Below are 56,035 nucleotides of genomic sequence, written 5' to 3'. Positions count from 1 at the left end.
CGCGGTTGAGCCGCTTGTTGATGCCGACGGTCCACTTCATGTGGTCGTCGTAGCGCCCTTCGGTGACCCAGTACGTGGAGATGTAGCAGCCCGCGGTGACCGGCTCGGCGACCGCCGACTTCTCGGGGTAGCGCAGGAGTTGGAGGTCGCGGGTGGCGACCCAGCGGCGTCCCGCGTACATCCAGGGCATGGCCATCGCGCCGGCGTAGTAGTGGTCGTCCTCGTACCAGCGGTTGTACGCGTACTCGTGCCCGGCGTGCGGCTCGACCATGGTGATCAGGGCGTGCCCGGGGCGCACCCCGTACGGCCCGACGGCCGCCAGTTCCGCGTAGGTCTCGCTGTGCGTGTCCATACCCGACCCTTCCCTGCCCGTGTCTTCCATCCTCCGTGCGACGCCCCTACTCTGACGCCCCGTCAGATAGATGGCCAGAGCCAGGAGGCGACCGATGGGGAATGGAACGAGCGGGCTGCTCGCCGGAAAGACCGTGCTCGTCTCCGGGGTCGGCGCCGGGCTCGGCCACCAGGTGGCGGCGGCCGTGGTGCGCGACGGCGGCAACGCGGTGCTCGGGGCGCGCACGGAGGCCAATCTCGCCAAGTGTGCGGCCGAGTTGGACCCGACGGGCGAGCGGACGGCCTATCGGCCGACCGACATCGGCGACGAGGCGCAGTGCGAGGCGCTGGCGGCGCTGGCGCGGGAGCGGTTCGGCGGGGTCGACGCGGTGGTCCACGTCGCCGCCTGGGACAGCTACTTCGGGGGTCTCGAGGACGCCGACTTCGAGACCTGGAGCCAGGTCATCGACGTGAACCTGCTCGGCACGCTGCGGATGACCCGGGCCTGCCTGCCCGCCCTGAAGGAGCGTGGCGGCTCGGTCGTCATCATCGGGACGCAGTCGGCGGTGGCCGCGCCGTCCCAGGTGTGGCAGGCGGCGTACGCGGCGTCCAAGGGGGCGCTGACGAGCGCGATGTACTCGATGGCGCGCGAGCTCGGCCCGCACCGGATCAGGGTCAACACGGTGCTGCCGGGCTGGATGTGGGGCCCGCCGGTCCAGGCGTACGTGCAGTTCACGGCGCAGACCGAGGGCGTCGGGGAGGACGAGGTGCTGGGGAGGCTCACGGAGCGGATGGCGCTGCCGGAACTCGCCACCGACGGCGACGTGGCCGACGCCGCGGTCTTCCTCGCGTCGGACCGGGCCCGCGCCATCACCGGACAGCAACTGCTGGTGAACGCCGGTGAGTTGATGCGGTGACGTTGATGCGGTGAACAGGTACTGAGGCCGAGAACCACTCCCTTCCATTGCGCGACCGCACGGGACCCGCATCCCGTGCGGTCGTTCGCGTTTGTGCGACCACTTGCGACTACTTGCGGCTACTGACGAAGTGCCCGCTCATCGTGTGTCGGAGGTCACGTTCACGACAACTCCCCGCCTGGTCACGAAAATGCAAAATCGTTCGACTTGCTGATCTCGGTTCACATCTGTGACCAACGAGGCTCTTGACCGGCCCACCGAACAGGCGGTTCAATCCCGGAAGTCCCCACTCCCGCACGGGGGCGCCCGCTGACACGGACGTACTGACGAAGAGCCGCAACGTTCACAAGGCGGACCCCTGGAGGGGGCACATGAACAGTCTCGACTGGGCCGTGCTCATCGGCTACTTCGGCGTGATGGTCGCGATCGGCATCTGGTCACACAAGCGTGTGGACGATGTCTCCGACTTCTTCACGGCCGGCGGAAAGATGCCCTGGTGGCTTTCCGGCATCTCGCACCACATGTCCGGCTACAGCGCGGTGATGTTCACCGGCTACGCCGGCATCGCGTACACGTACGGCGTGACGTCGTTCATCACGTGGTCGTTCCCGATCGCGCTCGGCATCGCCATCGGCGCCAAGCTGTTCGCGCCGCGCATCAACCGGCTGCGCTCACGGCTGCACGTGGCGTCGCCGCTCGAATACCTGAAGAACCGCTACAACCTCGGCACCCAGCAGGCGCTCGCCTGGTCGGGCATGCTCCTGAAGATCGTGGACGTGGCCGCCAAGTGGGCCGCCATCGCCACCCTGCTCTCCGTCTTCACCGGCATCTCCATCAACCAGGGCATCCTGATCACCGGCGTCATCACGGCCGTCTACTGCACCATCGGCGGCCTGTGGGCCGACGCGCTGACCGAGCTCGGCCAGTTCGTCATCCAGCTCATCGCCGGCATCGCGATGTTCGTGACCGTCGTCGGCAAGCTCGGCCCGTTCGGCGGCTTCTTCGGCGTCTGGGACGAGCCCGAACTGCACGGCCACGGCAAGCCGCTCGTCGGCCCCTACGGCACGGTGTTCCTGCTCGCGTTCCTCTTCATCAAGCTCTTCGAGTACAACGGCGGCATGCTCAACCAGGCCCAGCGCTACATGGCCACCGGCTCCGCCCGCGAAGCCACGCGCTCCGCCCGCCTCTCCGCGATCCTGTGGCTGGTCTGGCCCGTCGTGCTGTTCTTCCCGATGTGGGTGTCGCCGCTGCTCGTCCAGGCGAAGAAGCCCGACGGGTCGGACTCGTACGCCCTGATGACCGAACAGCTGCTGCCGCACGGCCTGTTGGGCCTCGTCATCGTCGGGTTCTTCTCCCACACCATGGCCATGTGCTCCTCCGACGCGAACGCGATCGCCGCCGTCTTCACCCGGGACGTCGCCCCCGCGATCTCGAAGAAGGCGAAGGAGCAGTGGGCCGGCAGCAAGGGGCTGCTCGCCGCGCGCCTCACCACGGTGATCTTCCTCGGCCTGTCCATGGCGGTCGCCACGCAGGTCAACTCGCCCACCTTCAAGGACATCATCACGGTCGTCATCAAGTGGGTCGCCGGTCTCATGGGCCCGATCGCGATCCCGATGATGCTGGGTCTGCTCCGCACGTTCCGCAAGTCCGGACCGACCGCGGCGCTCACCAGCTGGGCCCTGGGCCTGCTCGCCTTCTGGCTGGTCAACTACCCGATCAGCTGGAACGTCGACGGGGGCGTCCCGCTCCAGTACCAGGTGTCGATCCCGCTGGCCGTCTCGCTCGTCCTCTACATCGTCATCGGCTTCGTCAAGCCGGAGGACACGCCTGAGCGCGACGCGCTGATCGAGCGCATCAACACCGACGACGACGGTCCTGGCTCGGCCGGCGCGGCAGCGGCCGTGCCGTCGCCCGCCGGGGCGCAGGACGATGTGCAGCGGCTGTAGTTGGGCAGGCACGTGATGCGGGCCCGCAGGTGACCGATCACCTGCGGGCCCGCATTCTGCTCAGAGCAGGGAGGCGCTGGTCAGAGCAGGGAGGTGCTGGAGGTGACGTTCGACGACACCCCGCCACCGCTGCTGCCGGAGCCGCACGGGCAGCCGGCGGCCGCGCGGTCGCCCTCCTCGAGCGGCATGTAGGCGAACCAGCCCTCGTCGGCGGCGCCCTCCTGGTGGAGCTGCGCCCGCGTGAAGAAGTCGTCGTAGAACGGGTCGGAGGAGAACGGGTCGCCGAACGGCACGGCCGACGGGGCGCGCGTGCCCTGGTCCCACTGGGGCCACGGGTCGCTTGAGGTGGCGGCGCAGGCGCTGCCGGCGCCGAAGCCGAGGAGGGCGAGGGCGATCAGGGGGGCGGTGAGGAGGCGGGGTGCGTTCATGGGCTGACCATGGCGGAGCCGACTCGACGGGGTCGACGAGACACGCGGACCGTTCCCCCGCTTGGCCCGGGGTCGGAGTGGTGGATTCGGCCGGGTTCGGTGCGCTGTTGCTCTCGTCGTGGGGCGGGGGCTGACTGCTAATACCCGGCCGGGTTCGTTGCGCTGTTGCTTTCGTCGTGGGGCGGGGCCGGGCTGCTGAAACCCGGCTGGGTTCGGTGCGCCGTCGCTCTCGTCGTGGGGCGGGGGGCTGACTGCTAATACCCGGCCGGGTTCGTTGCGCTGTTGCTTTCGTCGTGGGGCGGGGCCGTGTCGGGGTACCTCCTCGGCCGGGCTCCGGTCACCGTCGCGTGTGCGCCTACGGCGCGGCATCCCGGGTACGGTGCCTGCGGTGTCCTGCGGGGGCACCCCGACACGTCCCCTCCCGCCGTCGAGCGTCTGACCCCCGGTGGGGGTCACCCCCGCCTTGGGCAGTCTGCCGCCTGGGGCGGCACGGGTGGGCTGGGGGTCCCCCCGGACGGAGTCTGGGGGAGGCACCCGAGCGCCGGGTGCGCGATATACCAGGGGCCCGCCCCGACCCCGGTCGAAGACACAAGCGCCGGGCAACCGTTCAAACAGGCGCCCAGCCCGACCCGGTCGAAAGCCCGGACCCCGGTGGAGGATCGTCACGCCCGGGGGTATCGGGCCAGCCAACCCAGGGACGCCGCCGCGGGGCCGTGGAGAGCCGCCCCCTGCGTCATCTCCATCGCGAAGTCGTCCGCGAGCTCCAGGATCGTCGCCCGCCCCTCCAGCTCCGCCACCCAGGCCGGCGGCAACGCCGTCTCCCCGTGCAACGCCCCGAGCAGCCCACCACAGAGCGCCCCGACATCCGCGGACGGCCCGTCGTGGTGGACCGCGAGACCCAGCCCGTGCCGGACGTCCTCACCGACCAGCGCGCAGTACACCGCGGCGGCCAGCGAACCCACCGCCCCACCGTCGGCGACCAGTTCACCGACCCGCGCCGCGTTCGGCATCCCCTGCCGCACCGCCCCCAACGCATGCTTCAGCGCATCCGCGACGGGCCCGTGCCCGGGCCGTGCCGCCAGCAGCGCGAGCGCCCGCTGCACCGCCGCGTCGAGCGAGTCGCCGCGCGCCAGGGCGTGCACGAGCACGGCGTACGCGCCCGCGGCCAGATACGCCTCCGGGGCACCGTGCGTCTGGACGGCGCACTCCACGGCCAGTTGGAGCACGAGCTGCGGCTCCCACCCGACGAGCAGCCCGAACGGCGCCGAGCGCGTCACCGCCTGCGGCCCCGTCGCCTCCGGGTTCTTGGGCTTGTCGAGGGTGCCCATGACGTCGTTGCCGAGCCCGAGCAGACAGGCCTGGGACGCGCCGCGCCGCGAGTACAGCCACTCCTCGCGCGCCAGCCAGCCGTCCTCCTTGCGCCGCTCGTCGGGCCCCCAGTCCCGCTGCGTCGCGGCCCACCGCAGATAGGCCCGGTGCACGTCGGTGGGCGGGTGCCAGGCGCCCGTGTCGCGGCGCACCTGAGCGCGGATCAGCCCGTCCACGGTGAACAGCGCGAGTTGCGTCGCCGCGGTCACCGCTCCCGTACGCCCGTACGCGGGCGCGAGCCCCAACAGTCCCTCCGCGCCGTGCGCGTCCCGGAGCGCCTCGAGCGTGAGGCCCTGGACCGGGGCGCCGAACGTGTCGCCGAGCGCGCTCCCGAGCAGCGTGCCGCGCACCCGGCTGCGGAAGTCCTGCTGCTCCGCGCGGCCCCAGACCGCCGCGGCGGCGACCGGTGCGCCCATGGAGCCCCTCCCCTTCACGCCCTCACGATCGGCCCTTCGACTGGCAGCACTGTAATCGACCGAGCCCGACCGGGAACGTTCGCTTGCGCTACTCATGCGACCTCAACTGGTATGCGAAGAGACGCCCTTGAGGTTGTTTTGCGTGTGATGTGCGCGCTTTGCGAAGGTGTATGCGGCCGGGGCCCACATGATCCGCGCCGGCCCGCGTTCCTCCTCCCGGGTTCGCCCGCGGCCTCCGCCCACCCCGGGCACCGTGTCCACTCGAACCGCATCCCGTTCACGCAGGCCACCGTCGTAGCGGCGGCGAGCCCGGGAACGTACGAGATCGGTTGGCACGCTCCCGGTGCCGGGCGCGTGTCCGTCGAGGTCGCGGGGCGGACGGTGGCGCGCGGTGGGGCGCAGGGGAAGGTCACCGTGCGCGGGCTGCCCGCGGACGTCGACCGGCAGTGGTTCGATCTGGTGCCCGAGCGCGGGCGCGGGCTGCACCTCGCGGACCGGCTCGTCAAGCTCGACGGTGCGGTCAACTTCCGTGACGCGGGCGGCTATCGGACCGCCGCCGGGCACTGGGTGAAGATGGGCGAGGTGTACCGGTCCGACGCCCTCGACAAGCTGACCGCCGCCGATCTCGGCAAGACCTCCGAGGCGGGTGCGGTCGCGATGATGACCGAGGGCGAGTGGTTCACGGTGAGCGGCGACAGCGCCAATGGGCGGGCGCCGCCCTGCTGACCGCGCTCGGCGTCCCGCGCGAGACGGTCATGGCCGACTACCTCGCCTCGAACGACTACCGCGCGGCGGCCAACGCGGCGGCCCTCGCCTCGATGCCCGCCGAACAGGCCAAGATCTACAAGCCGTTGCTTGACTTCAGGCCCGAGTACCTGAACTCCGGCTTCGACGAGGTCGAGGCGTCCTTCGGTTCGTTCCGGGCCTGCGAGCGTCAGGCGCTGGGGCTCGGCGAGCGCGAACTGCGGCGTCTGCGCCGGGAGTTGGTCGTCTGACGCCGGCTCGGCCGGTCCGGGATAGCGTGACCCGTATGAGCGGGCAGGGCGCGGCGTGGGCGTCGCAGAGCAGTTACGGCGTGCGGTTCGAGTGGGGGCGGGCCGGGGCCGCGGCCCTCGCCCCGCAGGCGGCCTGCCTGGTCGTCGTCGACGTCCTGTCCTTCACCACCGCCGTCTCGGTCGCCGTGGAGCGGGGCATCCTGGTCCACCCCTACCCGTGGCGGGACGCGTCGGCCCGCGCGTACGCGGACTCGGTCGGCGCCCAACTCGCCGTGGGACGCGCGGAGATGAGCGACGCCGAACCGTGGTCGCTGTCCGCCTCCGCCCTGCGCAGCGCCCCGCACACGGACCGGCTCGTGCTGCCGTCGCCGAACGGTTCGACCATCGCGGCGGCCGCACCCGACGGCGTCCCGGTCGTCGCCGCCTGCCTGCGCAACGCCGGTGCGGTCGGCGCCTGGCTGGAAGGTGAGGGCTTCGGCACGCCGGACCGGCCCCTCGCCGTGATCGCCGCGGGCGAGCAGTGGCCCGGCGGCGTACTGCGGCCCGCGCTCGAGGACCTGCTCGGGGCGGGCGCCGTCCTGACCGCGCTGGGTGCGGGCGGCGCCCGGTCGCCTGAGGCCCTGATGGCGGCCGCGTGCTTCGCCGCCGCCCCCGATGTCGCCGCGACCGTCCGCGACTGCGCCTCCGGGAGGCAGTTGCACGCGTACGGATTCGACCAAGATGTCGCTGTGGCCGCGGAGTTGGACAGCACGGACGTCGTGCCGGTCCTGCGCGACGGCGCCTTCCGCCCCGTCACGCGACCTCGCCCGCGTCCTGGAAGTCCTGGAAGTCCTGGAACGCCTGGCGGGGCGCCAGGGGCTGCCACCACCGACTGAGGCGGCAGCCCACCGCGCAGGACGCGTCAGTCCCCCAACACCGGCAACAACTCCGGCAGATGCCCGTCCGAAGCCGCCGCCGCCCGTACCCGCTCCTCCGGGACGGACCCGTACAGCGTCGTCCGCGGTTTCGCCGGGCGGCCTGCCGCGTCCGCTACCGCCACCAGGTCCTTGACCGACTTGTACGAGCCGTACGACGAGCCCGCCATCCGGGAGATGGTCTCTTCCATGAGCGTGCCGCCGAGGTCGTTCGCCCCGGAGCGGAGCATCTCGGCCGCACCCTCCGTGCCCAGCTTGACCCAGCTGGTCTGGATGTTGGGGATGTACGGGTGCAGGAGGATGCGGGCCATGGCCGTAACTGCCCTGTTGTCGCGGGCCGTTGGGCCCGGGCGGGCGATTCCCGCCAGGTAGACGGGGGCGTTCGTGTGGATGAAGGGCAGGGTCACGAACTCCGTGAAGCCGCCCGTCTCCTGCTGGATGGACGCCAGCGTGCGGAAGTGGCCGAGCCAGTGGCGCGGCTGGTCCACATGCCCGTACATCATCGTCGAGGACGAGCGGATGCCGAGTTCGTGAGCCGTCTTGATCACCTCGATCCACGTCGCCGTGGGGAGCTTGCCCTTGGTCAGGACCCAGCGGACCTCGTCGTCGAGGATCTCCGCGGCCGTGCCGGGGATCGAGTCGAGGCCCGCCTCCTTGGCCGCCGTGAGCCATTCGCGGATGGACAGGCCCGTGCGCGTCGCGCCGTTCACGACCTCCATCGGGGAGAAGGCGTGCACGTGCATGCCGGGGACGCGTTCCTTCACCGCGCGGGCGATGTCGAAGTACGCCGTGCCGGGCAGGTCCGGGTGGATGCCGCCCTGCATGCAGACCTCGACCGCCCCCACGTCCCAGGCCTGTTGGGCGCGGTCGGCGACCTGGTCGAGCGAGAGCGTGTACGCGTCGGCGTCCGTGCGGCGCTGGGCGAACGCGCAGAAGCGGCAGCCGGTGTAGCAGACGTTGGTGAAGTTGATGTTCCGCGTGACGATGTACGTGACGTCGTCGCCGACCACCGTCTTGCGGATGTCGTCCGCGATCGCGCAGACCGCGTCGAGCGCCGGTCCGTCCGCGTGCAGCAGGGCCAGGGCCTGGTCGTCGGTGAGGTGCGTCGGATCGTCGGCCGCCACCGCGAGGGCCTCGCGGACGTCCGTGTCGATCCGGGACGGCACCATGCCGGGCGCCGCCTGTTCGCGCAGCGCCTCCCAGTCCCCGTACACCTCGTCGAAGTCGTCGCGCCGGTCGGACGTACGGCCCTCGGTGTCGATCGTGCGGTGCAGGTCCGTGCGGCCGCTGCTGGTGAACTGCTCGTCCGGCTCCTGCCACGGCCGGCCCACCACCGGCGCGTCCGCGATCGCCAGGCCCGTGGCCGGGTCGGCGAGCGCGCGCACGTGCGGCAGCAGCCGCGGGTCCAGCCAGGGCTCGCCCCGCGTCACGAACTCCGGGTAGACGCAGAGGCGTTCGCGCAGCTCGAAGCCCGCCGTCGCCGACCGGGCCGCCAGCTCCTCCAGCTTCGGCCACGGCTTCTCCGGGTTCACGTGGTCGATCGTCACCGGGGAGACGCCGCCCCAGTCGTCGATGCCGGCGCCGATGAGGCGCACGTACTCGCCGTCGACGAGGTTCGGCGGGGCCTGGAGGTTGCCCGACGGGCCCATGATGTGGCGGGCGACCGCGACCGTCGCCACCAGATCGTCGAGGTCGGCGTCCGGCATGCCGCGCATCGCCGTGTCCGGCTTGGCGCGGAAGTTCTGGATGATCAGCTCCTGGATGCCGTGGTACGAGCGGGCGACGCGGCGCAGCGCGAAGAGGGACTCGGCTCGTTCCTCGTACGTCTCGCCGATGCCGATCAGGAGTCCGGACGTGAACGGGACCGACGAGCGGCCCGCGTCCTCCAACACCCGCAGCCGCACGGCCGGTTCCTTGTCCGGCGAGCCGTAGTGCGGCATGCCGGGCTCGGACCACAGGCGCTCCGCGGTCGTCTCCAGCATCATGCCCATGGACGGCGCTACCGGCTTGAGGCGCTGGAAGTCCGTCCACGTCATCACGCCCGGGTTGAGGTGCGGGAGCAGGCCCGTCTCCTCCAGGATGCGGATCGATATGGCGCGCACGTAGGCGATGGTGTCGTCGTAGCCGTGCGCGTCCAGCCACTCGCGGGCCTCGGGCCAGCGGTCCTCGGGCTTGTCGCCGAGGGTGATCAGGGCTTCCTTGCAGCCGAGTGCGGCACCCTTGCGCGCGACGTCCAGGACCTCGTCCGGGGACATGAACATCCCGTGTCCGGCCTTGCGCAGCTTGCCGGGCACGGTCACGAACGTGCAGTAGTGGCACTTGTCGCGACACAGCCGGGTGAGCGGGATGAAGACGCTCTTCGAGTACGTGATCACGCCCGGGCGGCCCGCCGCCTCGAGCCCCGCGTCGCGCACCCGGGCGGCCGACGCGCTGAGGTCCACCAGGTCCTCGCCCCGCGCCTGGAGGAGGACGGCGGCCTCGGTGACGTCGAGGGCGACGCCGTCCCTGGCGCGTTTCAGCGCGCGGCGCATCGCGTTGGCGGTGGGACGGTCACGGGGGTCGTCCTGGGGCCGGTCATGACGGGCTGCCTGCGGTACGGCGTCCTGATCACTCATGCAGCGAGCATACGAGCGCTTGTGCGGGCTCACACAGTGCCCGTGTGGTGACGTACGTCCTGGCCTGCGTACTGGCTCACGTACGGCGCGAAGTCGTCGAGGACCTTGAGGACGGCCGCCTCGTCGCCTGGCGGCAGTTGCAGCACCACCTCGTCGAAGCCCTGCTCCGCGTAGTGCGCCAGCTTGCCGGGGGTCGGCTGCACCGCGTACGGCACGACCTGCAGCGTCTCGGGGTCGCGCCCCGCTGCCTGCCACTGCTCCCGCAGCCCGGGCAGCGTACGGCCGAGGCCGCCGCCGCCGATGGGCGCCCAGCCGTCGGCGTACGCGCAGATGTGCTCGAACAGCTTGGGTCCTGCCGCGCCGCCGACGAGGATGCGGGGCGCTCCGCCGCGTACGGGCTTGGGGTGGGCGTGCGACGCGCGGACGGAGACGCCCGCCAACTCGCTTGTGTACGCGGTGGGTTCGGCGGCCCACAGCGCTCGCATGACCTGCATCCGCTCCATGGTGAGGCGGCGGCGCGTGCGCCATACGACGCCATGGTCGTCGGCCTCCTCCTTGTTCCAGCCGAAGCCGACGCCCAGCGTGAACCGGCCGCCGGAGAGGTGGTCGAGCGTGGCGATCTGCTTGGCCAGCGCGATCGGGTCGTGCTCGGTGACGAGCGTGACGCCCGTGCCGAGCAGGAGGTGCTCGGTGACGGCGGCGGCCTGGGCGAGCGCCACGAACGGGTCGAGGGTGCGGGTGTACTCCCGGGGCAGCTCGCCCTCCGGGTCGTTGGGGTACGGCGAGGTGCGCTCGACGGGGATGTGGGTGTGCTCGGGGAGGTAGAGCCCGCCGAAGCCACGCTGTTCGAGCTCGCGCGCGAGGCGTACCGGGGTGATGGTCTCGTCGGTCAGGAAGATCGTGGTCGAGATCCGCATGCGGCATTCCTAGCGGCGGGGCTTACAGGAGTCCATGGGCACGGCTAGGCTCACCCGGGCCATTCTCGACGGGGGTTTGTCATGATTCTGCGGATACGTCCACACACCCGCCCCACGACGGTGCTGCTCCTGCTGGGGGCGCTGCTCCTCGGCGGCGCACCGGCGGCCACGGCCGCTCCGGTGAGCTCCGCGGCCGCGCCCACCGCTCAGCAGCCGGGTCAGGCGCACAAGCCGCTGGCGAAGCCGACCAAGAAGGTCTCGAAGTCCAGCAGCACCGGCAAGAAGAGCAAGAAGAGCAAGAAGAAAAAGAAGAAGGGCGGATCGTTCGGGGCGCTCGGCTGGATCCTGATCGTGCTCGTCGTGATCGTGATCGTGGTCGTCGCCTGGCGGTTCCGCAGGCGCGGTCGCTCGTAGCCAAGCCGTACGTCACCCGTCGACCCCCTTCCCTTTGGGGGCCGTTCACGGCTCAATGCCAGGGTCGCACACGTCACACCCGACCCTGGGGAGCCGCATATGTGCACGGATGACGAACACGGGGCTGAACACGGCATGGGCAGACGGGCGTTGCTCGTGACCGGTGCCGCGACGGCGCTTACGCTCACCACCATGAGCTTCGCCGGCGCCGCGGACTCCGCCGATGGCGCGCAGTCCACCAAGACGCTCAAGGGCACGCTGCCGCCGGGCGCGCCCGACTTCGTGTACCTGCCGGTCGAAGTGCCGCGCGGGGTGCGGGAGATCAAGGTCTCCTACACGTACACGAAGGCGACCGTCCCGGCCGGCACGCAGAACAACGCGCTCGACATCGGCATCTTCGACGAGCGCGGCACGGCGCTCGGCGGCAAGGGATTCCGCGGCTGGTCGGGCGGCGCGCGCACGGAGTTCTTCATCCGCGCCGACGACGCGACGCCCGGCTACATCCCGGGCCCGGTGCGCGCGGGCACGTGGCACATCGCGCTCGGCCCGTACACGGTGGCGCCCGACGGCCTGCCGTACGAGGTGACGGTGACGCTGACGCACGGCGAGCCGGGTACGACGCCGAAGCCGGTGTACCCGCCGCAGCGGGCCCGCGGCCGGGGCCGCGCCTGGTACCGCGGCGACTGCCACCTGCACAGCTGGCACTCGGACGGCCGCCGTACGCCGCAGGAGATCGGCGCGCTCGCCCGTGCGGCGGGCCTGGACTTCATCAACACCTCCGACCACAACACCCATTCCTCGCAGGCACATTGGGCCGACGTGGCGGGCGACGACCTGCTGGTGATGCTGGGCGAGGAGGTCACGACGCGCAACGGGCACGTCGTCGCGCTCGGCGTCGACCCGGACACCTTCGTCGACTGGCGCTACCGGGCCCGCGACAACCGCTGGGCCAAGTACGCCGACCACATCCGCCGCGCGGGCGGCCTGGTCGTCCCGGCACACCCGCACGCGACGTGCGTCGGCTGCGGCTGGAAGTTCGGCTTCGGCGAGGCGGACGTGGTGGAGGTGTGGAACGGCGCGTACACGCCGGACGACGAGATCTCGCTGGCCGACTGGGACAACACCCTTGTCTCGTACGCCCGTTCACGCGGCAGCGGCAACGGCGGCGGCAGGGCGGGCGGCTGGCTCCCGGCCATGGGCAACAGCGACGCGCACCGCGACCCCGACCGGGTCGGCGGCCCGCAGACCGTGGTCCTGGCCGACGACCTGACCCGGGACGCGATCCAGGCGGGCCTGAAGGCGGGCCGCTCCTACGTCGCCGAGTTCGCGTCCGTCGAGGTCTCGTTCACGGCGACCGGCGGCAAGGGCAAGGTGGCGGGGCTCGGCGAGCGACTCCGCGTCGACGCCGACACCCCGGTCACGGTCACGCTGGACGTCAAGGGCGCACCCGGCTGCACGCTCCACATCGTCACGGACCAGGGCACCCTGTTCACCTCCGCACCGCTGCCCGACTCCGGTGCGGGAAGCGCCAGTTGGCACACGACGCCGTCGTACGCGGCGTACGTACGGGCAGAGGTCAGGCACGCACCGGCGGTCCCGGGACTGCCCGGCGCGCTGACCGCGTTCACGAACCCGATCTTCCTGGGCGACTGAGCGTCCCGGAACGGGTCCCACCGGGTCCAACCGGGTCCCCCTGCGGGCGGGTGCTAGCGGAGCGGAATGTCGCTCCCGCGCTCGTCCGCGGGCCGCGGCCCGTGAATGCGGCGCTCGCCCTCCTCGATGGCCACGTCGTTGATGCTGGCCTCGCGGCGCCGCATCAGCCCGTGCTCGTCGAACTCCCACAGCTCATTGCCGTACGAGCGCCACCACTGCCCCTGCGCGTCCCGGCACTCGTACTGGAACCGCACCGCGATCCGGTTCCCGTCGAAGCTCCACAGGCTCTTGCGCAGCGCGTACTCGTGCTCGCGCTCCCACTTCCGCGTCAGGAACGCGACGATCTCCTCGCGGCCCCGCACGAAGACGTCCCTGTTCCGCCACTCCGAATCGGGCGTGTACGCGAGGGAGACGCGCTCGGGATCCCGGCTGTTCCAGGCGTCCTCGGCGGCCTGCACCTTCTGCAGGGCGCTCTCGCGGGTGAAGGGCGGGTAGGGCGGTCGCGACTCGGGCGCGTCGTGTGGCATGGGTACCTCCTGGAATACCTTACTGGTCAGGGCAGTTGGGCCCGGCATGAGGATCAGTGAGGCGGCCCGGCTCAGCGGGGCCAGCGCGCGTTCCCTGCGGCACTACGAGGACGAGGGCCTGATCGTGCCGGGGCGATACGGCAACGGGTACCGGGACTACTGCCCGTCCACCCTCGACCGGGTCCGCACGGTCCGGGCCCTGCTGGACTCCGGTCTGCCGGTGCGGCTGATCAGGGAGATCCTGCCCGATGACGGCGGGGCCGCGACCGGGGTCGGGCCCGGGTTCCTGGACGAGGTGCGGGACTATCGCGACCGGGTAGCGGACCGTATCCGCGCACTGACCGAGCAACAGGACGCCCTGGACGCCTACTTGGCCGGAACCGAGCGGACCCGGACTTGACCTTGACATGTGTGTGAAGGTCCTAGCGTCCTTCCCATGCGAGCCCTGATCCAGCACACGAACCGCGGCCCCGCCGACCTGACCCTGGCGACCGACGTCCCGCGCCCCGTACCGGGGCCGGGCGAGTACCTCGTCCGGGTGGGCGCGGCGGGCGTCAACTTCGCCGACGTCATGCAGACGTACGGCACCTACCGGGGCGGCCCGACGGCCCCCTACCCGGCGGGATTCGAGGCAGCCGGCGAGATCGTCGGGGCCGGACCGGGCATCGGGCAACCGCTGCCGTCCGGCACCCATGTGATCGGCGTCGGCCGCGGCGCCTTCGCGCAGTACATGACGATGCCGGCCGCGGAAGTCCTGCCCGTGCCCGACGCGTGGACCGACGCCGAGGCCCTCGGCATGGTCCTGAACTGGGCCACCGCCCTCGCGGCCCTCACCACCCTCGGGGGCCTCGCGTCCGGCGAGACGGTGGTGATCCACGCGGCGGCCGGCGGCGTCGGCCAGGCCGCGGTGCGGATGGCCCGGCACTACGGGGCGCGGGTCATCGCCACCGCGTCCCCGGCCAAGCACGCCACGGTCTCAGCGCTTGGCGCCGACCACGTCCTGGACCGCAGTGACCCGGAACTGGCCGCCCGGATCCGCGCGCTCGCGCCCGACGGCGTGGACCTGGTCCTGGAGTCCAACGGCCGCACCACGTTCGACACGAGCCTGAGCGTGGCGAAGCCGTTCGTGGGCCGGGTCGTGGTCTTCGGCGCCGCGTCCGGTGATGCCCGACTCACCACGCACGACCTGATCTTCACGCACCACGCGCAGCTCAAGGGCCTGCACATCGGCACGCTGGCGCAACGCGCACCGGCGCTGTACGCAGACCTGCTGACGGAACTGAACTCCCTGATCAAACAGGGCGTTTACCCGCCCGGCACCCCCGAGCTCCACCCTCTGGCGGACGGCGCGGAGGTGCTTCGCCGCCTCGAAGAGGGCGGAACCCGGGGGAAGTTGGCGCTCGACCCGCATCGCCAGGAGTGACGGGCCGGGCGCCGGGAGCGGCTATCCGGGCCAGACGATGGACTGCAGCTCGCTGTACGCGTGCAGGGCGTACGAGCCGACGTCCCGGCCGACCCCGCTCTTCTTGAACCCCCCGAACGGCGCTTCCATGTTCCGTCCGATGGTGTTCACGCCGACGCCGCCCGCCCGCAGCTGCCGCGCGACGCGGAACGCGCGGGCGACGTCGCCGGACCAGACGTAGTCGATGAGGCCGTAGTCGGAGTCGTTGGCGAGGGCGACGGCCTCGTCCTCGTCGCCGTCGAAGGGGACGACGGCGACGACGGGGCCGAAGATCTCCTCGCGGACGACGCGCATGTCGTTCGTGCAGTCGGCGAGGAGGGTCGGCGCCACGTAGAAGCCCCGCTCCAGATCCGGCCGTTCACCGCCCGCGACCACGGTCGCGCCCTCCTTCTTCCCCAACTCCACGTAGGACTCGACCCGTTCGCGGTGCGCGCCGGAGATGACGGGCCCGACGATCGTCCCCTGCACCCGCGGATCGCCGACCTTCATGAACCCGATGTACGCGGTGAGCTTCGCGACGAACTCGTCGTACACGGACCGGTGCACGATCGCGCGCGTCGGCGCCGTGCAGATCTGCCCGCTGTAGAAGGCGTACGTCGTTCCGATCCCGGCGACGGCCGAGTCCAGGTCCGCGTCGCCGAGGACGACGGCGGCACCCTTCCCGCCCAGCTCCATCAACTGCCGCTTCAGGGAACGCCCGCACACCTCGCCGATGCGCTGGCCGACGCCCGTGGACCCGGTGAAGCTGACCATGTCGACGTCCGGCGAGTCGACGGCGGCCTCGCCCACGTCCACGGCGGCGCCGCTGACGACGTTCACGACGCCGCGCGGCACGCCCGCCTCCTCCAGGGCGGCCGCCATCCGGTACACGGACAGCGGGTCCTGCGGTGCGGGCTTCACGACGACGGTGTTGCCCATGGCGAGGGCGGGGGCGACCTTGCCCGCGGGGTTGGCCCACGGGTTGTTGTACGAGGTGATGCACGTGACGACCCCGACGGGCTGCCGCACCGCGAGCGCCCCGGTCACCCCCGCCTTCCCCATCGGCCCGGCCTCGCTGATCTGCGGCGGCAGCCCCTGCTCGACGGGCTCCAGGGCCCCCTTGGCGTACCGCTTGAAGCGTGCGACACCGACGGCGACCTGCATGCCGCGCGCGGTGCCGGTGGTGGCCCCGCTCTCGGCCTGTGCGAGCTCGGCGTTGGAGACGAAGTCGCGCTGCATGAGTGCCGCGGCCCGGTCGAGGATCGCGGCCCGCTCCTCGGGCGTCGTGCGCGACCACGTGCCGAAGGCCTCGCGGGCGGCGCGCGCGGCGTCGTACACCTGCTGCCGGGACGCCTCGGGGGCGCGCCCGACGACCTCCTCGCTCGCCGGGTCGACCACGTCGTAGTAGCCGCGGTCGGGCTCCACCCACTCGCCGCCGACGAACAACTTCGGCGCGCGCCCGGCCGTACTGCTGTCAGACGTACCGCTGCTCATCGCGTACTCACCGTCCGTGTGTCCTGCCCCGACCGCAGCACCTTGCCGGGTACGGCCCCGCTCACCACGTCATCGCGCATGGCTTCAACTCCGTTGACCCATACGGCTTTTATGCCGATCGCCTTCGAGTCGAGCCGGGGGCTGTCGCCGGGCAGGTCGTGCACCAGCGTGGCCTTGCCCGCGTCGATGGTCTCCGGGTCGAACAGCACCAGATCGGCGTGCCAGCCCTCGCGGATCCGCCCCCGCTCCCGCAGCCCGAACAGCTGGGCCGGGTCGTCGGTCAGCATCTTCACGGCCTGCTCGAGGCCCAGCAGCTTGCGCCCGCGCAGACAGTCGCCGATGAACCGCGTCGTGTACGGCGCCCCGCACATCCGGTCCAGGTGCGCGCCCGCGTCGGATCCGCCCAGCATCACGTCCTCGTGGCTCCAGGTCTCGGCGCGCAGCGCCCAGGAGTCGGGGTCGTTGTCGGTGGGCATCGGCCAAAGCACCGTCCGCAGGCGGTCGTTGGCGCAGATCTCGACCAGGCACTCGAAGGCCTCCTGCCCGCGCTCGGCGGCGATGTCCCGCACGACGCGCCCGGTCAGCCCTTCGTTCGCCCCGGAGTACGTGTCCCCGATGACGTAACGCCCGAAGTCGGCGAGCCGCCTGAAGACGCCCGCCTCCTTGCTGTCGGCCCGCCGCAGCATCTCGGCGCGCACGTCCGGATCCCGCAGCTTCGCGATCCGCTCGTCGACCGGCAGCCCCAGCACCTCGCCCCAGCCCGGAATGAGGTTGAGCGCGCAGAAGGTCCCGAGCGACATGTTCATCGGGGTCAGGATCGGCATGGTGAGGGCGACGATGCGCCCGCCGGCCTTCCTGGCGCGCTCGCTCGGTATCAGCTGGCGCGGTACGCGTTCGGGGACGGAGGCGTCGATGGTCAGCACGTTCCAGTTGAGCGGCCGCCCGGCGACGGCGCTCATCTCGACGAACAGATCGATCTCGTCATCGCTGAACTGGTCGAGACACCCGGCCACGATGGCCTCGATCTGCGTGCCCTCGTGCTCGCCAACTGCCTTGCTGAGACTGAGCAGTTCGGCGGGAAGGGCGTGTCGTGAGGCGACGGGCTTGCCGTCCCCGTCGGAGTGGGTGGACGACTGGGTGGTGGAGAGCCCCCAGGCCCCGGCCTCCATGGCACCGTGGAAGAGGTCGAGCATGGCCTGCATCTGCTCGTCGCTCGGCTGCCCCCCGACGGCGTCCGCGCCCATCACGTACCGGCGCAGCGCGCAATGCCCCACCATGAACCCGGCGTTGACGGCGATCCGCCCGTCGAGGGCGTCCAGATACTCCCCGAACGAGTTCCACGTCCAGGGCGCCCCCTCTTCCAGGGCGACCAGCGACATCCCCTCGACCTTGGACATCATCCGCCGCGTGTAGTCGGCGTCCTCGGGCCGCTCGGGGTTCAACGGGGCAAGGGTGAAGCCGCAGTTGCCGCCCGCGACCGTGGTCACCCCGTGATTGAGCGAGGGCGTGGCATACGGGTCCCAGAACAACTGGGCGTCGTAGTGCGTATGCGGATCGACGAACCCGGGCGCGAGCACGAGCCCGGCCGCCTCCTCATGGGAAGCGGCCTCTTCACCGACCTGTCCCGGCGGTGCGATGACAGCGATCCGCCCGTCACGAATTCCGACATCGGCGACATAGGAAGGGGCACCGGTCCCGTCGACAACGGTGGCACCTTTGATGAGATGGTCAAGCATGTGCCTGCTCCTCATGGATCGAGCTCCGCTCCAACCAGCCCCGCACTGGTACGAGAGGCAGCGGGGTCCGGGGCAGCGCCCCGGGACAGCAACAGAAACGGGCCCCGACCTTCCTGTCCGGGAGGAGGAAGGCCGGGGCAGCTCAACGAATCAGACCCCGGCCGACCTGAACCGCGTCGTCCGGTGGACCGGATCCGTGTCGATCTTCGGAATGACGTGCTCCCCGATCAGCTTGATCGAGTTCAGCGTGTCCTCGTGCGACACCCCGATCGGCAACCCGAACGACAGCTGATCCGCCCCCGCCTGCTCCCACCGCTTGCACTGCTGGAGCACCTCGTCCGGGTCACCACAGATCATCAGCTCCTCGGCGATGAGCATTTCGATGATCTCGGCGGTGTACTCCGGCAGGATCTCCGGCCACTCGGGGATCCCGGCGGGCCGCGGGAAGGTGTCGTGGTAGCGGAAGACGAGCGACTGCAGGTAGTTGAGCCCGCCGCCCACGGCGATCTCGACGGCCTTGTCGTGCGTCTCGGCACAGATGGCGGTCGAGGTCACCATGACGTTGTCGTTGACGAAGTCCCCGATGGGGTCGGGGTCCTGGATGGCGGTCTTGTACTGCTCGAGGACCCACTCCATGTCGGAGACCTTCTGGACGCTGAAGCCAAGGACCCCGAGCCCCTTCTTGGCGGCCATGGCGTACGAGGGCGGGGACCCGGCCGCGTACCACATGGCCGGGTGCGACTTCCCGTACGGCTTGGGGAAGATCTTGCGCGGCGGCAGCGACCAGTGCTTGCCCTGGAACCCGACGTACTCGTCCTGGAGCCACATCTTCGGGAACTCGGCGATGGTCTCTTCCCAGATCTCCTTGGTGTAGTTCATATCGGTCACGCCCGGTATGAACCCCAGGATCTCGTGCGATCCGGCCCCGCGCCCGCTGCCGAACTCGAACCGCCCCTCGCTGAGGTGGTCCATCATGGCGACCTTCTCGGCCACCTTCACGGGGTGGTTGACCTGGGCGAGCGGGTTGAAGATGCCCGAGCCGAGGTGGATGCGCTCGGTCGCGTGGGCGAGGTACCCGAGGTACACGTCGTTGGCCGAGAGGTGCGAGTACTCCTCCAGGAAGTGGTGCTCGGACGCCCAGGCGTACTTGAAGCCGGACTTGTCCGCCTGGATGACGTACTCGGTCTCGTTCATGAGCGCGCGGTGCTCGGCGGTCGGGTCCGTCAGCGCCTGCTTGCCCACGTATCCCTGTACAAAGAGCCCGAATTCCAAGGAGGTTCACCGTCCTCGTCAGTTTCTGACGGATCGTCAGATTGGATGCATCGACTGTTCCACTACGGGTGGGGACCGTCAATAGCTGACGCATCGTCAGCTAAGGTCAGGAAGCCCCGCGGGAGCCCCGTGGGTCGGGGTCACAGCACACTGACCCCCGCGAGCCAGCCCCCGTCGATCACGAACGGCTGCCCGGTGATGTACGCCGAGTCCTCCTCGGCGGTCAGGAACAGCGCGAGCCGCGCGACCTCCTCAGGCCTGCCCACCCGGCCGAGCGGCACGAGCTTGCGGTACAGCTCGCCGAGGGCCTGCGCCGCCTCCTCGGTGTTGGCGTCGGGGTCGAGCTGCGCCGGGTTGCTCATGGCGGTGTCGATGGCGCCCGGGCAGACGGCGTTGACGCGGATGCCCTTGGCGGCGAGCTCCAGGGCCGCGACCTTCGTCAGGCCGACGATGGCGTGCTTGGTGGCGGCGTACGCGCCCACGTACGCCATGCCCGTCACACCCGTGTACGAGGCGGTGTTGACGATCGAGCCGCCCCCCGCCCCGGCTATCTCGGGCGCCACGGTCTTGATGCCGAGGAAGGCGCCGACCTGGTTGACGTTGACGATCTGCTGGAACTCGTCGAGCGGGGTGGACACGAGCTCGTTGAACCGCAGGATGCCGGCGTTGTTGACGAGCCCGTCGATCTTCCCGAAGGCGGACTTCCCGGCGGCGACGGCGCGGGCCCAGTCCTCCTCGTTGCTGACGTCGAGGTGCACGTACACGGCGTTGCCGTCACCGAGGTCCTTGGCCACGGCCTCGCCCTGGTCGTCGAGCACGTCGGCGACGATCACCTTCGCCCCTTCCGAGGCGAAGAGGCGCGCTTCCTGCTCGCCCTGCCCGCGCGCCGCACCCGTGATGAGAACGACGCGCCCGTCGAGCTTGCCCATGTTCCTTGCTCCTCCGGTGAGTTGGGGGTTCGGGAGATCGGGGTGTTCAGAAGATCGGGGTGTTCAGGAGGTCGAGGCGTTCAGGAGATCGAGGCACTGAGGAGATCCAGGTGTTCAGGAGAGCTGCGGCGCCACCTCGGCCCCGAAGGCCTCGATCTGGTCGACGAGCTCGGCCCGGCTCCGGCTGCGGAAGCGGACCTGGATCTGGTGCACGCCCATGGCGGCGTACGCGCGCAACGACTCGGCCACGGCGTCCGGCGCCCCGGACACGGTGCGCCGCCCGACCTCCCAGCCGGGCACGCCCACGTACAGCGTCTCGGTGATGGCGCCGATGGTGAGGGGCGCCTCGATGCCCGCCTCGGCGCGCAGCCGCCGCAGCGTCGCGATCTGCTCCGGCAGCCGGTCGCGCGGGTCGCCCTGCGGCAGCCATCCGTCGCCCTTGAGCGCGGCCCTCCGCACGGCGGGGGCCGATGATCCGCCGACCCACACCGGCACCCGGCGCTGCGCGGGCCGCGGCCGCTGCCCGAGCCCCTCGAAGGCGAACAACTCACCTTTGTGGGAAGGGAATTCCTCCGGCCCGAGGGCGGCCTTCAGCGCGTCGACACTCTCGTCGAGCACGGCCCCGCGCCGCGCGAAGTCGACCCCGAGCGCCTCGAACTCCTCCTGTACGTGACCCGCTCCGACGCCGAGGATCAGCCGCCCGCCGCTCAGGTGGTCCAGCGTGGCGTACTGCTTGGCGGACAGCAGCGGATGGCGCAGGCCGACGACCGCGACGTGGGTCAGCAGCCGCACGCGTTCGGTGACGCCGGCCAGGAAGGACAGCGTGGCGACCGGGTCGTACCAGGTCGTCGACATGGCGTCGGCGAGCCGCCGCGGGATCCCGACGTGGTCGCAGCAGGCGACGTAGTCGAAGCCGCTGCGGTCGGCTGCGCGGGCGACCTCGGCGAGGTCCGCGACGTCCGCGCCCGCCTCCCAGGATTCCGCGTAGATGGTGCTCTGGGACTGGATCGGGAGTTGCATCCCGTACGCGAGCCGCGTCATACCCGGACCCCTACCTGACGGACCGTCAATTATGGACGAGGCTCATCCTCGTACCTGACGGGTAGTCAGACAAGGGGAGTGCACGGCCGAAGCGAGAGTGTGCGCCCGGCCCGGCCATCCGCCCGTGCGGCAGAACATGAACATGGTTCAATTCCGAGCGTGATCGGATCCACGGGGGGTGCGGTCTTCGACGGACGCGGAGGATTCGAGTAGCCCATGGTCGAAGCACTGAGCCCGAACGACCCGCGCCAGGTGGGCCCCTACCGGCTCGACGGGCGGCTCGGCGAGGGCGGCATGGGACAGGTGTTCCTCGCCGTGTCGCCGTCCGGGCGGCAGGTCGCGGTCAAGCTGATCAAGCGCGAACTGGCGTCGACGCCCCGCTTCCGGGAGCGGTTCGCGCGGGAGGTCGAGGCGGCCCGGCGCGTGGGCGGCTTCCACACCGCGCAGGTCGTCGACGCCGACCCCGAGGCCGAATCCCCCTGGCTGGCAACGGAGTTCATCCCTGGGCCGACCCTCCAGGAGCTGGTCACCGGGCAGGGCCCGCTCGCCCCCGACGCCGTGCTGCGACTCGGCGCGGGCCTCGCCGAGGGGCTCGCCGCGATCCACGCCTGCGGCCTGATCCACCGCGACCTGAAACCCGGCAACGTCATCCTCGCCCCCGACGGCCCCCGCATCATCGACTTCGGCATCGCGCACGCGCCCGAGGCGACCGCGATGACCCACACCGGCAGCGTCATCGGCACGTACGCCTACATGTCGCCGGAGCAGATCCGCACGCCCGCCCGAGTGACCCCGGCGACCGACGTGTTCTCGCTCGGGTCCGTGCTGGCGTTCGCGGCGACCGGCCGGGGGCCCTTCGACGCGTCGACCGTGCCCGGGATCCTGCACCGGGTCACCGCCGAACCGCCCGAGCTCACCGGCCTCGACCCGGCCGGGCCGCTGCACGCCGTGGTGACCTTCTGCCTGGCCAAGGACGCCGCCGAGCGCCCGTCCGCCCCGAACCTGCTGCACCGCCTCTCGGTCACGGCGGACGCGGCGACAACCCCCGCTCCCGCCAAGCCGGTTGGGCGGCGGAACCTCCTCATCGGCAGCGTCGGGGCCGCGGCCCTGGCCGCCGTACCCGCGTACTTGCTGTGGCCGGATTCCGGACCCGACTCCACGTCCGGGCCCAAGTCCCCCGACGCGAAGGGCGGGCCGGAGAAGAGCCCGAAGCCGAAGCCCTCCCCCACCCGCGACGCCACCAGGCCGGTCCTCCAGCTCAAGGGCCACACCGGGGAGATCCTCTGCCTGGCCTTCTCCCCGGACGGCAGAACGGTCGCCACCGGCAGCTTCGACCACACGGTGCGCCTGTGGGACGCGGCCGCGGGCCGCCTCATCACCACGTACGAGGGCCACACCGACGAGGTCCTGGCAGTGGCCTACAGCCCCGACGGACGGACCCTGTACACCGGCGGCTACGAGAAGACCCTGCGCCGGTGGGACGTGCGCAGCGGCGCCGCCAAGGGCGTGCTCCAGACGTACACGGGCGAGTTCGACGACGTGAACTGCCTGGCGTTCAGCCCCGACGGCAAGACCCTGGCCGTGGGCGTCGGCAGCGAGGTCCGGCTGGTGAATCCGGCCACCGGCAAGTCGAGGGCGAGACTCACCGGGCACTCCGGAAGCATGAACGGGGTCGCGTTCAGCCCGGACGGCACGACCCTGGCGAGCGTGGCCAGCGACGTCAAGGAGGGCACGATCCGGCTGTGGAACGCCCGCACCGGCCGCCTCACCAAGACCCTGACCGCCGACGGCGAGAAGAAGAACTACTCCGAGGTCCGCTTCAGCCGCGACGGCACCACCCTCATCGCCAACGGGCCCGGCGTGCGCCTCTTCGACCTGGCCACGGGCCGCGTCACGCGCACGCTCAAGGACGGGCACGACTACGTGAACTCATCGGCGTACGCACCGGACAGGTCAGGGACGGGCGGGGTGATCGCGGGCGCGGGCGGCTTCGTCGAGATGGAGGGCGTCGACACCGTGGGCCGCACCGTCACGCTCTGGGACATGTCCACGGGCAAGACCCTCACCACGCTGGTCGGCGGCCCGCCGAAGACCGAACTCACGGCGTCCATCGGCGCGGTGGCCTTCGGCCCGGACGGCAAGACGGTCGCAGGCGTGCTCAACCCGACGGACTCGGACGACGGCGAGCCCACGGTGCAGCTGTGGAAGCTCGCCTGAGACCGCTCCCCCACCCTCTCCCGCTCCGCCCTCTTCTTCGAACCGGATGGTGACCGTACGCATGGACGCGTTGAAGCCCGACGACCCGCAGTGGGTCGGCCCCTACCGCATCGAGGGCCGGCTCGGCGAGGGCGGCATGGGATCGGTCTTCCTCGGTACGTCACCGGGCGGCCGGAAGGTCGCGGTGAAGCTGATCAAGCGGGAACTGGCGGCAGCACCGCAGTTCCGCCAGCGCTTCGCCCGCGAGGTCGAGGCGGCCCGGCGCGTGGGCGGCTTCCACACCGCGCAGGTCGTCGACGCCGACCCCGAGGCCGCGTCCCCGTGGCTGGTCACCGCGTTCATCGCGGGCCCGAACCTGCACGAGGTCGTCGCCGCCGACGGTCCCCTGTCCGCGGACGCCGTCCTGCGCCTGGGCGCGGGCCTGGCCGAGGGCCTCGCCGCGATCCACAAGAGCGACCTGGTCCACCGCGACCTCAAGCCGGGCAACGTCATCCTGGCCGAGGACGGTCCCCGCATCATCGACTTCGGCATCGCCCGTGCCGTGGACGCGAGTTCCCTGACCGCCACCGGCACGGTCATCGGCACGTACACGTACATGTCGCCGGAGCAGATCCGCGCGGACCGGGCGGGCCCGGCCAGCGACGTGTTCTCGCTCGGCTCGGTCCTCGCGTTCGCGGCGACGGGGCAGGCGCCCTTCGACGCACCCACGCTGATCGAGGTGGTCCAGCGCATCCTGGACCAGCCACCCGCGCTCGACGGCGTGGACGACCGCCTGCGCCCGGTCCTCGCCGCCTGCCTGGCCAAGGACCCGGCGGCGCGCCCGTCCGTCGGCGACCTCCCGGCCCTGTTCGCGGGCGGCCCCGCGGCCCCGGCCGACCCGCGCGTGCCGTCGGCCCCGCAGGACGGCACGCTCGTCCTGACCACGCCCCCGCGACAGCCGTCGTACGCGCCCACGGCCCCGGCCGAGTCCCCGGCCCCGCCGGCGTTCGGGCCACCGCCCGCCGGACCCACCGTGCCCGCGGCGCCGACGCCGGGCCGCCCGTCGCGGCGCGCGCTGCTCATCGGCGGGGCGGGCGCGACGGCGGCCGTGGCCGTCGGGGCGGTGGCGCTGCTGCGCAGCAAGGGGGACCCGGACGACGCGAAGGGCGCGGACGGCGGCAACTCGCCGTCGCCCTCCGCCAGTTCATCGGCCGAGCCGTCGGCCGGATCGTCTGCCGGGCCGAGCGAGACGTACGTGGCCCTCGAAGGGATCGAGTCCGTACGCGCCCTCGCCTTCTCCACCGACGGCACGTCCCTCTGCGCCACCGGCAACAACGCCGTCTGCCGCTGGGACCTGGCCACGCGGGAGGCCACGCCCGCGCACATCGGCACGCCGGAGTTCCTGCAGCCGACCCTGATCAGCCGGGACCTGAAGTACGTCGTGCGGGCGGAGAAGACCGACGTCCGGGTGTGGAACACCAGCACCGGCAAGACGGTCCGCACCTTCGCCGGGCCGAAGAACACCAAGGACCAGGACGGCTGGCCCACCGGCCTGGCCATCAGCGCGGACAGCGCGACCGTGGCCGTCACCAGCTCCCGCGGCCTGCACCTGTGGAACGTGGCCGACGGCAGCTCGAAGGCCGTGCTCGGCGGCTTCGACGGCGGCCCGGTGGCCTTCCGCAGCGACGGTCTGGTGCTGGCCGCGGGCAGCCCGCTGGCCACCCGCGCCCCGAACGGTGCGCCCATGAACACCGTCAAGGACGGCGAGGCCGCCGAGCTCGTGGTGTTCAGCCCCGACGGCCAGGTCCTCGCGTACGTCCACCGGGACGACACGGTCCGGGTGTGGAACACCGACTCCGCCGAGGAGGTCGTCAAGCTCGACCCCGAGGAGTCGATGATGCACGCGATCGCCTTCCACCCCGGGGGCCGGCTGCTTGCCACGGGCGGGCAGGGCGGGCTCGCCTGCGTCTGGGACACGGTGACGGGCAGGCGCACGGCGAAGTTCACCTGCCCCAACTCCGTGGAGGCGCTGGCGTTCAGCCCCGACGGCAAGACGCTGGCGACGGGACTGATGAGCGCAGTGGACTTCGGCGGGACCAACACGGTCCTGCTGTGGAAACTGCCCTGACCGGGTCCGCCCTTGGCACGCGGAGGGCGGAGCCGGCCAGGCTCTCGGGGGGACGTCTACTGGGCGGACGGCGTCCACAGCCCCTCGTCCGTGAGCCCGAGCAGATCGATGGCGTTGCCCCGCACGATCCGCTCGACGGTCGGCCCGTCCAGGTGCCCCATCTGCGCCTGGCCGACCTCCTTCGACTTCGGCCAGGTGGAGTCGGAGTGCGGATAGTCCGTCTCGTACAGGACGTTGTCGAGACCGATGGCGTCGAGGTTGCGCAGCCCGAAGGCGTCGTCGAAGAAGCAGCCGAAGACGTGGTCGGCGAAGTACTCGCTCGGCCGCTTCTTCACCTTGTCGGCGACCCCGCCCCAGCCACGGTTCTCCTCCCACACCACATCAGCACGCTCGAGAATGTACGGAATCCAGCCGATCTGCCCCTCGGCGTACATGATCCGCAGCTCGGGGAACCGCTCGAACTTGCCGCTCATGAGCCAATCCACCATCGAGAAGCAGCAGTTGGCGAAGGTGATGGTGGAGCCGACGGCGGGCGGCGCGTCCGCGGACGTCGAGGGCATCTTGCTGCTGGACCCGATGTGCATGGCGATGACGGTTCCGGTCTCGGCGCAGGCCGCGAGGAACGGGTCCCACTCGTCACCGTGGATGCTGGGCAGCCCGAGGTGCGGCGGGATCTCGGAGAAGGCGACGGCACGGACGCCGCGCGCGGCATTGCGCCGCACCTCCGCGGCCGCCAGCTCGGCGTCCCACAGGGGTATGAGGGTCAGCGGGATGAGCCGCCCCTGCGCCTGCGGGCCGCACCACTCCTCGACCATCCAGTCGTTGTACGCGCGCACGCCGAGCAGCCCGAGTTCGCGGTCCTTGGCCTCGGTGAAGGTCTGGCCGCAAAAGCGCGGGAAGGTCGGGAAGCAGAGGGCGGACTGCACGTGGTTGACGTCCATGTCGGCGAGCCGCTCGGGGACGCTGAACGACCCGGGCCGCATCTGCTCGTACGTGATGACCTCGAGCTTGATCTCGTCCCTGTCGTAGCCGACGGCGGTGTCGAGCCGGGTGAGCGGCCGGCGCAGATCCTCGTAGACCCACCAGTCGCCGATGGGTCCGTCGTCGCCGGGATGGCCCATGACGGGCGCGAACTTCCCTCCCAGGAAGGTCATTTCCTTCAGGGGTGCGCGGACGATCCGCGGTCCGACATCGGCGTACTTCTTCGGCAGCCGGTCGGACCAGACGTTCGGGGGCTCGACGGTGTGGTCGTCGACGGAAATGATCCTCGGGAAGTCGCCCGATTCCAGGGCGCTTTGGGTGATTCCGGTCTCCGTGGTCTCCATGGACTCACGTTAGCGCCGATCTGACGACCCGTCAGCTCCCTGTCGGGCAGCGGGTGTGGGCGGATGTTCCGGTGCGTACGCGTGAGATGTCTGTGATGGCTGTCTCCCGCTGCTGACGTATCCGCCATGAACAAGGCAAACTGACGGAGTTGTCTGGGATGGCAAGCCGCGAGGGGGCAGCGACGATGGACGGTGGACCGCGGGTACCGGAGCAGCGCCGGTCCGGCACGCCCGGGGACACCCCGGCAGCGGAGCCGGCCGCCGTCTCCGACCTGCGCTTCAGCGTGCTCGGCCCGGTCCGGGCCTGGCGCGACGGCGAGCCGCTGGCGACGGGCTCCCCACAGCAGCGGGCCCTGCTCGCCGCGCTCCTGCTGCGCGACGGCCGTACGGCGACGGCGGCCGAGCTGATCGACGCCGTCTGGGGCGACGAGCCCCCGCAGCAGGCGCTGGCCGCGATCCGCACGTACGCCTCCAGGCTGCGCAAGGTGCTCGACCCGGGCGTCCTGGTCAGCGAGTCCGGCGGGTACGCGATCAGGGTGGCCCGCGACGACGCCCTGGACCTCGCGACCGCACAGACGCTCTGGTCGGACGCGGAGAAGGCCCGGCACACCGCCGACCTGTGCCAGGCGCGGGCCCTGCTGAACAAGGCGCTCGGCCTGTGGGACGGCGAGCCCCTGGCCAACGTGCCGGGCCCGTACGCCGAGACCCAGCGCGCCCGCCTCGGCGAATGGCGCCTGCAACTCCTCGAATCCCGCCTGGACATGGACCTGGAACAGGGCTGCCACGCGGAGGCGGTCTCGGAACTGACAGCGCTGACGGCGGCGCACCCTCTCCGCGAACGCCTACGCGAACTCCTCATGCTCGCCCTCTACCGCTCGGGCCGCCAAGCGGAAGCCCTCGCGGTCTACGCGGACACGCGCCGCCTGCTCGCCGACGAACTCGGCGTGGACCCGGGCCCCGGCCTGTCCGAACTCCACCAGCGCATCCTCCAGGCCGACCCGGCCCTGGCAGAACCCTCCACGCCGGCGACAGAACGGGTGGAAGCTCCGGTCCGCCCGGCCCAACTCCCGGCGACGGTCCCGGACTTCACCGGCAGAGCATCGTTCGTCACGGAACTCAGCGAGGTGCTGTCCTCGGCGTCGCCGGAGTCCGGCACGGGTTCGGTGATGGCGGTGTCGGCGGTGGCAGGCATCGGAGGAGTGGGCAAGACAACCCTGGCGGTACACGTCGCGCACGCGGCCCGTTCCTCCTTCCCCGACGGCCAGTTGTACGTGGACCTGCAGGGCGCGGGCTCGCGTGCGGCGGAACCGGAAACGGTCCTCGGCTCCTTCCTCCGCGCCCTCGGCACGGCGGACGCGGCGATCCCCGACTCCCTGGAGGAACGAGCGGCCCTGTACCGCTCGACGCTGGACGGCCGCCGCGTCCTGGTCCTCCTCGACAACGCGCGAGACGCGGCACAGGTCAGGCCGTTGTTGCCCGGAACTGAAGGCTGCGCGGCACTGATCACGGGCCGCGTCCGCATGGTCGACCTGGCAGGCGCGCACCTGGTGGACCTGGACGTCATGTCCCCCGAGGAGGCCCTGCTCCTGTTCACGCGCATCGTGGGCGAGGAACGGGTCGCGTCGGAGCGCGAGGCGGCCCTGGACGTGGTGGCGGCCTGCGGCTTCCTCCCCCTGGCAATCCGCATCGCGGCGTCCCGCCTGGCGGCCCGCCGCACCTGGACGGTCTCGGTCCTGGCGGCAAAACTGGCGGACGAGCGGCGCCGCTTGGACGAACTCCAGGCCGGCGACCTGGCCGTGAAGGCGACGTTCGAACTCGGCTACGGCCAGCTGGAGCCGACCCAGGCCCGCGCCTTCCGCCTGCTGGGCCTGGCGGACGGCCCGGACATCTCCCTGGCGGCGGCCGCGGCGGTCCTCGACCTGGAGGTGGACAAGACCGAGGACTTGCTGGAGTCCTTGGTGGACACGTCCCTCCTGGAGTCGGCGGCCCCGGGCAGGTACCGCTACCACGACCTGGTCCGGCTCTACGCGCGTGCGTGCGCGGAGAGGGACGAACTGCCGCCGGTGGAGCGGGAGATGGCGATGTCGCGGCTGCTGGATTTCTATCTGGCTACGGCGGCGGGGGTTTATGCGATGGAGCGGCCGGGGGATCGGTTGGTGGATCACCTGGAGCCAACCTCGTACCGCGGACTGTCGTTCGCTGACCGTCACTCCGCCCAGGACTGGCTCTACTCGGAAGCCATCGCGGTGCTGGCATGCGTTCGGCAGTCCGTCTCCGACTCCCGTCTCCGACGCGCCGTGGACCTTCTCTGGGCAGCAAAGGACCTGGCGGAGTCCGGCGCCAACTCCCGCGAGTACGAGGTCGCCGCATTGGCCTCCCTGGACGCCGCACGCACCGCGGACGACTCCAGAGCTGCCGCTCGAGCCCTCACCACACTGACCGATGTCCACATGGTCGCAGGGCGGTTCGACGAAGCAGACGCGGCAGCAGCAGAGGCGATGGACCGCGCCGGGCAGGCGGACGACCCGGTCGCACGCTGCTGGGCCCCGAACACCCGGGGGATCGTCGCGATCTACCAGGGGCGCCACGCAGAGGGCGAGAAGCAACTTCGGCTGGCCATCGAGAACTTCCGCAGTGACCTGAACCAGGCCGGAGAAGCCAGCGCCCTGTGCAACCTGTCGCGCATTCATCTTGCGACGAACCGCACGTCCAGCGCTGTCACCCTCGCTCAACAGGGCATAGACATCTACGAATCGACGGGCAACGCGCTTCGCGGAGCCAATGGGCGATACGCCCTCGGCCTTGCTCTCACTCAGAGCGGCCAACTCGGCGCCGCCAAGGACATCCTCACCGAGGCCCTGGAAGTCTTCCGCGACAGCCGACAACGACTTTGGGAAGGTATGACGCTCTTCCGCATCGCAGAGGCCGACCTTGCCGCTTCACGCCCCGGCGCAGCCGCTGCAAACGCCGAGCTCGCCCTGACTGTGCTGCGAGGTATCGGAGGCGACTGGCGTCGAGGACTGGTACTCACCGTCCTCGGCCAGTCACTCCACGGGCTGGGCCAGATCGACCGGGCACGCGTCTGCTGGCAGGAAGCCTTCGGAATCTACGAACAGTTGGAGTCACCGGAGATCGAGGTCGTGCGAGGCCTGCTCAACCCGCTGCGGGTTGCCTGACGCTGGGGACGTTCATCGTTCGTTTATCGCATCCCGCCATGCTCATTCCTAGTCGATCCGTCGCGTCGGGGGGCAGACGGGTCACCGCCGAGGGCCTCTCGTTCACGAACTAATGTGAGCGGCCCAGAAGGGCCCGCCCGGCCGCCCACGGGGGAGCAGCCGGGCGGGCCTCGCCGATTGACGACCATCCGCCTCACAGGGGAGACAAGCGTAATGAGCGAGAAGAACACCGATCCGGTCATCGACAAGCCCGAGGACCAGCACGCGACGGACGAGCCGGTCACCACGCTGGACCAGCACGCGACCGGCGGCGGCGTAATCACACTCGACCAGCACGCGACGGACGAGGAGATAGCCCCCCTCGACCAGCACGCGACCAGCGAGCCCGCCAACTGACCTTATTCCCGACGGGGATCGGCCGCGGCGGCGCGGAGGGGGAGCCGCCGCGGCCGAGGCGTGTCCGGGCACGGTTCAGGCCAATCGGTGGCGCGATCCGTTCGACACCCTCGAACAATCGCCCCCCGGCGCCCGAGATGTCCGCGCTGGAGGCCGCCCGCGAGCGCAAGCTGTACCTCTCGGCCTGCTCGCCGACCAGGGGCTCGCGGACGCCCTCCGGGCCGCGCGAGCAGTCGGCGCGCACTCCGCGAACCAGCTGGCGGACTACGTGTACCCGGCCGTGTCCCGGCCGATCGCCCTTCGCATGATGCGATAGTCACCCTCGCCCGTGGTAGAGGGGAAACCCTTCATGATCAATCTCAGCGCCAACCACGGTTCCGCTGATCCCCGACGCCGTCCTCGGGGCAACGCCCCCACCCGCCCTCCCTTCCCGCTCCGGGAGGGAGGGCGGGTTCTTTTACCCGGTTCTTTCTATAGGGCGTCAGCATCACCGGACGCCGGTCGACCGGCGTCCGGTACGACCTGCGCGGACGCGGCACGCCGGGCCCGCGTCCGCGCCGGTCGGGGCCGCCGCCTCGGGCAGGACCTCCGCAACCCAAAGACGATGCCGAGCGAGCTGCGCGGCTGACGGCATCGGAGCCCGCCACCCGCAGCCGGTGCGCGGGCCGAAGGGCCCGGTCGCTCAGGTTCTGCCGGGTTTGCCCGTCGAGACCAGCAGGAGGACGGACGAGCCCGGTGCCACCGGTTCTGCGCCGCCCCGGGGGGCACTGCTGATCACCTGCCCGGCGGGAGCGTTCCAGTCCGTGTGCCGCATGATCGTGCAGCTCAGTCCGAGTCCGCGCAGCAGGCTTCCGGCCTGTTCGACCGGCATGCCGGCCAGGTCCGGCAGCGCGATGCCCGCTCCCGCGGTCTGCTCCTGCTCCTGCTCCTGTGTCGGAGTCGCATCGGCGCTTCCGCTCTTGGGGGTGCCGGTGGCGAGCGGGGTGCACGCCCCGTTCGCCGGTGTGGACAGGGACGGGGAAGCGCCGGGCGCGGGCGGCACGGGCTTCAGCGCGAAGAACCCCACCGTGGCGCACGCCAGCACGCAGCACGCCGCAGCGGTGCCGAGGAGCGCCCGGCGGGTGCGGCTGCGGCTGACGACTCGCTCGATCGCGGCCGCGTCGACGACCGGCGCCGTCGGCCCGTCGGCGAAGGAGGCCACCGCGGCACGCAGCTCGGCTTCGAGGCCCGGCTCGAACGGGGCGGGTCCGGACGACGTGTTCCTCACTTCGTACCTCCGAAAGCGGCCGACGGGGTGTGCGGCGCCTGGGCGCCCGATACGGAATCGCGCAGCTTGGCCAGGCCGCGGGCGAGCTGGGACCTCACCGCACTCGAAGAGATGTCCAGGACGCCGGCGACCTGCCGGACGTCCAGATCGTGCAGGTAGTACAGGACCACCACGCTGCGCATGCCCATCGGCAGCCCGAGCAGTGCCTCGATCAGTTCCGCGCGCAGATCCACCTGCCCGAACCGGTCCCGGGGGTCGGCCGTCTCGGGCACCCCTGACAGCCCGGGGCGCTCGCCCAGGCGCGACAGCCGCCGCCAGCGGTCGTTGGCCAGGTTGACCAGCACTTTGCGCACGTACGCCTCCGGCGAGTCCGCCACCTCGACCTTCCGCCAGTGTCGGCACGCCCGCTCCAGCGCCTCCTGCACCAGATCCTCGGCCACGTGCACGTCACCGGTCAGCGCATACGCGGTGCGGAACAACGCTCCCGACCGATGTGCGACGAACTCCGTGAATCCGTTGCCCGGACCTCTCCTGCGAAACCTCACCCGCCGACCCCCTCTCCTCGTCCCGTCCCGATCACTGCCCCCATGACGGCGGAACGGGGCCGGGTGCTGCACCGAGCCGCCGGAAGTGACGTGAATCACAGCTGGGACGGAAGGGTGTCCCAGGACCTCGCGCCACTGCCGCCCGGGGTGGGGGCGGGGCCCGGCGTCCCGCGCGGGCGGACGCGACGCCTCTCTCGACCTCGGCGAGTTCGCCCCCGCCGGCCCCGTCCTGCGGGTCATGCCCGGCGGCCGGGACAACCGGCCCGGGTCGGCAGGGTAACGGCCGGCCGTCGCCTTCGCCGTGCTCTCGGAGCCACTCGGCGACATCGTGCACCTCGTACACCCGGCGCCCGGTGACTTCCTCGTGCAGGTCCATGTCCTCGGTGTCGAGGGCGATCAGGATCGCGGTGCCGCGCAGGGCGGAGGCGACGTTCAGCAGGTCCTCGTCGCGGTAGTCCTGCATCCGCCAGCCGAGATCGCCCATCCGCTCGACCAGCAGCCGCAGGCCGCCCGCGGCCGCCACGGCCTGGCGGGCGAGAGCGGCAAGCTCGGCGTTCCGATCCTCAGCCACACCTCCAGCGTGCGCCCGTTCTGGCCGGGCCGCCCCGGCAGCGAAGATCATTCCTTAGCGCTAACCGCTGTACCGCTGCTACTCGCGACCGGTATACACCACCACGTTCCCGCCCTGCCCTCCGGCGATCACCGCAAGCGCCGCATCGATCGCGTACTTGTGCCCGTGCAGCCCCGTCTCCCCGAGCAACCGCACCGCGCCCTCGGCGACCTCGCGGGTCACCGGCTCCACCACCACCCTCGACATGGCCCACGTCCAGGCCTCCCGCCGCGCCTGCCCGTGATACGCCTCGATCAGCGTCATGGAACTGGTCACCACGCGGATCCCCTGCGCATGCGCGGCCGACAACAACGCCGCCATCCGCCGCTCGCGCCGCGCCGCCCGGGAAAGCCATTCGCTGTCCAATACCAAGCAGTCGACTGCCATCAGCCCGCCAGGGGCAGGCCACCGCGGCCCGCGCCATGACTGCCGGAGTCCGGCGCAGCGAACTCCCGCCCTGCCTCCCGCAGCTCCGCCTCGGCCTCGGCGAGCTCAGCCTCCGTGAGGGGGCCGCCTTCCTCCTGCATCCAGGAGACCAGTTCCCCGAGCCGCCCCTGCTCCCGCTGCCGCTCTATGGCCCGCGTGACATAGGCGCTGAAGCCCCCGGGCCCGACCTCCCGTCGAATATCCTCGGCGAGTTCCTCAGGCAGCGTCACGGTGTACTTCTCGGTTGCCATGCCCATCACTATGTCGAGGCCTCCCCAAGATCGCCCGCCATCTCACACCACACCGTCTTGCCACCCGCCTCCGCCACAACCCCCCACCGCAACGCCGCCGCACCGACGACCGCGAGCCCCCGCCCGCCCTCGTCATCCGTCCCGGCATCCCGAAGCACCGGCAGCACCCGGGGCTCCGGATCCCACACCTCGACCCGGATCAGCCCGCACCCACCCCTGAGCACCCGCACACCCACGGGCACTCCTTCCCCCACGTGCCGCACCACATTGGCGACCAACTCGCCGACGCACAGCTGTACTTCAGCAACCGGCCCATCCCCCAGGAACCCCTCAACCTCCCTCCGAAGCCCGGCCAAGGCCTTCGCCGATGCCACGAACTCCCGTTCCAGCAGTACGACTTCGGCACCCCCAATGGCCTCCACAAGCCGCCGCGCCGTCCCCGGATTGCAGTTGCCGAGTACGACGAGCCCGGCAGGTTCCGCGTACGCCCCGGCGAACGACGGCAGGTCGACGCCGAGCGACGGCAGCGTGACACCCCGGGCCGCGAGGACCCGCCGCAGGTCCTCGACGCAAGTCTCCAGCTCCCCCGCTGACGGTCGATGCGAATACATGAGCACGACGCCTCCTGTACGTTCCGTGATGATTCCCTCACAGATTGACGCGAGGCCGCGTACCGTAAAAGGCGTTTCCGTTACGCGCAGCAACTGGCAAACACCGGCGGTGAGTTGTGCCCTCACGCAAAGACCCCGACGCCTCGGCGAACGTCCCCTCCTTCTACGGCGCCGAGTTGCGCTACCTCCGCGAGAGAGCGGGGATGACCCTGGAGCAGCTGGCCGAAGGCAGCTTCCGCGGCGTCCCCTTCCTCAGCCAGATCGAGCGGGGCGAACGGCGCATGCCGATAGACCTGGCCCGGCACGTGGACAAGAGGCTCGACACGAACGGCTTTTTCACGCGGCGCTGTGAAGACGCCCGCAAGGCGAGGCAGGACGGGCACGCGGAATACTTCGCGGACGTCGTGGAGATGGAGCAGCACGCGGAGACGATCGACGAATGGGCGCCCATGCTGGTGCCCGGCCTGCTCCAGACGCCCGCCTACGCCGAAGCGCTCGTCCAAGCCGCGATGCCCAGGGCCACGGACGAGGACGTGACCAAGAAGGTCCGGGCCCGGATGTCTCGGGCGGCCCTCTTCGCATCGGAGAATCCACCCGCGCTCTGGGTGATCCTGGACGAGTCCCTGCTCCACCGCAGGGTCCTCCCGGACCTCGGAATGGCCGAACTCCTCGACCACATCGCCACGGTGGTGACGGCAACGCGCGCCATTCTGCAGATCGTCCCGCAAACCTCGGGAGCCCACCCGTTCATGATGGGCATGACCAAGTTCATGACCTTCACGGACGCTCCCCCGGTGGTCTACGCCGAAAGCCTCCACAGCGGCCAACTCATCGATTTCCCGGCGCTCGTGAAGCAGTACCAGGAGTCGTACGATCTGCTGAGGGCCGCCGCACTGCCGCCTGAGGCGTCCCTTGCCATGATCCAGGCTGCGGCAGAGGACTATCGAAATGGCAAGCAGCAACAGTGAATTGAGCGCCGCCCGCTGGCACAAGAGCTCGTACAGCAACGGCACCGGCGGCGACTGCGTGGAGGTCGCCACCGGCCTCTCTCACACCGCCCCCGTCCGCGACACCAAGCACTCCGGAACCGGCCCCGTCATCACCTTCGGTGCCACCGCGTGGACCGCGTTCCTGACGGAGGCGAAGGGCGAACGCTGAGCGGAGGCCGGCTTCTCGGGTACCCCGGTTCGGTCTCGTTGCCGGTGGGCAGACCGGTGGGAGTGTGGCTCCGTCGCTTCGCGACGGTGGGGTGGTGGCGGTGGTTCGAAGTCGCCTCTCCGCCGGTGGGCGCCTTTTCTTGGATTACGTGGCTGGTGTCCGGTGGTGGGTTGAGCTACCTCCGCTTCATTCGTTGTCGTCGAACGGCCGTCTTGGGCTGGCTTTCGTCGGCTGAGGAGCGTGGGTGGAAGGCGGAGAGTCACCCGTTGCCTTAAAGGCCCTTCGGTCGTGCCCGCCACATGGTGGGGAGGCGGTCTGTTGGCTGATGGTGTGTGGGTGGCTGATGTGACGGCAGTGGTGCTCTCGAAGGGTGAGTGGGGGGGGTGGGGGCCCCCCCCCCCCCCCCCGGGGGGGGGCCCCACCCCCCCCCCCCCCCCCCCCGACCACAGAGACGGACGAGTCACATGTGACTCGTGTGACGACCGCTACCACCCACCGCCCCCACCTGACCCACGCACCCCACCACCCCGGCCCGCACCCTCGTCGACCTCCTCCTCTCCAGCCCCCGCGAACTCGCCCTCGTAGCCGTGGAATCCGCCCTCACATACCGGACCGTAGATCGGCGTCGTCGGCCTCCGCTGCTCGCGCTCCATGACGTCGTCGGCGCCTTTCCTCCCCGTCATCGCCATGCCGCCAGGGCGCGCGAATGGCTGGCCCTCGTCGACCCGACGTCGGACTCCCCCGCCGAGACCGTGGCCCGGCTGCACATGGCCGACGCCGGACTGCGGCCCGAGAGTCAGGCCGAGGTCTTCACCGCCGACGGACGGCAGGTACTGCTGGATTTCCTCTTCCGCGCCGAAGGACTCGCCGTCGAAGTCGAGGGTTACGCGTACCACGGCACCCGCGAGCACCATCGCCGCGACATCGACCGCTTCAACCGCATCCAGAGCTGCCCCGAAGTCCGGGCCCTACTGCGTTTCTCCGCACTCGACGTCTTCCGCCGACCCGCCCACGTCGTCGCCGAGATCCGCGCCGCCCTCGTCCGCAGTCCCCGGTTCCGGTAGCGAACCGGGAGGCAGCAGCCACCCCGCAAGCCGCGCGATCGGCCTACCAATACGCGCCCCTACCCCCCACCTCTGCTTTCCATGGAGCCACCGGTCCGCCCGCCGCCCCATCGAAACGGAGCCCGCTGATGCGCGCCGCCGCACGCCCCGTAGCCGTAGCCGCCCTCACCGTTCTGGCCGTCACAGGGCCTGCCGCCTCCGCCCACGCCGAGAATCCGCCGGGCTGGCCGGACAAGCCGTCCCTCTCCATCACCCCGGACCCGGCCGTCCCCGGCTCCACGGTCATCGTCTCCGTGTCCGGCGGCTGCACCGCCACCTCCGCGACGGCCACCTCGACCGCCTTCTCGGAGGCCGTCCAGCTCTCCACCGGTTCCGCCGGCGCCTACACCGGCACCGCCACCATCTCCGAGTCCGCCACCGGCACCCACACGGTGAACGTCTCCTGCGCGAGCGGCGGCACCTCCACACACTCCATCAGCGTCGGCCGGGGCGGCAGCGGCCACACCGGCTGGCCCGCCACGACCATCGACAAGGGCGTGAAGGCCGGTGTCGGCAGCGACGACGGACTCTCCGCGACGGACATCACCCAGCTCGTCCTCGGCGGACTCCTGATGGCCGGGGCCATCGGCGGCGGCGTGTACGTCGTACGGCGACGGAGCACCGACTGACCGGCAGCCGACCGGATCCCGAGGGCTACCCGGCGAGCACCCGCGACTCCACCACCGGCAACCCCTTCACCCACCAGTGATCGTACCGCCGATAGGCCCCCGCATCCCGCTCCCCCAGCAACCCCCACAACCCCCGGGCCTCCCCCTCGAGCTCATCCCAGACCTCCCCGGGCAGCGGCCTGAACGCCCCCACCTCGATCCCGCGCCCGCCCTCCGCGACCCGCCACACCCCGGCCACGTACCCGTCCACCAGAACCGTCGGCAGGACGTCCCCGTTCACCCGGGTCACCTGCTTGCGGTACTCGGGCGGCAGGGCCCGGCCCCGGTCCGCGTACGCGAGGAGCACGCTGTCCCACATCGCCATCAGCCGCGGCGGCGCGGGCTCCTCGCCCGTGAGCCGCAGCGCCCCCGGCAGGTCGTACAGCACGGTCTTCCCGTCCGGCCCGGCGAACTCCTCGAAGTCCTGCCCGAGCGCGGCCCGCACCCGCCCCTTCTGGACCAGCCCGAACTGCGCCATGTCCGCCACCGACGCCGGCCCGAACCCCTCCAGGTAGCGCCGGATCAGGACCCGCAGGCCCTGCGCCACCTCCTCCGGATCGCCCAGTTCAGGCCGCCGCACCGCGTCCGCCGCCACGAACCCCTGCCTGCCGTCGGAGGTGTACGCCCACAGCGCCCCCTCCACCGGCGCGTGCCACAACGGCGCCCACTGCCGCAACATCCGCCACGCGGGCCGCGCCAACTCCGCGTGCACACCGGCCCGTTCCCCGAGCCACTCCCCCAACTCGGCAGCACCACAAGGGCGTTCCGTACGCGCCAACAGCTCCGGCAGCAGCGCCGCCGCATCCGCCTCCGTGAGCCCCGACCCCCGAAACCGCGCGTCCCGCAGCCGCGCACCGCGCACCGTCGGCTCCACCGCCGCCCGGAAGTCGCGGTAGTCGTCGGCGTGCACCGCGTGCAGCGTGATCCGCATCAGCGTCGACTTCACCACCCGGAAACCGGCGAGCAGCGCGTCGAGGTCCGCCGCCTCGAACCCCGCCACCCGGTTCCACAGCGCCACATACGGAGAAGCGGGCTGCTGCGCCTGGAGCGCAACAACCCGCCGTACCGCGTCCTCGATCCCGCCCGACGACCGCTCCAGCAGCAACTGCCGGTCCAGAGTCGTCCGGTTGAGCGCACGCGCCGTGATCGTCGTCATGCGGGGATTCTCGCCGCTGGAGACCCCGCGCGAAAACCCGATGGCCTCAGCGCAGGCCCTGCGCCACCTCCGTGGCCCAGTACGTGAGGATCATGCTCGCGCCCGCGCGCTTGATCCCGGTCAGCGACTCCACGATCGCCTTGTCGCGGTCGATCCAGCCCCGCTCCGCGGCCGCCTCGATCATCGCGTACTCGCCACTGATCTGGTACGCGGCCACCGGCACGTCCGACGCCTCCGCGACCTTCGCCAGGACGTCGAGGTAGGGCCCGGCCGGCTTCACCATGACCATGTCGGCGCCCTCCTCCAGGTCGAGCGCCAACTCCCGCATCGCGTCACGGACGTTGGCCGAGTCCTGCTGGTACGTCTTGCGGTCGCCCTGCAACGACGAGGCGACGGCCTCGCGGAACGGGCCGAAGAAGGCCGACGCGTACTTCACCGAGTACGCGAGCACCGCCACGTCCTCACGGCTGATCTGGTCCAACGCATCGCGTACGACGCCGATCTGACCGTCCATCATGCCGCTCGGCCCGACCACGTGCGCACCCGCGTCCGCCTGCACCTGCGCCATCTCGGCGTACCGCTCGAGGGTCGCGTCGTTGTCGACCCGGCCCTGCTCGTCCAGCACACCGCAGTGGCCGTGGTCGGTGAACTCGTCCAGGCACAGGTCGGACATGACGAGCAGGTCGTCACCGACCTCGGCCCGTACGTCGCGCAGCGCGACCTGGAGGATCCCGTCGGGGTCGGTGCCGACCGTGCCCGCCGCGTCCTTCTTCTCGTCCAGCGGCACGCCGAACAGCATGATCCCCGAGACGCCCGCCTCGGCGGCCTCGACCGCCGCCTTCTTCAGGGAGTCCCGCGTGTGCTGGTAGACGCCCGGCATCGAGCCGATCGCCACCGGGGCATCGATCCCCTCGCGCACGAACGCGGGCAGGATCAGGTCCGCCGGATGCAGCCGCGTCTCGGCGACCATGCGCCGCATGACGGGCGTCGTGCGCAGCCGCCGGGGCCGCGAACCGGGGAAGGAGCCGTACCGAGTCACTGGACTGTCACCTCGTACTCACGCATGCCTACGTCCACGCATGCCGCCGTCAACGGAAAACGAAACGGGGCGGGCGTCCGGTGCACAGCACGCCACCGGACACCCGCCCCGACTCTCTTACGGAGCCGCGCGCCTGCGCCGCGCCCCCGGCCGCCGCTCACTGGGCCGGGTCACAGGATCCCCGGCTTCAATGGCGGCGTCCCGCCGCTGCGCGCCGAACTCGGCGAGCGCGGCAGCCAGCTTGTGCACCGACGGTTCGGGAGCCATGACGTCGACCCGCAGGCCGTGCTCCTCGGCGGTCTTCGCCGTGGCGGGGCCGATGCACGCGATCACCGTCACGTTGTGCGGCTTGCCGGCGATGCCGACCAGGTTCCGGACCGTCGACGAGGACGTGAAGAGGACCGCGTCGAAGCCGCCGCCCTTGATCGCCTCGCGCGTCTCGGCCGGCGGCGGCGACGCGCGCACGGTGCGGTACGCCGTGACGTCGTCGACCTCCCAGCCCAGCTCGATGAGCCCGGCGACCAGGGTCTCCGTGGCGATGTCGGCCCGCGGCAGGAAGACGCGGTCGATCGGGTCGAAGACCGGGTCGTACGGCGGCCAGTCCTCGAGGAGACCGGCGGCGCTCTGCTCCCCGCTCGGCACCAGGTCCGGCTTCACGCCGAAGGCGATCAGCGCACTGGCGGTCTGCTCGCCGACCGCGGCAACCTTGATCCCGGCGAAGGCCCGCGCGTCGAGCCCGTACTCCTCGAACTTCTCGCGCACGGCCTTGACGGCGTTGACCGACGTGAAGGCGATCCACTCGTACCGGCCGGTGACCAGGCCCTTGACCGCGCGCTCCATCTGCTGGGGCGTGCGCGGCGGCTCGACGGCGATGGTCGGCACCTCGTGCGGCACCGCGCCGTACTCCCGCAGCTGGTCGGAGAGCGAGGCCGCCTGCTCCTTGGTCCTGGGGACGAGCACGCGCCAGCCGAACAGCGGCTTCGACTCGAACCAGGACAGCTGGTCGCGCTGGGCGGCCGCGGAACGCTCACCGACCACGGCTATCACCGGACGGTTGCCCTCCGGCGACGGCAGCACCTTGGCCTGCTTCAGCGTCTGCGCGATCGTGCCGAGCGTCGCCGACCAGGTCTTCTGCCGCGTCGTCGTACCGGCGATCGTCACGGACAGCGGGGTATCCGGCTTGCGACCGGCCGCGACCAGTTCGCCCGCGGCCGCGGCCACCGAGTCGAGCGTCGTCGACACGACGACCGTGCCGTCGGACGCCCCGACCTCGGTCCAGCAGCGCTCGGAGGCCGTGCGGGCGTCGACGAAGCGGACGTCCGCACCCTGCGCGTCACGCAGCGGCACACCGGCGTACGCGGGCACGCCCACGGCCGCGGCGATGCCGGGTACGACCTCGAAGTCGATGCCCTCGGAGGCGCAGGCGAGCATCTCCTCGGCCGCGTACGTGTCGAGCCCGGGGTCCCCCGTGACCGCACGCACGACCCGCTTGCCGCTGCGCGCGGCCTCCATGACAAGATTGGCCCAGTCCCTCAGAGCCGGGACCGCGACGGCAGTTGACGCCTCGTCAGCGGAGCCGGTCTGCCCCGGCGTGTCCGCGTCGAGCACGGTCACGCCCGACCTGGCGTGCGTGCGTACGACGTCGAGCACTTCGGGCTCGGCGATCAGCACATCCGCTCGGGTCAGGGCCTCCACGGCCCGTAGTGTCAGCAGTCCTGGGTCACCGGGACCGGCACCCAGGAAGGTGACGTGCCCCAGTGCGCAGGCGGTCGATTCAGCGGTGGTGGGGCTCAAAGTGCTCGCTCCCCCATCAGACCGGCCGCACCCTTGGCCAGCATCTCGGCGGCGAGTTCGCGCCCGAGAGCCAGCGCCTCGTCCTCGGACGAGGGCACGGGACCGGTGGTGGACAGCTGCACCAGCTCGGAGCCGTCGGGGGTACCGACGACGCCGCGCAGGCGCATTTCGTTGGCAATCTGCCCGTCGGCCAGAAGGTCGGCCAGCGCACCCACAGGTGCACTGCAGCCGGCCTCCAGGGCGGCGAGCAGGGCTCGCTCGGCGGTGACGGCGACCCGGGTGAACGGGTCGTCCATCTCGGCGAGCGCGGCGGCGAGTTCACCGTTGGTCGCGGTGCACTCGACTGCCAGTGCCCCCTGGCCGGGGGCGGGCAGGACAATGTCGGTGGAGAGGAAGTCGGTGACTTCACCGCTCCGACCGATGCGGTTGATGCCGGCCGCCGCGAGTACCACGGCGTCCAGCTCCCCCTTCGCCACGTAGCCGATGCGGGTGTCGATGTTCCCGCGGATCGGCACGGTCTCGATCTGCATCCCGTGGCTGCGGGCGTACGCGTTCAGCTGGGCCACCCGGCGCAGCGAACCCGTACCCACCCGGGCGCCCGCGGGCAGCTCGGTGAACGTCAGTCCGTCACGGGCGATCAGCACGTCCCGCGGGTCCTCGCGCTGCGGCAGGGCCGCGAGCACCAGGTCGTCGGGCTGCGCGGTCGGCAGGTCCTTCAGGGAGTGCACGGCGAAGTCGATCTCACCCCTGGCGAGCGCGTCCCGCAGCGCGGTGACGAAGATGCCGGTGCCGCCGATCTGCGAGATGTGCTCACGGTTGACGTCACCGTACGAGGTGATCTCCACGAGCTCGACCTCGCGGCCGGTCAACTGCCGTACGGCTTCGGCGACATGCCCGGACTGGGTCATGGCCAGCTTGCTGCGCCTGGTGCCCAGCCTCAGGGCTTTCTCGGCGGTCATGCCGGGCCTCGATTCTTGCCTTCTACGCTGTCGGGGTTGGCCCGGGAAACGGCTGCGACCGTGTCCTGGTCCAGGTCGAACAGGGTCCGCAGCGCGTCCGCGTACCCGGCACCGCCGGGCTCGGCCGCCAGCTGCTTGACCCGTACGGTCGGCGCGTGCAGCAGCTTGTCCACCACGCGCCGCACGGTCTGGGTGATCTCCGCGCGCTGCTTGTCGTCGAGGCCGGGAAGGCGCCCGTCGAGCCGCGCGATCTCGCTGCTCACCACGTCCGCGGCCATCGTGCGCAGCGCGACGACGGTCGGCGTGATGTGCGCGGCGCGCTGGGCGGCACCGAACGCGGCGACCTCGTCGGCCACGATCGCCCGCACCTGGTCCACGTCGGCGGCCATCGGCGCGTCGGCGGAGGCCTCGGCGAGGGACTCGATGTCGACGAGGCGCACCCCGTCGATCCGGTGCGCGGCCGCGTCGATGTCCCGCGGCATCGCCAAGTCGAGGAGGGCCAGGGCGACTTGGCGCACCGGCTCGGGCGCCCGGCTCTGCCGCATCTCGGGCACCCGGCCCGCGACGGCGAGCGCGGCGATGGCCCCGGCCTCCGAGGGACGCACGCGCTCGCCCGGGGCGTTGTCCACCCAGACGCCGTGCTGCTCGAGGGCGGCCGCGTCGAACCCGGCGACGGCGGCCTCACCCTCGACGGAGAACCCGCCGCGCACCGCGTCGACCGGGCAGGTGTCCACAACGGCCTTGCCGGAAGCGGGAGTTGACGTGGCGGGCACGTCGCCGCCCGCGGTCGGGGTGCGCCCGGCGACGGCCGCGCGCACCGCGTCGGCACTCAGCACGAGCCCGGTGGCGCCGGTGCAGGAGATGGCGATGTCGGCACGTGTCAGTTCGCCCGCCACGGCGTCCATGGTGACGGCACGAGCGGCGGTACCACCGTCGCCCAGGATCTCCACCAGCCGCTCGGCGCGCTCCAACGTCCGGTTGGCGACGACGACTTCGGCGACCCCGGCCCGAGCGAGGGTGGCCGCCGCGAGGGACGACATCGACCCGGCGCCGATCACCAGCGCGCGCTTGCCCGCGGCCCACGCGTCCACCGGCTGCCCGACGGCGAGCTGCTCGAGGCCGAAGGTGACCAGCGACTGACCGGCCCGGTCGATGCCGGTCTCGGAGTGCGCGCGCTTGCCGACCCGAAGGGCCTGCTGGAAAAGGTCGTTGAGCAGCTTGCCCGCGGAGTGGAGCTCCTGCGCCCGGGCGAGCGTGTCCTTGATCTGACCGAGGATCTGGCCCTCGCCGACCACCATCGAGTCGAGCCCGCACGCCACCGAGAACAGGTGGTGCACCGCCCGGTCCTCGTAGTGCACGTAGAGATGGGGAGTGAGCTCTTCCAGGCCCACACCACTGTGCTGGGCGAGCAGCGTCGACAGCTCGGCGACACCGGCGTGGAACTTGTCCACGTCGGCGTACAGCTCGATCCGGTTGCAGGTCGCGAGCACTGCGGCCTCGGCGGCCGGCTCGGCGGCGAGGGTGTCCTGCAACAGCTTGGCCTGGGTGTCCGCGTTCAGCGCGGCGCGCTCCAGGACGCTGACCGGCGCGCTGCGGTGACTCAGCCCGACGACGAGGAGACTCATGCCGGCATCACGGCGGGCACGTCCCCGTCGGGTCCCTTGCGGTGCTCTGCGACGGGCTTGGTGACCTTGGCGGCGGCGCCCTCGACGCCGACCGCGCCCTCGGCCCCGTCGGATCCGTCGGTCTGACCGCTGCCCTCGCCCGCCTTGCGCTGCTCGTGGAAGGCGAGGATCTGCAGCTCGATGGAGAGGTCGACCTTGCGTACGTCGACACCGTCCGGCACGGACAGGACCGTCGGCGCGAAGTTCAGGATGGAGGTGACACCGGCGGCGACGAGCCGGTCGCAGACCTGCTGCGCGGCACCGGCCGGGGTGGCGATGACGCCGATGGACACACCGTTGTCGTCGATGATCTTTTCCAGGTCATCGGTGTGCTGCACGGGCATGCCCGCGACGGGCTTGCCCGCCATCGCGGGATCGGCGTCGATCAGCGCCGCGACCCGGAAGCCGCGGGAGGCGAAACCACCGTAATTGGCAAGCGCCGCACCGAGGTTGCCGATACCGACGATCACGACCGGCCAGTCCTGCGTGAGGCCCAGCTCACGGGAGATCTGGTAGACGAGGTACTCGACGTCGTAGCCCACGCCACGGGTCCCGTACGAACCGAGGTACGAGAAGTCCTTGCGCAGCTTCGCGGAGTTGACCCCCGCGGCGGCCGCGAGCTCCTCGGAGGAGACCGTGGGCACCGAGCGCTCCGACAGAGCGGTGAGGGCTCGGAGGTACAGCGGAAGCCTGGCGACGGTGGCCTCGGGAATCCCTCGGCTGCGGGTCGCCGGTCGGTGAGTTCGGCCAGTTGCCACGGTGCTCCTGCGGGTAGAGCGGGGCTGTGGGCGGCTGTTCGTTCCAAGACCGCCCCGTCGGATGCAGGCTATGTCTTTGTGAACGCGTGCACAAAGATGGTGTCCGATTTGCCCGGCCAACGTGACCGGGGTCACGCAACCCCCGCGCACTCGACTGGAACCGGCGCGCAGGCAGCTTCGTTGCTCACCTGTCGGGGGCAAAACCGCACACCTTCCTTACGATCCACGCCCCCGAGACCAAAACCGCCCCCGATCCTAAGCGACTTTCGGGACCAGTTGGACTGCTCGGTCAGTGACTTCTGCGACGGAACACGACGGAGCACGGCGGTGCACAGGACGACGGTGTACAGCGGGTGCGCGCGGGGGGTCAGCGCGTGAGCGCGGACCGCAGCCGCTCCTCCTTCACCCGCCAGAAGTCGTGCTGTTCCCCGTCGACGAGGACGACCGGGATCTGCTCCCAGTACTTGCGGTACAGCTCCTCGTCCTCATTGATGTCCTTCTTCTCCCAGGACGCGCCGACCTCGGCACAGACCTTCTCGATCACCACCTGTGCGTCGTCGCACAGATGACACCCGGGCTTGCCGATCAACGTGACGACCCGGTCCGACGGATTCTTCTTCTCACCACGGCGAAAGATGGGGCTCATACCGGCCATTCTGGCCCCGCCCGCACCCCTGGCAGAACGCCTGGATTTCACACGCCGACAGGTTCCCGAAATCTGCTCGACTCCGGAACCACCGAACAAACTGGCTATGCTCGCCGCATGGCCGCTCTCGGATGGCTCACACCCCGTAGGCGCTCCGCCACCGCGCGGAGCGTGCTGGCAGGCGAGGCCTCGGCTGAGGCAGCGCGCAAGTCCTCCCAGGAGCTGGAGGACCAGGCGCCCCCGGGCGATGACAGTGGTGACAGTCAGGACCCGGAGTTCCCGGTCGTCGGCGACGACAAGGCCGCCGCCTTCTTCGACCTCGACAACACCGTGATGCAGGGCGCCGCGATCTTCCACTTCGGCCGGGGCCTGTACAAGCGGAAGTTCTTCCAGCGCCGCGAGCTGACCCGGTTCGCCTGGCAGCAGGCGTGGTTCAGGATCGCCGGGGTCGAGGACCCCGAGCACATGCAGGACGCCCGCGACAGCGCGCTGTCCATCGTCAAGGGCCACCGCGTCGCCGAGCTGATGTCCATCGGCGAGGAGATCTACGACGAGTACATGGCCGAGCGCATCTGGCCCGGCACCCGCGCCCTCGCCCAGGCCCACCTCGACGCCGGGCAGAAGGTCTGGCTGGTCACGGCGGCCCCCGTCGAGATCGCCACGGTCATCGCCCGCCGCCTCGGCCTGACCGGCGCCCTCGGCACGGTCGCCGAGTCCATCGGCGGCGTCTACACCGGCAAGCTCGTCGGCGAACCGCTGCACGGCCCCGCGAAGGCGGAGGCCGTGCGCGCACTGGCCTCGGCGGAGGGCCTGGAGCTCGGCCGCTGCGCCGCGTACAGCGACTCCCACAACGACATCCCGATGCTCTCCCTCGTCGGACACCCGTACGCGATCAACCCGGACGCCAAGCTGCGCAAGTACGCGCGCGAGCGGGACTGGCGGCTGCGCGACTACCGCACCGGCCGCAAGGCGGCGAAGGTCGGCATCCCCGCGGCGGCCGGCGTCGGCGCGGTCGCGGGCGGCACGGCAGCGGCGATCGCCCTGCACCGCCGCCGTCGCTGACGCCATTCCGAACGTCTTACCCCCACCGGCTTCCCGCCAGTCACGCGGATAGCACTCGGCCACAACCCGTCACGGCCGCAGCCGGAACATGACCTAATCCGATCAACAAGTGGTCACTCTCTGGTACTTGAATCATCGGCGATCAGCTACAGAAGTGACGTAATCGATGATTTGAGCAACTCGGTGTAGCGCTCCCTGCACGAAGCGTTATTCTCCTCAGACGCAAACCGGTACCCACGCGTCAGTACGACGGGTGAACGGTCCCGCACTGCACGTGATGGAAGCTCTGCCTCTGGGAGTCCCGTGTTTCAACACGTCGGGGTTGACGCCTCGGGCCTGGCTACGCTGCGCGCAACGGTCGTCGACCGCTTGCGCGGCTTCGTCCCCACCGCGTACGCCGTCCCCGCCCTCGCCGTCCCTGCGCCGGTCGGTCCGTGCTTCGCCATGGCCGACAGCGGCGCCGCCACCGTCGGCAGACGCGCACGCTCCGGAGCCGCCGGTGCCTCCGGTACGGCGGCCGCGCCGACGCCCCGCCGCCCCGCCGCGGACAGCGACAGCGCCCGCATGATGGACCTGGTCGAGCGCGCCCAGGCCGGCGAGGCGGACGCCTTCGGCCGGCTCTACGACCAGTACAGCGACACCGTCTACCGCTACATCTACTACCGCGTCGGCGGGAAGGCGACGGCCGAGGACCTCACCAGCGAGACCTTCCTGCGCGCGCTGCGCCGCATCGGCACCTTCACCTGGCAGGGCCGCGACTTCGGCGCCTGGCTGGTCACGATCGCGCGCAACCTGGTCGCCGACCACTTCAAGTCGAGCCGCTTCCGTCTCGAAGTGACCACCGGCGAAATGCTGGACGCGAACGAGGTGGAGCGTTCCCCCGAGGACTCCGTCCTTGAGTCCCTGTCGAACGCGGCACTCCTGGACGCCGTACGACGTCTGAACCCACAGCAGCAGGAGTGCGTCACGCTGCGCTTTCTGCAGGGTCTGTCCGTCGCCGAGACCGCGCGCGTGATGGGGAAGAACGAGGGAGCGATCAAGACCCTCCAGTACCGGGCCGTGCGCACGCTCGCCCGGCTCCTCCCCGATGACGCACGCTGACACCTCCCGACCGATTCCGTCACCGCCCGCGACCCTCAACTCACCTACGGTGAAAGGTAGATGCGTTGGCGGTCGGATCATCTTTCGTCCGTAACCCAAGTGCCGCGCCGCTCGTTGTGCGGGATGCAGGCTCCCTGTGGTCACTCCCGGACCGTGCTCCGCTCACTCGATCGTGTGCAAGCGGCCCGGGCGTGCAACCCTCAGGACCCCCTGGGGAGTCGACATGGGAGTCGACCGTCATGACGAGAGGAGGTGCCGCCAGTGATCGCGAACGTATCGGCACACCGGCGGGCGAACGCCTTCGCCCAGGCCCTGGAGGACCAGTCCGACAGGGACCCGGCGGCGCAGCAGCCGGAGGGACCGGCTGCTGGGCAGAGCGACCAGGCCGATACCGAGCAGGGCAGACTGCTGTCCCTGACCACCGGTCTCGGCGAGCTGCCCGCACCGGAGCTGGACCCCGAGGTCAAAGTGGTGCAGCGGGCGCAGCTCGTGGCCGCGATGGAGGCCATGTTCAAGGAGGGCGCGGCACCGTCCGTGCCGGAGCAGCGGGGCAAGGGCAAGGGAGCCCACCGGGCGACCTCACTGCGCAAGCTCCGCCCGCGCTCCCGCCTGTCCAAGGGCCTCGCCGCGGGCGGGCTCACGGTGGGTGTGGCCGCGGGAGCGTTCAGCGGCGTAGCAGCCGCGAGTTCGAACGCGCTGCCCGGTGACTCCCTCTACGGCCTCAAGCGCGGCATGGAGGACCTCAAGCTCGGCATGGCCGACAGCGACTCCGACCGCGGGCAGATCTATCTGGACCAGGCGTCGACGCGGCTCAACGAGGCGCGGCGGCTGATGGAGCGCGACCGCAGCGGCCACCTGGACCACGAGTCCGTGGGCGAGGTCCGCCGCGCCCTGTCCGGGATGCAGTACGACGCGTCCGAGGGCCACCGGCTGCTCAGCGAGGCGTACAAGCGGGACGGCTCGCTCGGCCCGATCCAGGCCCTGTCCGCGTTCTCCGAGTCGCACCGGCAGAGCTGGAGCTCCCTGAGCAACCGACTGCCGGTCCAGCTCGGCGACGTACGGGACCAGGTGAGCTCGGTCTTCGCCGCCATAGACCAAGAGGTCGACCCGCTGCGCTCGCTACTGCCACAGACGCCCACCACGGGCGGCTCCCACTCCGGTGGCGGTACGTCGCCGGGGACGTCCGGCACCGAGCGCTCGACCCCGTCCGGCTCGTCCGGCACGGATCACCGCGGCGGCAGCTCCACCCAGCCCAAGCCGTCCAGCTCGGGCACGGGCCAGGACGACAGCGGCCTCCTCGGCGAGACCACGGGCGGCCTCCTGGACCCCCCGAAGTCCGACGCGTCACCGACCCCGTCGGACGGCAAGTCCGGCTCCGGCACCCCCAGCTCCACCAAGCCGGACGTCACCCTGCCCCCGCTCCTGCCGGGCCTGCTCCCCGGCTTGGGCATCGACGGCGAGGACGCCAAGTAGCCCCACCGACAGCATGAGGGGCCCGGGGTCATCCCCGGGCCCCTGACTGCTAGTTGCTGCTAACTGCTGCTAGAAGAACACCGACCTGCGCTGCACCAGCAGCTTGTACAGCGTGTGCTGGATCTGCTCCCGCACCTGATCCGTCAGGTTGAACATCAGCATCGGATCCTCCGCCGCCTCCGGCGGATACCCGTCCGTCGCGATCGGCTCCCCGAACTGGATCGTCCACTTCGTCGGCAACGGCACCGCACCGAGCGGCCCCAGCCACGGGAACGTGGGCGTGATCGGGAAGTAGGGGAAACCGAGGACCCTGGCCAGCGTCTTCGCGTTGCCGATCATCGGGTAGATCTCCTCCGCCCCGACGATCGAGCACGGCACGATCGGCGTCCCGGCGCGCAGCGCGGTCGACACGAACCCGCCCCGCCCGAACCGCTGCAGCTTGTACCGCTCGCTGAACGGCTTGCCGATGCCCTTGAAGCCCTCCGGCATCACCCCGACCAACTCACCGCTCTCGAGCAGCCGTTGGGCATCCTCCGCGCAGGCCAGCGTGTGCCCGGCCTTACGGGCCAGCTCGTTGACCACCGGCAGCATGAAGACCAGGTCGGCCGCGAGGAGGCGCAGATGGCGACCCGCCGGGTGGTTGTCGTGGACCGCGACCTGCAGCATCAGCCCGTCGAGCGGCAGCGTCCCCGAGTGGTTGGAGACGATCAGCGCACCGCCCTGCGCCGGAATGTTCTCGACGCCCTTCACCTCGACCCGGAAGTACTTCTCCGCGATCGGCCGCAGCATCGACATCAGGACCTGGTCAGTGAGTTCCTTGTCGTAGCCGAACTCGTCGACGTCGTAGTCCCCCGTGATCCGCCGCCGCAGAAACGCGAGCCCGCCCGCGATCCGCCGGTCCCAGCCACCCCGCGACTCGGGCACCGCCGGCTCCGGCGCCCCGCGTTCGGGCTCCGGCTCGGGCCGCGTCTGCGTCGGCAGCGCCTTGACCTCGCGCACGTCCCGGGCAGCCGACGGCTCACCCTTGCGCCGGCCGGCACCGGGTCCCCTGCGGCGCGCGGCACCCTTCCCGGTGGTCCCCCGCGACCTGTCGTCGTCGAACGGAATGACCTTGGCATCCGCCATCGTTCATGCGCTCCTCAGTTGGCGCTCTACGTCGAGGGGTGGCCGGCCGCGCGCCCGCCCACGAAGGGCAGTGACGCGACCTTGTCCACGGCTGACGCCAGGGCCTGGGGCGGCAGCAGTCCGGGTCCCCGTCCGCGTACGAAATCCGCGAAGGTCTCCGCGGTCGTGTACTTCGGCCGGAACCCCAGTGTGTCGCGCATCTGGGCCGTCGACACCACCCGCCCGTGCGTGAGCAGCCTGATCTGCTCGGGCGAGAAGTCCGTCGCACCCAGCGTACGCAGTGCGCCGCCCACCCAGGTCACGGCGGGCAGCAGCACCGGGACGGTCGGGCGGCCGAGCCGGCGCGAGCACTGCGAGAGCAGCAGGACGCCGTCGCCCGCGACGTTGAACGTCCCGCTGTTCAGCGTCCCGCGATCCGGGTCGTGCGCGGCGATCCGCAGCACCTCGATCACATCGTCCTCGTGCACGAACTGCAGCCGCGGGTCATAGCCGAACACCGTCGGCAGGACCGGCAGCGAGAAGTACTGGGCGAGCGGCGAATCGGCCGTCGGGCCAAGGATGTTGGCGAAGCGCAGCACGCACACGGCGACGTCGGGACGGCGCCGGGCGAACCCGCGCACATACCCCTCGACCTCGACGGTGTCCTTCGCGAAGCCGCCGCTCGGCAGGGACTTGGGCGGCGTCGTCTCCGTGAACACGGCCGGGTCGCGCGGCGCGGACCCGTACACGTTCGTACTCGACTTCACCACGAGCCGCTTGACGCTCGGCGCCTTCTGGCACGCGCCGAGCAGCTGCATCGTGCCGATGACGTTGGTCTCCTTGACCGAGCCGCGGCCGCCGCTGGCCAGCGGCGTCCCCGTCACGTCCATGTGCACGACGGTGTCCACGGAGTGCTCGGCGAGCAGCCGCGCGACCGTCGGCTGCCGGATGTCGGCCTGCAGGAAATCCGCCCCGCCCAGATGGTGCGCGGGAGGCACCGCGTCCACGGCGATCACCCGGTCCACGTCCGGGTCCCGCTGGATACGTCGAACGAACCGGCCCCCGAGTTGCCGGGCCACCCCGGTCACGAGCACGACCTTGCCCAAGATCAGCGCCTACCTTCCGTGCAAGACCTGCCGCGCTCCGCACTCACTGCTCGCGGGCCACGTTAGCGGTTCGATGTTGCGCTGTGATGACCGGACGATGCATGAAGTGACGACAGCCACAGACGCACGTACAGACGGTTGCCCCGTAAACATCCACGCAGGCCAGGGACGGACACGTCCGCGAACGCACTGTGGCCCTCCCACCGAACGGTGAAAGGGCCACAGAAAGCGCTGTGCTGCAGCGGTCGCTTACTTCTTGTTGCGACGCTGAACGCGCGTGCGCTTCAGCAGCTTGCGGTGCTTCTTCTTAGCCATCCGCTTACGGCGCTTCTTGATAACAGAGCCCACGACTACCCTCGCTCACTTCTGGGACAACCCCTGCGATGCAGGGACAATCACTCGGTGCGGGGCTGAATTGGGGCCCACACGACCTACGAGGGGCTAGCCTACCCCGCCCGAGTGCCGAGCCAGAAATCGAGGGCGATCGGAGCTACGGATCAGCCGGCATCCACCCCCACATAGGACTCGCGGAGGTACTCGTGGACCGCTTGCTCCGGGACGCGGAAGCTCCGCCCGACCCGGATCGCGGGCAGATGACCACTGTGCACCAGTCGGTACACGGTCATCTTGGACACTCGCATGACCGAGGCGACTTCCGCCACGGTCAAGAACTGCACCTCGTTCAGAGGCCTACTCTCACCAGCAGCCATGACACACCTGAACCTTCCGCACTCGACGGCCACCGGCTTCCCCTTCCGGTGACTCAACGTCGTTGCGTGCTCACTCCCCAATGTAGGGGCGTGTGGTGCGAGTGGGGAAGAGGAGCAGCGATCGGCCGCCTACTGTGACAGACACGCTCGATTGAGTACATAGCGAGTAAGCGGTCGGTAGTAATCAGACCGCACAGCGTCATCAAGCGGAACGACGACGGACACCCGCCCCTCGGCCTCACCGACGAACAGCGCGGGATCATCCGTATCCGCCAGGCCGATGGCATCGAACCCCAACTGACCTGCACCGCAAGCCCATCCGTGGTCCCCCACGACCAGATCGGGAAGCGGTCCGCCGGCCTCCGCGCAGGCGGCCAGAGCGGTACGAACCGGGAGTGGCGAATGCGTGTGCGCGCCGGTCTCACTTCCGGGGGGCCACGCGCCGGGTTCGCGCACCAGCGCGACTCCTTGTACGTAGTCAAGGTTGTACGTGCGTAGGCCGAACCGGGTCGTTATGTCGACACTGCAACCCATCGCGGGGGTGAGGACGGGGCACCCGGCCGCCGACAAGGCGTCCGCCAACGCGGCGTAGAAACCGAGCAATCGGTGCGGATGTCCGGTTCCGAAGAGTACCGGGGCACGCGATTCGGCGGCCCTGCCGAGCCGGTCCGCGAACGCGTCGAGCGCGGCGAGGGTGAGCTCCGGGTCGATCACGTCGTGCCCGGAGGTGTGCGCGGGATCCCCCGAGACCCCGCACTTGTCGGCCATCAGCGCGAGCAGGTCCCGCTGCGCCCACCGCCATTCGGGATCGAGCCCGAGCAGCACACGCGGATCGCGCGCCTCGAACAGCCGGTAACTGCGCAGACTCTCCTCGCGGGAGGTCGCCACGGGCCCGGCAAGCCGAGCCGCCAACAGATGCGCACGCAGGGCGCCGGTGCTCAACACACTTGAAATGCTGGTGCATTGGCCGCGAGTACGCCCGTAAAACCCCGAAACACCGCACAGTTGGAGTAACACCCCTTACCGTGTGCGGGCGCTCGCCCCTGGCACATGCCTCTAGGGCAAAAGGCCCCGCAGCGGGTAGGCCGCCTTCCGCGTAGCGAGAATCGCCTGATCCAGCCGATCCGCGGGGTCGTACCCCGCCTCCCAGTCCTGGTGCGCGACGGGCCACCGCCCGTCCGTCATCCGCGCCGGCGCCAACTGTCGCGTACGGGCGAAGACTTCCTGCCGCCACCCGTCCGGGATCACGGTCTCCGGCGCGATCTCCCGCCCGGCGGCGATGGCCACCAGATGCGTCCACGAGCGGGGCACCACGTCCACGACCGCGTACCCGCCGCCGCCGAGCGCGACCCACTTCCCGTCCGCGTACGCGTGCGCCAGCTCGTGGCAGGCGACCTGTACGGCCCGCTGCGCGTCCAGCGACACCGCGAGATGCGCCAGCGGATCCTCGAAGTGCGTATCGGCCCCGTGCTGCGTCACGAGCACCTGCGGCCTGAACTCCGCGACCAGCTCGGGCACGACCGCGTGGAACGCCCGCAGCCACCCCGCGTCCCCCGTCCCGGCGGGCAGCGCGACGTTCACGGCCGTCCCCTCGGCGGGCCCGGCGGCCCCGGTCTCCTCGGGCCATCCGGTCTGCGGGAACAGCGTCCGCGGATGCTCGTGCAGCGAAACGGTCAGCACCCGCGGGTCCTCCCAGAACGCCGCCTGCACGCCGTCGCCGTGATGCACATCCACGTCTACGTAGACGACGCGCTCGGCGCCGAGTTCGAGGAGCCGCGCGATGGCGAGGGCCGCGTCGTTGTACACGCAGAACCCGGAGGCCGCCCCCGGCATCGCATGGTGCAGCCCGCCGGCGAAGTTCACGGCGTGCAGCGCCTCACCCCGCCACACGGCCTCGGCCGCACCCACGGACTGCCCGGCGATCAGCGCAGACACCTCGTGCATCCCGGCGAACGCGGGGTCGTCCGTGGTGCCGAGCCCGTACGCCTGGTCGGCCGCGCCAGGGTCGGCGGACGCGGCCTTGACCGCGTCCACGTAGTCCTCGCGGTGCACGAGCCGCAGCGTCGAGTCCCCGGCCCGCTTGGCCGCGACGACGTCGAGCTCCCGCTCGAGCCCGAACGCCCCGACGAGGCTCCGGGTCAGCTCGAGCCGGACCGGGTCCATCGGATGCCCGGGGCCGAAGTCATACCCCGCTACCGCCGGGTCCCACATCAACTGCGCGCGGCCGCTCATGCCTGCCACCGTATCGGTCCCCTCCCGAGCCGAACGAAGGGGCGTACACGAGCGTCACCAGGACCAACACCATGGGTACGAGCATGGCGCCCCGATAGCTCCACGCATCCCCCAAAGCCCCCACCAGGGGCGAACCCACCAGAAAACCAACGTAGTTGAAGATGTTGAGCCGGGCGACCGCCGCGTCCGACGCCCCGGGGAACAGCCGCCCGGCCGCGGCGAAGGTCTGCGGCACGATCACACAGAGCCCGAGCCCGAGCAGCGTGAAGCCGAGCATCCCCACCCAGGGCCCCGGCGCCACGGCCACCACCGCGAAGCCACCGGCGGCCACCAGCGTCCCGAGCCGCACCACGACCACGGCCCCGAACCGCCGCACACCCACGTCCCCGACGGCCCGCCCGACGAGCGTCATGACCATGTAGACGTTGTACGGGACGGTCGACAGCTGCTCCGAACTGCCCAGCACGTCCTGCAGGTACTTCGCGCTCCAGTTGGAGACGGTCGAGTCCCCGATGTACGCGAACGCCATCACGAGACACAGCGGCAGCAGCAACTTGAAGACGACCCCGCCGCTGCCCTCCTTCGCGGCGGCTTCGTCCTCGACGGCCGCGTTCCCGTCGACGTACCACCGGCTGGCCAGCAGGCACGCCGGCAGCAGCACGGCCACCGCCGGCAGATACGACACGAACAGCGACAGGTCCCAGTGCGCCCCCACCCAGGCCAGCGAGGCACCGACGATCCCGCCGAGGCTGTACGAGGCGTGGAACCCGAGCATGATGCTGCGCCCGTACGACCGCTGGAGGCTGACCCCCAGCATGTTCATCGAGGCGTCGAGGGCACCCACGACGAGCCCGAACGCGGCGAGGGCGATCGCCACCTCCACCATCGTGTCCCCGGCTCCGACGCCCAACAGCGCCAGCAGCGCCACGGGTTGGGCCCACCGCAGCACCCGGCTCGGCCGCACCCGCTTGACCAACTGCTCGGTGCAGACGCTGCTGACACCGGCGAGGATCGGCACGGCCGCCAGAAAGACGGGCAGCAGCCCGTCGGAGATCCCGTACTGATCCTGGATGGCGGGGATCCGCGTCACGAGCAGCGCGAACGCCGCCCCCTGCGCGAAGAAGCTGAACCCCAGCGATCTGCGCCCCCACCGCAGCACACCCGGTATGCCGCCGCTCCCACCGTTACCGTCGCTCATGGCGGCTCAGCGTAGGCCGCATCCTTACTGCTGGGTAGATGGATCAAGCCACCAATTGCGGCAACTCCCGCATGTCCGCGAAGAACCCGGTGGCCGCACCGAGCCCCGCCGCGGGCGTCATGGCGGTGAACCCGTACACGTCCATCCCCGCAGCCACAGCGGCCTGCACCCCGAGCGGACTGTCCTCGACGACCACACACTTCTCGGGCGCTACGCCCATGCGCTCAGCGGCGTACAGAAACAGATCGGGCGCCGGCTTCCCACGCCCCACGTCCTCGGCACTGAACACATTGCCGACCGGGCCCCTGCCGACCCCGAACCACCGATCGAGCCCCGTCTTGCGGTGCCCGGCCGCAATCCGCTCGTGCCGCCCGGAAGACGCCAGACAGAACGGCACCCCGTCCGCCTCGAGCTTCTCCAGCACTTCGACGACCCCGTCGACCGGTTCAAGCGACCGCTCGAACGCTTCCAGGGTCCGCCGCATCAGCTCCTGGTCGAACTCCTCGGGCAGCGCCCGCCCGGTCCGCTCCCTGACGGTGTCGTGCACGCGGTGCAACGCCCCGCCCATGTAGTCCCGCAAGGACTCCTCGTACGACGTCGGATGCCCGACCTCGGTCAGATAGGCGGCGAGAACGGTATTGGCGATCGGCTCGCTGTCGACGAGCACACCGTCGTTGTCGAAGATGACGAGGTCATAGCGCATACCACTGACCCTAAATGACCCCAAACGCAGAAAAGCCCCGGACCGTATCCCGGTCCGGGGCTTTCCATTCAAAAATAGTTCGGCGGCGTCCTACTCTCCCACAGGGTCCCCCCTGCA

The 56,035-nt window shown here is 70.9% G+C and carries 53 protein-coding genes (1 of these 53 cut by a window edge); 20 read left to right on the top strand and 33 right to left on the bottom strand.

Features of this window, described 5'->3' with window-relative positions; translation table 11 throughout:
• Window positions 1-352 carry the 5' portion of a hypothetical protein gene (locus ACIBUY_RS27835; RefSeq protein ID WP_399154076.1) on the bottom strand. Its footprint begins 485 nt before the window's first position, so the window shows 352 of its 837 coding nt (coding positions 1-352); its start codon is at window positions 350-352; its stop codon lies beyond the left edge, outside the window.
• Between the two features lie 94 nt (window positions 353-446).
• On the opposite strand from ACIBUY_RS27835, the gene ACIBUY_RS27830 reads away from it, so the two are divergent.
• Window positions 447-1,247, top strand: a complete 801-nt coding sequence (locus tag ACIBUY_RS27830) for an SDR family oxidoreductase (protein WP_365577460.1) — start codon at window positions 447-449, stop codon at window positions 1,245-1,247.
• A gap of 371 nt (window positions 1,248-1,618) precedes the next feature.
• Window positions 1,619-3,193, top strand: a complete 1,575-nt coding sequence (locus tag ACIBUY_RS27825; protein WP_365577463.1) for a sodium:solute symporter family protein — start codon at window positions 1,619-1,621, stop codon at window positions 3,191-3,193.
• 80 nt (window positions 3,194-3,273) lie between these two features.
• Here the strand turns inward: ACIBUY_RS27825 and ACIBUY_RS27820 are convergent, their stop codons facing one another.
• Both ACIBUY_RS27820 and ACIBUY_RS27815 read right to left on the bottom strand, forming a co-directional pair.
• The gene (locus ACIBUY_RS27820; RefSeq protein WP_365577466.1) at window positions 3,274-3,621 is read right to left on the bottom strand and encodes a hypothetical protein; all 348 of its coding nucleotides are present in this window, start codon (window positions 3,619-3,621) and stop codon (window positions 3,274-3,276) included.
• 662 nt (window positions 3,622-4,283) lie between these two features.
• A complete protein-coding gene (locus ACIBUY_RS27815) occupies window positions 4,284-5,405 on the bottom strand; it encodes an ADP-ribosylglycohydrolase family protein (RefSeq protein ID WP_365577468.1) in 1,122 nt (373 codons plus the stop codon).
• A 354-nt stretch (window positions 5,406-5,759) separates the two neighbouring features.
• On the opposite strand from ACIBUY_RS27815, the gene ACIBUY_RS27810 reads away from it, so the two are divergent.
• From ACIBUY_RS27810 to ACIBUY_RS27800, 3 genes are read left to right on the top strand one after another with little or no spacing between them, the layout of a single operon-like run.
• Window positions 5,760-6,131: a tyrosine-protein phosphatase gene (locus ACIBUY_RS27810; protein ID WP_399154075.1), complete on the top strand. Its 372-nt coding sequence runs from the start codon at window positions 5,760-5,762 to the stop codon at window positions 6,129-6,131.
• On the top strand, window positions 6,080-6,400 hold the full coding sequence (locus ACIBUY_RS27805; protein ID WP_399154074.1) for a tyrosine-protein phosphatase: 321 nt from the start codon (window positions 6,080-6,082) through the stop codon (window positions 6,398-6,400). Before ACIBUY_RS27810 ends, ACIBUY_RS27805 begins: the two co-directional genes overlap by 52 nt.
• A gap of 35 nt (window positions 6,401-6,435) precedes the next feature.
• On the top strand, window positions 6,436-7,275 hold the full coding sequence (locus ACIBUY_RS27800; protein ID WP_399154073.1) for a 2-phosphosulfolactate phosphatase: 840 nt from the start codon (window positions 6,436-6,438) through the stop codon (window positions 7,273-7,275).
• Window positions 7,276-7,301: 26 nt separating this feature from the next.
• Here the strand turns inward: ACIBUY_RS27800 and ACIBUY_RS27795 are convergent, their stop codons facing one another.
• Window positions 7,302-9,929: a bifunctional FO biosynthesis protein CofGH gene (locus tag ACIBUY_RS27795; protein ID WP_399154072.1), complete on the bottom strand. Its 2,628-nt coding sequence runs from the start codon at window positions 9,927-9,929 to the stop codon at window positions 7,302-7,304.
• A 29-nt stretch (window positions 9,930-9,958) separates the two neighbouring features.
• The gene (locus tag ACIBUY_RS27790) at window positions 9,959-10,846 is read right to left on the bottom strand and encodes an LLM class F420-dependent oxidoreductase (protein WP_399154071.1); all 888 of its coding nucleotides are present in this window, start codon (window positions 10,844-10,846) and stop codon (window positions 9,959-9,961) included.
• Window positions 10,847-10,927: 81 nt separating this feature from the next.
• On the opposite strand from ACIBUY_RS27790, the gene ACIBUY_RS27785 reads away from it, so the two are divergent.
• Window positions 10,928-11,260, top strand: coding sequence for a hypothetical protein (locus ACIBUY_RS27785; RefSeq protein WP_399154070.1), 333 nt, complete (start codon window positions 10,928-10,930; stop codon window positions 11,258-11,260).
• 99 nt (window positions 11,261-11,359) lie between these two features.
• Window positions 11,360-12,913, top strand: coding sequence for a CehA/McbA family metallohydrolase (locus ACIBUY_RS27780; protein WP_399154069.1), 1,554 nt, complete (start codon window positions 11,360-11,362; stop codon window positions 12,911-12,913).
• Window positions 12,914-12,966: 53 nt separating this feature from the next.
• Here ACIBUY_RS27780 and ACIBUY_RS27775 read toward each other — a convergent pair whose 3' ends face one another.
• Entirely contained in the window at window positions 12,967-13,440 is a 474-nt protein-coding gene (locus ACIBUY_RS27775; RefSeq protein ID WP_365577492.1) for a nuclear transport factor 2 family protein, read from the bottom strand.
• Between the two features lie 46 nt (window positions 13,441-13,486).
• Here ACIBUY_RS27775 and ACIBUY_RS27770 point away from each other — a divergent pair, with 46 nt between their 5' ends.
• Window positions 13,487-13,840, top strand: coding sequence for a MerR family transcriptional regulator (locus ACIBUY_RS27770; protein WP_399154068.1), 354 nt, complete (start codon window positions 13,487-13,489; stop codon window positions 13,838-13,840).
• Window positions 13,841-13,876: 36 nt separating this feature from the next.
• Window positions 13,877-14,863, top strand: a complete 987-nt coding sequence (locus tag ACIBUY_RS27765) for a zinc-binding dehydrogenase (protein WP_399154067.1) — start codon at window positions 13,877-13,879, stop codon at window positions 14,861-14,863.
• 21 nt (window positions 14,864-14,884) lie between these two features.
• On the opposite strand, the gene ACIBUY_RS27760 is transcribed toward ACIBUY_RS27765, so the two are convergent.
• The 5 genes from ACIBUY_RS27760 to ACIBUY_RS27740 form a co-directional block, all read right to left on the bottom strand.
• A complete protein-coding gene (locus ACIBUY_RS27760) occupies window positions 14,885-16,375 on the bottom strand; it encodes an aldehyde dehydrogenase family protein (RefSeq protein ID WP_399154066.1) in 1,491 nt (496 codons plus the stop codon).
• Window positions 16,372-18,111 (bottom strand): amidohydrolase family protein, encoded by a 1,740-nt coding sequence (locus ACIBUY_RS27755; RefSeq protein WP_399154065.1) that lies wholly within the window; start codon window positions 18,109-18,111, stop codon window positions 16,372-16,374. Before ACIBUY_RS27755 ends, ACIBUY_RS27760 begins: the two co-directional genes overlap by 4 nt.
• A 150-nt stretch (window positions 18,112-18,261) precedes the next feature.
• Window positions 18,262-19,383 carry an LLM class flavin-dependent oxidoreductase gene (locus ACIBUY_RS27750; protein ID WP_365577507.1) on the bottom strand — a complete coding sequence of 374 codons (1,122 nt, stop codon included), beginning with the start codon at window positions 19,381-19,383 and terminating at the stop codon, window positions 18,262-18,264.
• A 140-nt stretch (window positions 19,384-19,523) separates the two neighbouring features.
• Window positions 19,524-20,312 carry an SDR family NAD(P)-dependent oxidoreductase gene (locus ACIBUY_RS27745; RefSeq protein ID WP_365577510.1) on the bottom strand — a complete coding sequence of 263 codons (789 nt, stop codon included), beginning with the start codon at window positions 20,310-20,312 and terminating at the stop codon, window positions 19,524-19,526.
• 114 nt (window positions 20,313-20,426) lie between these two features.
• Window positions 20,427-21,353, bottom strand: a complete 927-nt coding sequence (locus tag ACIBUY_RS27740; protein ID WP_399154064.1) for an LLM class F420-dependent oxidoreductase — start codon at window positions 21,351-21,353, stop codon at window positions 20,427-20,429.
• Window positions 21,354-21,569: 216 nt separating this feature from the next.
• On the opposite strand from ACIBUY_RS27740, the gene ACIBUY_RS27735 reads away from it, so the two are divergent.
• Window positions 21,570-23,570 carry a WD40 repeat domain-containing serine/threonine protein kinase gene (locus tag ACIBUY_RS27735; protein WP_399154063.1) on the top strand — a complete coding sequence of 667 codons (2,001 nt, stop codon included), beginning with the start codon at window positions 21,570-21,572 and terminating at the stop codon, window positions 23,568-23,570.
• Between the two features lie 61 nt (window positions 23,571-23,631).
• Window positions 23,632-25,677, top strand: a complete 2,046-nt coding sequence (locus ACIBUY_RS27730) for a WD40 repeat domain-containing serine/threonine protein kinase (protein ID WP_399154062.1) — start codon at window positions 23,632-23,634, stop codon at window positions 25,675-25,677.
• A 56-nt stretch (window positions 25,678-25,733) separates the two neighbouring features.
• On the opposite strand, the gene ACIBUY_RS27725 is transcribed toward ACIBUY_RS27730, so the two are convergent.
• On the bottom strand, window positions 25,734-27,002 hold the full coding sequence (locus ACIBUY_RS27725; protein WP_399154061.1) for an amidohydrolase family protein: 1,269 nt from the start codon (window positions 27,000-27,002) through the stop codon (window positions 25,734-25,736).
• A gap of 185 nt (window positions 27,003-27,187) precedes the next feature.
• Between ACIBUY_RS27725 and ACIBUY_RS27720 the strand changes: the two genes are divergently transcribed.
• Both ACIBUY_RS27720 and ACIBUY_RS27715 read left to right on the top strand, forming a co-directional pair.
• The gene (locus ACIBUY_RS27720) at window positions 27,188-30,178 is read left to right on the top strand and encodes a BTAD domain-containing putative transcriptional regulator (RefSeq protein ID WP_365577551.1); all 2,991 of its coding nucleotides are present in this window, start codon (window positions 27,188-27,190) and stop codon (window positions 30,176-30,178) included.
• 213 nt (window positions 30,179-30,391) lie between these two features.
• Window positions 30,392-30,574, top strand: a complete 183-nt coding sequence (locus ACIBUY_RS27715; protein ID WP_365577526.1) for a hypothetical protein — start codon at window positions 30,392-30,394, stop codon at window positions 30,572-30,574.
• Window positions 30,575-31,256: 682 nt separating this feature from the next.
• Here the strand turns inward: ACIBUY_RS27715 and ACIBUY_RS27710 are convergent.
• The 6 genes from ACIBUY_RS27710 to ACIBUY_RS27685 all read right to left on the bottom strand — a co-directional run bounded on the left by ACIBUY_RS27710 (window position 31,257) and on the right by ACIBUY_RS27685 (window position 34,284).
• Window positions 31,257-31,841, bottom strand: coding sequence for a PASTA domain-containing protein (locus ACIBUY_RS27710; RefSeq protein WP_399154060.1), 585 nt, complete (start codon window positions 31,839-31,841; stop codon window positions 31,257-31,259).
• Window positions 31,838-32,320 carry a SigE family RNA polymerase sigma factor gene (locus ACIBUY_RS27705; protein WP_399154059.1) on the bottom strand — a complete coding sequence of 161 codons (483 nt, stop codon included), beginning with the start codon at window positions 32,318-32,320 and terminating at the stop codon, window positions 31,838-31,840. The genes ACIBUY_RS27710 and ACIBUY_RS27705 overlap by 4 nt, the downstream gene beginning before the upstream one ends.
• 97 nt (window positions 32,321-32,417) lie before the next feature.
• Window positions 32,418-32,957 carry a hypothetical protein gene (locus ACIBUY_RS27700; protein WP_399154058.1) on the bottom strand — a complete coding sequence of 180 codons (540 nt, stop codon included), beginning with the start codon at window positions 32,955-32,957 and terminating at the stop codon, window positions 32,418-32,420.
• A 78-nt stretch (window positions 32,958-33,035) separates the two neighbouring features.
• Complete coding sequence (locus ACIBUY_RS27695) at window positions 33,036-33,383, bottom strand: PIN domain-containing protein (protein WP_399154057.1); 348 nt, start codon at window positions 33,381-33,383, stop codon at window positions 33,036-33,038.
• Window positions 33,383-33,673: a hypothetical protein gene (locus ACIBUY_RS27690; protein ID WP_399154056.1), complete on the bottom strand. Its 291-nt coding sequence runs from the start codon at window positions 33,671-33,673 to the stop codon at window positions 33,383-33,385. Before ACIBUY_RS27690 ends, ACIBUY_RS27695 begins: the two co-directional genes overlap by 1 nt.
• 8 nt (window positions 33,674-33,681) lie before the next feature.
• Window positions 33,682-34,284: an ATP-binding protein gene (locus ACIBUY_RS27685; protein WP_399154222.1), complete on the bottom strand. Its 603-nt coding sequence runs from the start codon at window positions 34,282-34,284 to the stop codon at window positions 33,682-33,684.
• 116 nt (window positions 34,285-34,400) lie between these two features.
• On the opposite strand from ACIBUY_RS27685, the gene ACIBUY_RS27680 reads away from it, so the two are divergent.
• The 4 genes from ACIBUY_RS27680 (at window position 34,401) to ACIBUY_RS27665 (ending at window position 37,174) form a co-directional block, all read left to right on the top strand.
• The gene (locus tag ACIBUY_RS27680) at window positions 34,401-35,252 is read left to right on the top strand and encodes a helix-turn-helix transcriptional regulator (protein WP_365577545.1); all 852 of its coding nucleotides are present in this window, start codon (window positions 34,401-34,403) and stop codon (window positions 35,250-35,252) included.
• Entirely contained in the window at window positions 35,233-35,442 is a 210-nt protein-coding gene (locus ACIBUY_RS27675) for a DUF397 domain-containing protein (RefSeq protein ID WP_365577548.1), read from the top strand. Before ACIBUY_RS27680 ends, ACIBUY_RS27675 begins: the two co-directional genes overlap by 20 nt.
• A 587-nt stretch (window positions 35,443-36,029) precedes the next feature.
• The gene (locus ACIBUY_RS27670; protein WP_365580146.1) at window positions 36,030-36,506 is read left to right on the top strand and encodes a hypothetical protein; all 477 of its coding nucleotides are present in this window, start codon (window positions 36,030-36,032) and stop codon (window positions 36,504-36,506) included.
• Between the two features lie 128 nt (window positions 36,507-36,634).
• Window positions 36,635-37,174, top strand: coding sequence for a hypothetical protein (locus ACIBUY_RS27665; RefSeq protein WP_365580144.1), 540 nt, complete (start codon window positions 36,635-36,637; stop codon window positions 37,172-37,174).
• 25 nt (window positions 37,175-37,199) lie between these two features.
• Here ACIBUY_RS27665 and ACIBUY_RS27660 read toward each other — a convergent pair whose 3' ends face one another.
• From ACIBUY_RS27660 to ACIBUY_RS27630, 7 genes are all read right to left on the bottom strand, one after another.
• Window positions 37,200-38,369, bottom strand: a complete 1,170-nt coding sequence (locus ACIBUY_RS27660; protein WP_399154055.1) for a winged helix DNA-binding domain-containing protein — start codon at window positions 38,367-38,369, stop codon at window positions 37,200-37,202.
• Between the two features lie 46 nt (window positions 38,370-38,415).
• Window positions 38,416-39,408 (bottom strand): porphobilinogen synthase, encoded by a 993-nt coding sequence (hemB, locus tag ACIBUY_RS27655; protein WP_399154054.1) that lies wholly within the window; start codon window positions 39,406-39,408, stop codon window positions 38,416-38,418.
• Between the two features lie 117 nt (window positions 39,409-39,525).
• Window positions 39,526-41,202 carry a uroporphyrinogen-III synthase gene (locus ACIBUY_RS27650; protein ID WP_365580136.1) on the bottom strand — a complete coding sequence of 559 codons (1,677 nt, stop codon included), beginning with the start codon at window positions 41,200-41,202 and terminating at the stop codon, window positions 39,526-39,528.
• Window positions 41,199-42,161: a hydroxymethylbilane synthase gene (gene hemC, locus ACIBUY_RS27645; RefSeq protein ID WP_365580133.1), complete on the bottom strand. Its 963-nt coding sequence runs from the start codon at window positions 42,159-42,161 to the stop codon at window positions 41,199-41,201. Before hemC ends, ACIBUY_RS27650 begins: the two co-directional genes overlap by 4 nt.
• Window positions 42,158-43,786, bottom strand: a complete 1,629-nt coding sequence (locus tag ACIBUY_RS27640) for a glutamyl-tRNA reductase (protein WP_365580131.1) — start codon at window positions 43,784-43,786, stop codon at window positions 42,158-42,160. Before ACIBUY_RS27640 ends, hemC begins: the two co-directional genes overlap by 4 nt.
• Window positions 43,783-44,583, bottom strand: a complete 801-nt coding sequence (locus ACIBUY_RS27635) for a redox-sensing transcriptional repressor Rex (protein ID WP_399154053.1) — start codon at window positions 44,581-44,583, stop codon at window positions 43,783-43,785. Before ACIBUY_RS27635 ends, ACIBUY_RS27640 begins: the two co-directional genes overlap by 4 nt.
• 367 nt (window positions 44,584-44,950) lie before the next feature.
• A complete protein-coding gene (locus ACIBUY_RS27630; protein ID WP_399154052.1) occupies window positions 44,951-45,238 on the bottom strand; it encodes a glutaredoxin family protein in 288 nt (95 codons plus the stop codon).
• Between the two features lie 108 nt (window positions 45,239-45,346).
• Between ACIBUY_RS27630 and ACIBUY_RS27625 the strand changes: the two genes are divergently transcribed.
• The 3 genes from ACIBUY_RS27625 (at window position 45,347) to ACIBUY_RS27615 (ending at window position 48,865) form a co-directional block, all read left to right on the top strand.
• Window positions 45,347-46,291 (top strand): HAD-IB family hydrolase, encoded by a 945-nt coding sequence (locus tag ACIBUY_RS27625; protein ID WP_365580125.1) that lies wholly within the window; start codon window positions 45,347-45,349, stop codon window positions 46,289-46,291.
• Between the two features lie 303 nt (window positions 46,292-46,594).
• Complete coding sequence (locus ACIBUY_RS27620; protein WP_365580122.1) at window positions 46,595-47,392, top strand: ECF subfamily RNA polymerase sigma factor, BldN family; 798 nt, start codon at window positions 46,595-46,597, stop codon at window positions 47,390-47,392.
• A 261-nt stretch (window positions 47,393-47,653) separates the two neighbouring features.
• Window positions 47,654-48,865, top strand: coding sequence for a DUF5667 domain-containing protein (locus ACIBUY_RS27615; RefSeq protein ID WP_365580120.1), 1,212 nt, complete (start codon window positions 47,654-47,656; stop codon window positions 48,863-48,865).
• A gap of 69 nt (window positions 48,866-48,934) precedes the next feature.
• On the opposite strand, the gene ACIBUY_RS27610 is transcribed toward ACIBUY_RS27615, so the two are convergent.
• The 8 genes from ACIBUY_RS27610 to ACIBUY_RS27575 all read right to left on the bottom strand — a co-directional run bounded on the left by ACIBUY_RS27610 (window position 48,935) and on the right by ACIBUY_RS27575 (window position 55,918).
• Window positions 48,935-49,990 carry a lysophospholipid acyltransferase family protein gene (locus ACIBUY_RS27610; RefSeq protein ID WP_365580117.1) on the bottom strand — a complete coding sequence of 352 codons (1,056 nt, stop codon included), beginning with the start codon at window positions 49,988-49,990 and terminating at the stop codon, window positions 48,935-48,937.
• A gap of 26 nt (window positions 49,991-50,016) precedes the next feature.
• Entirely contained in the window at window positions 50,017-51,075 is a 1,059-nt protein-coding gene (locus ACIBUY_RS27605) for an NAD-dependent epimerase/dehydratase family protein (RefSeq protein ID WP_365580114.1), read from the bottom strand.
• Window positions 51,076-51,324: 249 nt separating this feature from the next.
• A complete protein-coding gene (locus ACIBUY_RS27600) occupies window positions 51,325-51,423 on the bottom strand; it encodes a 30S ribosomal protein bS22 (RefSeq protein WP_003948845.1) in 99 nt (32 codons plus the stop codon).
• Between the two features lie 149 nt (window positions 51,424-51,572).
• On the bottom strand, window positions 51,573-51,785 hold the full coding sequence (locus tag ACIBUY_RS27595; RefSeq protein WP_158689180.1) for a helix-turn-helix domain-containing protein: 213 nt from the start codon (window positions 51,783-51,785) through the stop codon (window positions 51,573-51,575).
• A 129-nt stretch (window positions 51,786-51,914) separates the two neighbouring features.
• Window positions 51,915-52,730, bottom strand: a complete 816-nt coding sequence (locus tag ACIBUY_RS27590) for a phosphatase (protein ID WP_365580112.1) — start codon at window positions 52,728-52,730, stop codon at window positions 51,915-51,917.
• Window positions 52,731-52,841: 111 nt separating this feature from the next.
• Window positions 52,842-54,017, bottom strand: coding sequence for an acetoin utilization protein AcuC (locus tag ACIBUY_RS27585; RefSeq protein ID WP_365580109.1), 1,176 nt, complete (start codon window positions 54,015-54,017; stop codon window positions 52,842-52,844).
• Window positions 53,968-55,185, bottom strand: coding sequence for an MFS transporter (locus ACIBUY_RS27580; RefSeq protein WP_365580149.1), 1,218 nt, complete (start codon window positions 55,183-55,185; stop codon window positions 53,968-53,970). Before ACIBUY_RS27580 ends, ACIBUY_RS27585 begins: the two co-directional genes overlap by 50 nt.
• Window positions 55,186-55,258: 73 nt before the next feature.
• The gene (locus ACIBUY_RS27575) at window positions 55,259-55,918 is read right to left on the bottom strand and encodes an HAD family hydrolase (protein WP_399154051.1); all 660 of its coding nucleotides are present in this window, start codon (window positions 55,916-55,918) and stop codon (window positions 55,259-55,261) included.
• Window positions 55,919-56,035: the final 117 nt, after the last annotated feature.

The organism is Streptomyces sp. NPDC050085, assembly GCF_044460595.1.
In the GTDB taxonomy this organism is placed as follows: domain Bacteria; phylum Actinomycetota; class Actinomycetes; order Streptomycetales; family Streptomycetaceae; genus Streptomyces.
Note: the sequence above shows the minus strand (reverse complement) of the source record. Positions and strands in the feature narration are given on the sequence as shown.

Coding starts and splice junctions, on each gene's coding strand:
- ACIBUY_RS27830 (WP_365577460.1), top strand. CDS start 447: ATGGGGAATGGAACGAGCGGGCTGCTCGCCGGAAAGACCGTGCTCGTC.
- ACIBUY_RS27825 (WP_365577463.1), top strand. CDS start 1,619: ATGAACAGTCTCGACTGGGCCGTGCTCATCGGCTACTTCGGCGTGATG.
- ACIBUY_RS27820 (WP_365577466.1), bottom strand. CDS start 3,621: ATGAACGCACCCCGCCTCCTCACCGCCCCCCTGATCGCCCTCGCCCTC.
- ACIBUY_RS27815 (WP_365577468.1), bottom strand. CDS start 5,405: ATGGGCGCACCGGTCGCCGCCGCGGCGGTCTGGGGCCGCGCGGAGCAG.
- ACIBUY_RS27800 (WP_399154073.1), top strand. CDS start 6,436: ATGAGCGGGCAGGGCGCGGCGTGGGCGTCGCAGAGCAGTTACGGCGTG.
- ACIBUY_RS27795 (WP_399154072.1), bottom strand. CDS start 9,929: ATGAGTGATCAGGACGCCGTACCGCAGGCAGCCCGTCATGACCGGCCC.
- ACIBUY_RS27790 (WP_399154071.1), bottom strand. CDS start 10,846: ATGCGGATCTCGACCACGATCTTCCTGACCGACGAGACCATCACCCCG.
- ACIBUY_RS27785 (WP_399154070.1), top strand. CDS start 10,928: ATGATTCTGCGGATACGTCCACACACCCGCCCCACGACGGTGCTGCTC.
- ACIBUY_RS27780 (WP_399154069.1), top strand. CDS start 11,360: ATGTGCACGGATGACGAACACGGGGCTGAACACGGCATGGGCAGACGG.
- ACIBUY_RS27775 (WP_365577492.1), bottom strand. CDS start 13,440: ATGCCACACGACGCGCCCGAGTCGCGACCGCCCTACCCGCCCTTCACC.
- ACIBUY_RS27770 (WP_399154068.1), top strand. CDS start 13,487: ATGAGGATCAGTGAGGCGGCCCGGCTCAGCGGGGCCAGCGCGCGTTCC.
- ACIBUY_RS27765 (WP_399154067.1), top strand. CDS start 13,877: ATGCGAGCCCTGATCCAGCACACGAACCGCGGCCCCGCCGACCTGACC.
- ACIBUY_RS27760 (WP_399154066.1), bottom strand. CDS start 16,375: ATGAGCAGCGGTACGTCTGACAGCAGTACGGCCGGGCGCGCGCCGAAG.
- ACIBUY_RS27755 (WP_399154065.1), bottom strand. CDS start 18,111: ATGCTTGACCATCTCATCAAAGGTGCCACCGTTGTCGACGGGACCGGT.
- ACIBUY_RS27745 (WP_365577510.1), bottom strand. CDS start 20,312: ATGGGCAAGCTCGACGGGCGCGTCGTTCTCATCACGGGTGCGGCGCGC.
- ACIBUY_RS27740 (WP_399154064.1), bottom strand. CDS start 21,353: ATGACGCGGCTCGCGTACGGGATGCAACTCCCGATCCAGTCCCAGAGC.
- ACIBUY_RS27735 (WP_399154063.1), top strand. CDS start 21,570: ATGGTCGAAGCACTGAGCCCGAACGACCCGCGCCAGGTGGGCCCCTAC.
- ACIBUY_RS27730 (WP_399154062.1), top strand. CDS start 23,632: ATGGACGCGTTGAAGCCCGACGACCCGCAGTGGGTCGGCCCCTACCGC.
- ACIBUY_RS27725 (WP_399154061.1), bottom strand. CDS start 27,002: ATGGAGACCACGGAGACCGGAATCACCCAAAGCGCCCTGGAATCGGGC.
- ACIBUY_RS27720 (WP_365577551.1), top strand. CDS start 27,188: ATGGACGGTGGACCGCGGGTACCGGAGCAGCGCCGGTCCGGCACGCCC.
- ACIBUY_RS27715 (WP_365577526.1), top strand. CDS start 30,392: ATGAGCGAGAAGAACACCGATCCGGTCATCGACAAGCCCGAGGACCAG.
- ACIBUY_RS27695 (WP_399154057.1), bottom strand. CDS start 33,383: ATGGCAGTCGACTGCTTGGTATTGGACAGCGAATGGCTTTCCCGGGCG.
- ACIBUY_RS27690 (WP_399154056.1), bottom strand. CDS start 33,673: ATGGCAACCGAGAAGTACACCGTGACGCTGCCTGAGGAACTCGCCGAG.
- ACIBUY_RS27685 (WP_399154222.1), bottom strand. CDS start 34,284: ATGTATTCGCATCGACCGTCAGCGGGGGAGCTGGAGACTTGCGTCGAG.
- ACIBUY_RS27675 (WP_365577548.1), top strand. CDS start 35,233: ATGGCAAGCAGCAACAGTGAATTGAGCGCCGCCCGCTGGCACAAGAGC.
- ACIBUY_RS27665 (WP_365580144.1), top strand. CDS start 36,635: ATGCGCGCCGCCGCACGCCCCGTAGCCGTAGCCGCCCTCACCGTTCTG.
- ACIBUY_RS27660 (WP_399154055.1), bottom strand. CDS start 38,369: ATGACGACGATCACGGCGCGTGCGCTCAACCGGACGACTCTGGACCGG.
- hemC (WP_365580133.1), bottom strand. CDS start 42,161: ATGACCGCCGAGAAAGCCCTGAGGCTGGGCACCAGGCGCAGCAAGCTG.
- ACIBUY_RS27640 (WP_365580131.1), bottom strand. CDS start 43,786: ATGAGTCTCCTCGTCGTCGGGCTGAGTCACCGCAGCGCGCCGGTCAGC.
- ACIBUY_RS27630 (WP_399154052.1), bottom strand. CDS start 45,238: ATGGCCGGTATGAGCCCCATCTTTCGCCGTGGTGAGAAGAAGAATCCG.
- ACIBUY_RS27625 (WP_365580125.1), top strand. CDS start 45,347: ATGGCCGCTCTCGGATGGCTCACACCCCGTAGGCGCTCCGCCACCGCG.
- ACIBUY_RS27610 (WP_365580117.1), bottom strand. CDS start 49,990: ATGGCGGATGCCAAGGTCATTCCGTTCGACGACGACAGGTCGCGGGGG.
- ACIBUY_RS27595 (WP_158689180.1), bottom strand. CDS start 51,785: ATGGCTGCTGGTGAGAGTAGGCCTCTGAACGAGGTGCAGTTCTTGACC.
- ACIBUY_RS27585 (WP_365580109.1), bottom strand. CDS start 54,017: ATGAGCGGCCGCGCGCAGTTGATGTGGGACCCGGCGGTAGCGGGGTAT.
- ACIBUY_RS27575 (WP_399154051.1), bottom strand. CDS start 55,918: ATGCGCTATGACCTCGTCATCTTCGACAACGACGGTGTGCTCGTCGAC.